At 56.6% G+C, this 57,671-nt stretch carries 55 protein-coding genes and 2 pseudogenes (2 of these 57 cut by a window edge); 29 read left to right on the plus strand and 28 right to left on the minus strand.

The genetic code is table 11. The features are described from left to right. Positions 1–819 carry the 5' portion of a sarcosine oxidase subunit beta family protein gene (locus tag AABB31_RS01855; RefSeq protein ID WP_373635348.1) on the minus strand. It extends 432 nt beyond the left edge of the window, so only the first 819 of its 1,251 coding nucleotides appear in the window; the start codon lies at positions 817–819; its stop codon lies beyond the left edge, outside the window. Between the two features lie 378 nt (positions 820–1,197). Between AABB31_RS01855 and AABB31_RS01860 the strand changes: the two genes are divergently transcribed. From AABB31_RS01860 to AABB31_RS01885, 6 genes are all read left to right on the plus strand, one after another. Then, a complete protein-coding gene (locus AABB31_RS01860) occupies positions 1,198–2,400 on the plus strand; it encodes an aminopeptidase P family protein (protein WP_342076108.1) in 1,203 nt (400 codons plus the stop codon). A gap of 178 nt (positions 2,401–2,578) precedes the next feature. Next, a complete protein-coding gene (locus AABB31_RS01865; RefSeq protein ID WP_342076107.1) occupies positions 2,579–3,673 on the plus strand; it encodes an ABC transporter ATP-binding protein in 1,095 nt (364 codons plus the stop codon). A 75-nt stretch (positions 3,674–3,748) separates the two neighbouring features. Then, positions 3,749–4,861, plus strand: a complete 1,113-nt coding sequence (locus tag AABB31_RS01870) for an extracellular solute-binding protein (protein WP_342076106.1) — start codon at positions 3,749–3,751, stop codon at positions 4,859–4,861. A 74-nt stretch (positions 4,862–4,935) separates the two neighbouring features. Beyond that, positions 4,936–6,450: an ABC transporter permease gene (locus AABB31_RS01875; RefSeq protein ID WP_342076105.1), complete on the plus strand. Its 1,515-nt coding sequence runs from the start codon at positions 4,936–4,938 to the stop codon at positions 6,448–6,450. 3 nt (positions 6,451–6,453) lie between these two features. Then, positions 6,454–7,344: an ABC transporter permease gene (locus AABB31_RS01880; RefSeq protein ID WP_342076104.1), complete on the plus strand. Its 891-nt coding sequence runs from the start codon at positions 6,454–6,456 to the stop codon at positions 7,342–7,344. Positions 7,345–7,477: 133 nt separating this feature from the next. After that, positions 7,478–9,058: a winged helix-turn-helix domain-containing protein gene (locus AABB31_RS01885; RefSeq protein WP_342076103.1), complete on the plus strand. Its 1,581-nt coding sequence runs from the start codon at positions 7,478–7,480 to the stop codon at positions 9,056–9,058. Between the two features lie 25 nt (positions 9,059–9,083). Here AABB31_RS01885 and AABB31_RS01890 read toward each other — a convergent pair whose 3' ends face one another. The 3 genes from AABB31_RS01890 to AABB31_RS01900 form a co-directional block, all read right to left on the minus strand. Beyond that, on the minus strand, positions 9,084–10,163 hold the full coding sequence (locus tag AABB31_RS01890) for a pyridoxal-phosphate dependent enzyme (RefSeq protein WP_342076102.1): 1,080 nt from the start codon (positions 10,161–10,163) through the stop codon (positions 9,084–9,086). 27 nt (positions 10,164–10,190) lie between these two features. Beyond that, positions 10,191–11,714, minus strand: a complete 1,524-nt coding sequence (locus AABB31_RS01895) for a cytochrome c peroxidase (RefSeq protein ID WP_342076101.1) — start codon at positions 11,712–11,714, stop codon at positions 10,191–10,193. A gap of 65 nt (positions 11,715–11,779) precedes the next feature. Then, positions 11,780–12,448 carry a hypothetical protein gene (locus tag AABB31_RS01900; RefSeq protein ID WP_342076100.1) on the minus strand — a complete coding sequence of 223 codons (669 nt, stop codon included), beginning with the start codon at positions 12,446–12,448 and terminating at the stop codon, positions 11,780–11,782. Positions 12,449–12,690: 242 nt separating this feature from the next. Between AABB31_RS01900 and AABB31_RS01905 the strand changes: the two genes are divergently transcribed. After that, complete coding sequence (locus AABB31_RS01905; RefSeq protein ID WP_342074941.1) at positions 12,691–13,773, plus strand: IS481 family transposase; 1,083 nt, start codon at positions 12,691–12,693, stop codon at positions 13,771–13,773. 174 nt (positions 13,774–13,947) lie between these two features. On the opposite strand, the gene AABB31_RS01910 is transcribed toward AABB31_RS01905, so the two are convergent. From AABB31_RS01910 to AABB31_RS01945, 8 genes are all read right to left on the minus strand, one after another. After that, positions 13,948–14,544: an autoinducer binding domain-containing protein gene (locus AABB31_RS01910; protein ID WP_342076099.1), complete on the minus strand. Its 597-nt coding sequence runs from the start codon at positions 14,542–14,544 to the stop codon at positions 13,948–13,950. 182 nt (positions 14,545–14,726) lie between these two features. Further along, on the minus strand, positions 14,727–15,050 hold the full coding sequence (locus tag AABB31_RS01915) for a DUF736 domain-containing protein (protein WP_342076098.1): 324 nt from the start codon (positions 15,048–15,050) through the stop codon (positions 14,727–14,729). Between the two features lie 590 nt (positions 15,051–15,640). Further along, on the minus strand, positions 15,641–16,126 hold the full coding sequence (locus AABB31_RS01920; RefSeq protein ID WP_342076097.1) for a hypothetical protein: 486 nt from the start codon (positions 16,124–16,126) through the stop codon (positions 15,641–15,643). A gap of 231 nt (positions 16,127–16,357) precedes the next feature. Then, the gene (locus tag AABB31_RS01925; protein WP_342078909.1) at positions 16,358–17,299 is read right to left on the minus strand and encodes a DUF2493 domain-containing protein; all 942 of its coding nucleotides are present in this window, start codon (positions 17,297–17,299) and stop codon (positions 16,358–16,360) included. 289 nt (positions 17,300–17,588) lie between these two features. Next, positions 17,589–18,671 (minus strand): toprim domain-containing protein, encoded by a 1,083-nt coding sequence (locus AABB31_RS01930; RefSeq protein WP_342076096.1) that lies wholly within the window; start codon positions 18,669–18,671, stop codon positions 17,589–17,591. A 60-nt stretch (positions 18,672–18,731) separates the two neighbouring features. Further along, entirely contained in the window at positions 18,732–18,932 is a 201-nt protein-coding gene (locus AABB31_RS01935) for a hypothetical protein (protein ID WP_342076095.1), read from the minus strand. A 76-nt stretch (positions 18,933–19,008) separates the two neighbouring features. Continuing rightward, a complete protein-coding gene (locus AABB31_RS01940) occupies positions 19,009–21,072 on the minus strand; it encodes a ParB/RepB/Spo0J family partition protein (protein ID WP_342076094.1) in 2,064 nt (687 codons plus the stop codon). Between the two features lie 123 nt (positions 21,073–21,195). Then, positions 21,196–22,389 carry a DUF932 domain-containing protein gene (locus AABB31_RS01945; protein ID WP_342076093.1) on the minus strand — a complete coding sequence of 398 codons (1,194 nt, stop codon included), beginning with the start codon at positions 22,387–22,389 and terminating at the stop codon, positions 21,196–21,198. Between the two features lie 98 nt (positions 22,390–22,487). Here AABB31_RS01945 and AABB31_RS01950 point away from each other — a divergent pair, with 98 nt between their 5' ends. The 8 genes from AABB31_RS01950 (at position 22,488) to AABB31_RS01985 (ending at position 32,060) form a co-directional block, all read left to right on the plus strand. Further along, positions 22,488–23,258, plus strand: coding sequence for a DUF6088 family protein (locus AABB31_RS01950; protein ID WP_342076092.1), 771 nt, complete (start codon positions 22,488–22,490; stop codon positions 23,256–23,258). Further along, positions 23,255–24,334 (plus strand): nucleotidyl transferase AbiEii/AbiGii toxin family protein, encoded by a 1,080-nt coding sequence (locus AABB31_RS01955; protein WP_342076091.1) that lies wholly within the window; start codon positions 23,255–23,257, stop codon positions 24,332–24,334. Before AABB31_RS01950 ends, AABB31_RS01955 begins: the two co-directional genes overlap by 4 nt. A 209-nt stretch (positions 24,335–24,543) precedes the next feature. Continuing rightward, positions 24,544–25,929, plus strand: a complete 1,386-nt coding sequence (locus AABB31_RS01960; RefSeq protein ID WP_342076090.1) for an IS1182 family transposase — start codon at positions 24,544–24,546, stop codon at positions 25,927–25,929. A 222-nt stretch (positions 25,930–26,151) separates the two neighbouring features. Continuing rightward, positions 26,152–26,457: a hypothetical protein gene (locus AABB31_RS01965; protein WP_342076089.1), complete on the plus strand. Its 306-nt coding sequence runs from the start codon at positions 26,152–26,154 to the stop codon at positions 26,455–26,457. Positions 26,458–26,567: 110 nt separating this feature from the next. Then, positions 26,568–27,137, plus strand: a complete 570-nt coding sequence (locus AABB31_RS01970; RefSeq protein WP_342076088.1) for a hypothetical protein — start codon at positions 26,568–26,570, stop codon at positions 27,135–27,137. A 41-nt stretch (positions 27,138–27,178) separates the two neighbouring features. Beyond that, entirely contained in the window at positions 27,179–28,261 is a 1,083-nt protein-coding gene (locus AABB31_RS01975) for an IS481 family transposase (RefSeq protein ID WP_342074941.1), read from the plus strand. A gap of 210 nt (positions 28,262–28,471) precedes the next feature. After that, complete coding sequence (locus tag AABB31_RS01980) at positions 28,472–30,373, plus strand: ATP-binding protein (protein ID WP_342076087.1); 1,902 nt, start codon at positions 28,472–28,474, stop codon at positions 30,371–30,373. 13 nt (positions 30,374–30,386) lie between these two features. Beyond that, complete coding sequence (locus AABB31_RS01985; RefSeq protein WP_342076086.1) at positions 30,387–32,060, plus strand: response regulator receiver domain; 1,674 nt, start codon at positions 30,387–30,389, stop codon at positions 32,058–32,060. A gap of 18 nt (positions 32,061–32,078) precedes the next feature. Here the strand turns inward: AABB31_RS01985 and AABB31_RS01990 are convergent, their stop codons facing one another. Together AABB31_RS01990 and AABB31_RS01995 are read right to left on the minus strand one after the other, a co-directional pair. Next, complete coding sequence (locus AABB31_RS01990; protein ID WP_342076085.1) at positions 32,079–33,143, minus strand: DNA cytosine methyltransferase; 1,065 nt, start codon at positions 33,141–33,143, stop codon at positions 32,079–32,081. Positions 33,144–33,655: 512 nt separating this feature from the next. Beyond that, positions 33,656–34,645: a LysR family transcriptional regulator gene (locus tag AABB31_RS01995; protein ID WP_342076084.1), complete on the minus strand. Its 990-nt coding sequence runs from the start codon at positions 34,643–34,645 to the stop codon at positions 33,656–33,658. Positions 34,646–34,737: 92 nt separating this feature from the next. Here AABB31_RS01995 and AABB31_RS02000 point away from each other — a divergent pair, with 92 nt between their 5' ends. The 6 genes and pseudogenes from AABB31_RS02000 to AABB31_RS02025 all read left to right on the plus strand — a co-directional run bounded on the left by AABB31_RS02000 (position 34,738) and on the right by AABB31_RS02025 (position 41,238). Then, entirely contained in the window at positions 34,738–35,955 is a 1,218-nt protein-coding gene (locus tag AABB31_RS02000) for a hypothetical protein (RefSeq protein ID WP_342076083.1), read from the plus strand. A gap of 20 nt (positions 35,956–35,975) precedes the next feature. Then, positions 35,976–37,025, plus strand: a complete 1,050-nt coding sequence (locus AABB31_RS02005) for a hypothetical protein (protein ID WP_342076082.1) — start codon at positions 35,976–35,978, stop codon at positions 37,023–37,025. An 18-nt stretch (positions 37,026–37,043) separates the two neighbouring features. After that, positions 37,044–38,031, plus strand: a pseudogene (locus AABB31_RS02010) (glutathione S-transferase family protein). Position 38,032: 1 nt separating this feature from the next. After that, complete coding sequence (locus tag AABB31_RS02015; RefSeq protein ID WP_373635350.1) at positions 38,033–39,562, plus strand: glutamate synthase-related protein; 1,530 nt, start codon at positions 38,033–38,035, stop codon at positions 39,560–39,562. Positions 39,563–39,641: 79 nt separating this feature from the next. Beyond that, positions 39,642–40,208, plus strand: coding sequence for a hemerythrin domain-containing protein (locus tag AABB31_RS02020; RefSeq protein ID WP_342076079.1), 567 nt, complete (start codon positions 39,642–39,644; stop codon positions 40,206–40,208). Between the two features lie 10 nt (positions 40,209–40,218). Next, positions 40,219–41,238, plus strand: a complete 1,020-nt coding sequence (locus AABB31_RS02025) for a glutathione S-transferase C-terminal domain-containing protein (protein ID WP_342076078.1) — start codon at positions 40,219–40,221, stop codon at positions 41,236–41,238. A gap of 217 nt (positions 41,239–41,455) precedes the next feature. Here AABB31_RS02025 and AABB31_RS02030 read toward each other — a convergent pair. Further along, positions 41,456–42,087, minus strand: a pseudogene (locus AABB31_RS02030) (tyrosine-type recombinase/integrase). A gap of 127 nt (positions 42,088–42,214) precedes the next feature. Next, positions 42,215–43,000 (minus strand): MauE/DoxX family redox-associated membrane protein, encoded by a 786-nt coding sequence (locus AABB31_RS02035; RefSeq protein ID WP_342076077.1) that lies wholly within the window; start codon positions 42,998–43,000, stop codon positions 42,215–42,217. Positions 43,001–43,136: 136 nt separating this feature from the next. On the opposite strand from AABB31_RS02035, the gene AABB31_RS02040 reads away from it, so the two are divergent. Next, complete coding sequence (locus AABB31_RS02040) at positions 43,137–43,424, plus strand: metal-sensitive transcriptional regulator (protein ID WP_373635351.1); 288 nt, start codon at positions 43,137–43,139, stop codon at positions 43,422–43,424. 4 nt (positions 43,425–43,428) lie between these two features. Here AABB31_RS02040 and AABB31_RS02045 read toward each other — a convergent pair whose 3' ends face one another. The 5 genes from AABB31_RS02045 to AABB31_RS02065 form a co-directional block, all read right to left on the minus strand. Next, entirely contained in the window at positions 43,429–44,262 is an 834-nt protein-coding gene (locus AABB31_RS02045; RefSeq protein ID WP_342076075.1) for a CopD family protein, read from the minus strand. Positions 44,263–44,303: 41 nt separating this feature from the next. Beyond that, on the minus strand, positions 44,304–44,648 hold the full coding sequence (locus tag AABB31_RS02050; protein ID WP_342076074.1) for a copper resistance protein CopC: 345 nt from the start codon (positions 44,646–44,648) through the stop codon (positions 44,304–44,306). A 12-nt stretch (positions 44,649–44,660) separates the two neighbouring features. Next, positions 44,661–45,026, minus strand: coding sequence for a cytochrome c (locus AABB31_RS02055; RefSeq protein ID WP_342076073.1), 366 nt, complete (start codon positions 45,024–45,026; stop codon positions 44,661–44,663). A 98-nt stretch (positions 45,027–45,124) separates the two neighbouring features. Further along, positions 45,125–45,592 carry a DUF411 domain-containing protein gene (locus AABB31_RS02060; RefSeq protein ID WP_342076072.1) on the minus strand — a complete coding sequence of 156 codons (468 nt, stop codon included), beginning with the start codon at positions 45,590–45,592 and terminating at the stop codon, positions 45,125–45,127. 458 nt (positions 45,593–46,050) lie between these two features. Beyond that, positions 46,051–46,647, minus strand: coding sequence for a hypothetical protein (locus AABB31_RS02065; RefSeq protein ID WP_342076071.1), 597 nt, complete (start codon positions 46,645–46,647; stop codon positions 46,051–46,053). Between the two features lie 65 nt (positions 46,648–46,712). On the opposite strand from AABB31_RS02065, the gene AABB31_RS02070 reads away from it, so the two are divergent. Beyond that, positions 46,713–47,273: a Crp/Fnr family transcriptional regulator gene (locus AABB31_RS02070; protein WP_342076070.1), complete on the plus strand. Its 561-nt coding sequence runs from the start codon at positions 46,713–46,715 to the stop codon at positions 47,271–47,273. Positions 47,274–47,487: 214 nt separating this feature from the next. Here AABB31_RS02070 and AABB31_RS02075 read toward each other — a convergent pair whose 3' ends face one another. Further along, positions 47,488–48,429 (minus strand): site-specific integrase, encoded by a 942-nt coding sequence (locus tag AABB31_RS02075; protein WP_342076069.1) that lies wholly within the window; start codon positions 48,427–48,429, stop codon positions 47,488–47,490. A gap of 329 nt (positions 48,430–48,758) precedes the next feature. Between AABB31_RS02075 and dusA the strand changes: the two genes are divergently transcribed. Continuing rightward, positions 48,759–49,763: a tRNA dihydrouridine(20/20a) synthase DusA gene (dusA, locus tag AABB31_RS02080; RefSeq protein WP_342076068.1), complete on the plus strand. Its 1,005-nt coding sequence runs from the start codon at positions 48,759–48,761 to the stop codon at positions 49,761–49,763. A gap of 9 nt (positions 49,764–49,772) precedes the next feature. Further along, positions 49,773–50,591: a sulfite exporter TauE/SafE family protein gene (locus tag AABB31_RS02085; RefSeq protein ID WP_342076067.1), complete on the plus strand. Its 819-nt coding sequence runs from the start codon at positions 49,773–49,775 to the stop codon at positions 50,589–50,591. 7 nt (positions 50,592–50,598) lie between these two features. Here AABB31_RS02085 and AABB31_RS02090 read toward each other — a convergent pair whose 3' ends face one another. Beyond that, positions 50,599–51,273 (minus strand): HTH domain-containing protein, encoded by a 675-nt coding sequence (locus AABB31_RS02090; protein WP_342076066.1) that lies wholly within the window; start codon positions 51,271–51,273, stop codon positions 50,599–50,601. 207 nt (positions 51,274–51,480) lie between these two features. Here AABB31_RS02090 and AABB31_RS02095 point away from each other — a divergent pair, with 207 nt between their 5' ends. Genes AABB31_RS02095 through AABB31_RS02110 form a run of 4 tightly spaced genes read left to right on the plus strand, consistent with a single transcriptional unit; the run spans position 51,481 to position 53,974 of the window. Beyond that, positions 51,481–51,693, plus strand: a complete 213-nt coding sequence (locus AABB31_RS02095; protein WP_342076065.1) for a twin-arginine translocase TatA/TatE family subunit — start codon at positions 51,481–51,483, stop codon at positions 51,691–51,693. A 24-nt stretch (positions 51,694–51,717) separates the two neighbouring features. After that, positions 51,718–52,137 (plus strand): Sec-independent protein translocase protein TatB, encoded by a 420-nt coding sequence (gene tatB / locus AABB31_RS02100; protein WP_342076064.1) that lies wholly within the window; start codon positions 51,718–51,720, stop codon positions 52,135–52,137. Then, on the plus strand, positions 52,134–53,135 hold the full coding sequence (locus tag AABB31_RS02105; protein ID WP_342076063.1) for a twin-arginine translocase subunit TatC: 1,002 nt from the start codon (positions 52,134–52,136) through the stop codon (positions 53,133–53,135). Before tatB ends, AABB31_RS02105 begins: the two co-directional genes overlap by 4 nt. Continuing rightward, positions 53,132–53,974: an ATP-binding protein gene (locus AABB31_RS02110; protein WP_373635353.1), complete on the plus strand. Its 843-nt coding sequence runs from the start codon at positions 53,132–53,134 to the stop codon at positions 53,972–53,974. Before AABB31_RS02105 ends, AABB31_RS02110 begins: the two co-directional genes overlap by 4 nt. A 174-nt stretch (positions 53,975–54,148) precedes the next feature. On the opposite strand, the gene AABB31_RS02115 is transcribed toward AABB31_RS02110, so the two are convergent. The 5 genes from AABB31_RS02115 to surE all read right to left on the minus strand — a co-directional run. Then, entirely contained in the window at positions 54,149–54,622 is a 474-nt protein-coding gene (locus AABB31_RS02115; protein WP_342076062.1) for a hypothetical protein, read from the minus strand. 131 nt (positions 54,623–54,753) lie between these two features. Next, on the minus strand, positions 54,754–55,113 hold the full coding sequence (locus tag AABB31_RS02120; RefSeq protein ID WP_342076060.1) for a hypothetical protein: 360 nt from the start codon (positions 55,111–55,113) through the stop codon (positions 54,754–54,756). A 347-nt stretch (positions 55,114–55,460) separates the two neighbouring features. Next, positions 55,461–56,660: a peptidoglycan DD-metalloendopeptidase family protein gene (locus tag AABB31_RS02125; protein ID WP_342078908.1), complete on the minus strand. Its 1,200-nt coding sequence runs from the start codon at positions 56,658–56,660 to the stop codon at positions 55,461–55,463. Between the two features lie 64 nt (positions 56,661–56,724). Beyond that, entirely contained in the window at positions 56,725–57,366 is a 642-nt protein-coding gene (locus AABB31_RS02130; RefSeq protein WP_373635354.1) for a protein-L-isoaspartate(D-aspartate) O-methyltransferase, read from the minus strand. After that, positions 57,363–57,671: the 3' end of a 5'/3'-nucleotidase SurE gene (gene surE / locus AABB31_RS02135; protein ID WP_342076058.1), read on the minus strand. 477 nt of this gene lie beyond the right edge of the window; 309 of the gene's 786 nt are visible here — the last part of the coding sequence; its start codon lies beyond the right edge, outside the window; its stop codon occupies positions 57,363–57,365. Before surE ends, AABB31_RS02130 begins: the two co-directional genes overlap by 4 nt.

A 57,671-nucleotide genomic window follows, 5' to 3' on the forward strand; every position in this document is an offset into this window, starting at 1 on the left:
GACGACACCCGGCAAGATCGGTTTCAGCCCCTCCGAGACGAAGGCTTGCAGGACGTGGCTTTCCATCGGCAGGCGCATCTCTGCCTTCGACATTAACCGGCTGGACGATCCGGCGACGGCGCAGCCGATCTTCTTGGCGCCGATGAACCCGCGCGAGGTTTCCACGCCCAGACATTTGCCGTTTTCAATGCGAAAACCGGTCACCTCGCAGTTCTGGATGATATCAACGCCGCGGCTATCAGCGCCGCGCGCATAACCCCAGGCAACCGCATCATGGCGCACCGTGCCACCGCGATGCTGCGCAAGCCCGCCTTTGATCGGAAAACGCGCATCTTTGGTGTTCAGAAATGGATACCGCGCCTTGATCTGTTCGGTCGTCAGCAATTCGGCATCCGCGCCGTTCAACAGCATTGCATTGCCGCGCCGGATATAGGCATCACGCTGCGCGTCGGAGTGGATCAGGTTCAGGATCCCCCGTTGCGAGATCATGGCGTTGTAGTTGAAATCCTGCTCCAGTCCTTCCCAGAGTTTGAGAGAGAATTCATAGAACGGTTCGTTTCCGTCCAGCAGGTAGTTGGATCGGATGATGGTGGTGTTGCGCCCGACATTGCCACCGCCAATCCATCCCTTTTCCAGCACCGCAATGCGTTTCTGGCCAAGCTCCTTGGCAAGGTAGTAGGCGGTCGCCAACCCATGCCCGCCACCACCGATGACGATGATGTCATACTCTGCCTGCGGTTCCGGATCGCGCCAGGCAGGCGTCCAGCCTTTGTGACCGGTCAGTGCCTCCTTGATGACCTTGAAGCCTGAATAACGCATTGCCGACATCCCCTTTGGGCTAATCTGCTGCAAACAAAGACGTTAAGATACCCAGATTGGACAGGAACCGCGCCGTTTGCGACAAGCCGGACATTTTTCGGGAAGGCGAGATGGCCTGACGCCGCATCCCCAGAAACGATCGAGGTGCTGCCGATTGCTTGGCGAATAGTGGTCAAAACACTGCCGAAGTAGTGCTTGCCAAGTCAATCCAAGTTTATCATCATATCGTCGTTGGTTTGACGATGGCGTCGTCTTTGCAGTGACCTGCACCAATGAATTGCCCTTCCTGAACGCCGGGATCTTGCTTTGCCGATGTCACGGTGGGGAAGGTTCATATCCTTCACACACGCATCGGTGCGCGGAACGAAGGATTTGTTGATGAACCGTCCACAGCACTACCGTTTTCATCAGGGTGACAAGGTTCTCCCATTTTCAAACGAAGAATATGACGCAAGGCTAGCCAAGCTGCGCGCGACCATGGTGTCCGAAGGCATTGATGCCTGTGTGTTCACCTCAATGCACAATGTCGCATATTATTCGGGCTTTCTATATTGTGCATTTGGCCGGCCCTATGCGCTGGTCGTGACCGCGACAGACAGCGTCACAGTAAGCGCTGGCATCGACGCGGCCCAGCCGTGGCGTCGCAGCTATGGGGACAACATCACGTATACGGATTGGGAGCGGAACAATTACTGGCGTGTGATTCACGCGGTCACCGGGTCGGGCAAGGCAATCGGCTACGAGGGTGATCACATCAGCCTTGCGCAAAAAGCCCTGCTGGATGCGTTTCTGAAACCCAGCACATCAAAGGATATCGCGCCTGCAACCATGGTTCAGCGCATGCACAAATCCAGTGCCGAAATTGCGTTGATCCGGGCAGGGGCGCAGGTGGCTGATGTGGGCGGATATGCGATCAGGGACGCGATCAAGGTCGGCACCCGCGAGATTGATGTGGCCATGGCAGGTCGCGACGCGATGGAGCTTGAAATCGCAAAGCGCTATCCCGACGCTGAATATCGAGATACCTGGGTCTGGTTCCAGTCCGGCATCAACACCGACGGCGCGCATAACCCTGTGACCGCGCGGGTTCTGGAACGTGGGGATATTCTTAGTCTGAACACTTTTCCAATGATTTCAGGATACTATACCGCGCTTGAACGCACGTTGTTTGCCCAAGACGTCGATGCGGCAAGCCGCAAGATATGGGAGGCCAATGTCGCAGCACATGAATACGGCATGAGCCTTTTGAAGCCAGGGGCAAGTTGTGCAGAGGTCACCCACAAGATCAACGCATTCTTTGAAGAACGCGATCTGTTGCAGTACCGCAGTTTTGGCTACGGCCACTCCTTCGGTGTGCTCTCACACTATTATGGACGCGAAGCCGGATTGGAACTGCGTGAAGACATCGACACGGTCCTTAAGCCAGGCATGGTCATCTCGATGGAACCGATGCTGACGATCCCCGAAGGCCAGGCAGGTGCCGGTGGTTACCGTGAGCATGACATTCTGATTATCAACGAAGATGGTAGCGAAAACATCACTGGCTATCCTTACGGTCCGGATTTCAATGTCGTTGGCTGATGTCGACAACGGGCAGGGCGGTCAGTTTCTATGACCGTGCTGCCGTTCAAACTGCGGCTTAGCGCGCTTTCTCTTGATATGCCGTTGCGTTTTGAGTCTGCATTTTGCAGGCTTCGGACAGTTTTGGCGACGATCTGTGGTTTCCGATTTGCGCCGGTTTGAAAGAGAAATGTTCCCAATGCTAGACACCCAAGATGCCTTCGTAGCCTTTGATCGCGTGCAAAAAAGCTATGATGGCGAAACGCTGGTCGTGAAAGATCTCAACCTGTCGATGCCAAAGGGTGAGTTTCTGACAATGCTTGGGCCATCGGGTTCGGGCAAAACAACCTGCCTGATGATGTTGGCCGGGTTCGAAACGGCCACCCATGGCGACATCCTGTTGGATGGTGTGTCCATCAACAACATTCCACCACATAAGCGCGGCATTGGGATGGTGTTTCAGAATTATGCGCTGTTTCCGCATATGAGTGTCGCAGAGAACCTCGCCTTCCCGTTGGAAGTACGCAAGATGGGCAAGTCCGAGCGTGATGAGAAAGTCAAACGCGCGCTGGACATGGTGCAGATGGGGGATTTTGCCGGCCGGCGTCCGGCACAGCTTTCGGGTGGCCAGCAACAACGGATTGCACTGGCGCGCGCGCTTGTCTTTGAGCCCGAGCTGGTCTTGATGGACGAACCGCTAGGCGCGCTGGACAAGCAGTTGCGCGAAACCCTGCAGTTCGAGATTACAAACCTCGCGCATGAACTGGGGATCACCACCGTTTATGTGACCCACGACCAGACAGAAGCACTGACGATGTCGGATCGCGTGGCCGTGTTCGATGATGGCCGTATCCAACAGCTTGCTGCACCCGATGAGTTGTACGAGAAGCCGGAAAACAGTTTTGTCGCCCAGTTCATTGGCGAAAACAACACGCTCGACGGGGTTGTCGAGGAAATCAAGGGGAATACCTGCATCGTCAAGCTCGATAGCGGCGATATTATTGACGCTGTACCAGTCAACGTCACCGCAGTTGGTGAGCGTACCAAAGTGTCGATTCGTCCCGAACGTGTCGAGTTTGACCGCGAACGCCTGCACGCAGACGCACATACCCTTCAGGCGGAAGTGTTGGAATTCATCTATATGGGCGATATTTTCCGCACACGCTTGCGCGTTGCCGGGACGGATGACTTTGTCATCAAGACACGCAATGCCCCTGACCAAAAGCGTCTCCAGCCAGGCGAGGCAATCGAAATTGGATGGCTGCCACAGGACTGTCGCGCGCTTGACGCATGAAACACAACGAATTGCGGTCGCTCGGGCTGCGGTTCTTGTCGATACAAAACCGGGCAACACTAAGGGAGAAAAGATATGAAAATAACCTTGAAGATGCTGGCGACAACCTGTCTGACGCTGCCAGCCACAATGGCCGTCGCCGACGGACATATGGCCAATGAAATGACGATTGTCAGCTGGGGTGGGGCGTATTCTGCGTCACAACAAAATGCCTATCATGAGCCCTATATGGCGAATACGGGCATCTCTATCATCAATGACGAGTCCTCGCCCGAGGCCGTGGCCAAGCTGCGCGCCATGAACGAAGCTGGCAACATTACCTGGGATCTGGTCGATGCAGAGGCCGCCGACGCGATCCGGCTGTGTGATGAAGGTCTGGCCATCGAAATTGATCACGATGAGGTTCTTGCCGCGGCCCCCGACGGCACATCAGCGACCGAAGACTTCGGCGCGACAATCGCGTCCGAGTGTTTCATCCCGCAAATCGTGTTCTCGACAACTTTCGGCTACCGGACTGACATGGTGCCAGAGGGCGTTGAGCCGCCAACCTCTGCTTGCGATGTCTTTGATCTCGAGACATATCCTGGCAAGCGGGCACTGAACAAGCGTCCGATCGCCAACATGGAATGGGCGCTGCTATGCGATGGCGTTGCCTACGAAGATGTCTACGACACACTCGAGACGGAAGAAGGCCAAGCCCGGGCTTTTGCAAAGCTTGATACGATCAAGGATCAGACCATTTGGTGGTCGGCTGGCGCTGAAACGCCGCAATTGCTTGCGGATGGCGAGATCTTTATGGGGTCAACTTTCAACGGGCGCCTGTTCTCTGTGATTGCCGAGCAGGGCCAGCCTGTGGGGATGGCCTGGGACTGGCAGATGCTTGACCTGGACGGTTGGATTGTTCCCGCTGGCCTGCCGGAAGATCGGCTTGCCCGCGTGATGGATTACCTCAAATTCGCCACCGACACCCAGCGTCTGGCTGATCAAGCGCAATATATCAGCTACGGCCCTGCGCGCGCGTCTTCTGCACCGCTGGTGGGCCAACATGCCGAGCTTGGCATCGACATGGCGCCACATATGCCAACCGATCCGGCAAACGCCGAGAACACATTCTACAACAACTACGAATGGTGGGCAGATTACCGCGACGACCTGGATGCCAAATTCCAGGCCTGGTTGTCGCAGTAACCTTCAACGCGAAATGAACTACGGGGGGCGCATCCCAAGGCTGCGCCCCTTGATCGAAAGCGGATGGAGGTCACGTGACAGAAGTTATTGCTGCTGACGGGCGGCCCTTGAAGGCCTCGCTCAATCGCGCTTTGCGTCGTCAAAAACTGCGCGCGCTCGCCTTGATTGCCCCTTTGCTCATCTTCATCATGTTGTCTTTCGTGATGCCGATTGCGGATATGCTGTTTCGGTCGGTCGAAAACCAAATTGTGTCAGAGACTTTGCCGCGCACCGTACAAGCGCTGGGCGGATGGGATTCCGACAGCGATGCGGCGCCGGGCGAGGATGTTTTTGACGCGCTGTATACCGATCTTGCACTGGCTTCCGAGTATAAGACACACACGCGCCTTGGTAGTCGCCTGAACTACGAGTTTTCGGGTATTTCGTCGCTCTTTCGCAAGTCGGGCCGCCGGGTGGGGCGGTTTGAAACGGACGTCTACACCGATACTTTTCAAGATGCAGATCCCGCCTATGCCGACCCGCAACAATGGGCGGACTGGATGGCCGATGATGCTGTGCGGGCCGCGCTGCCTGTGACAGCCACGACTTATGACGACTGGGCTACGATGATCATCGAGGTCGAAGGCGACGTCCCCGCCGAGGAAGAGCCGGCAGATTTCGTCTACACCGCGCTTTACAATGACGCTGTGGCAGGTGCGATGCTACCGATTGCGGTGGACCTTGCGGATGTCACGCCTGTGTCAATCCAGGCGCAATTCGCTGACATTGATGAAGATTGGCTGGATCCGGATGTCTGGCAGACAATCAAGCTTTATGCGCCTGCCTATACGTCCGGCTATTTCCTGACATCCGTTGACTTGATGAAAAGCCCCGATGGTGTCGAGGCCCGGCCCGATGACGAGCAGATCTATGTAACGCTCTTCATACGCACCATGATCATGTCACTGTCAATTATGGGGATGTGTGTCCTGCTGGGGTATCCGATTGCGTGGCTGCTTGCGAACCTCCCGGACCGCAAGGCCAACTTGCTGATGATCCTGGTGCTATTGCCGTTCTGGACGTCGCTTCTTGTGCGCACCTCGGCCTGGAAAGTTCTGCTTCAGCAACAAGGTGTGATCAACGATACGTTGGTTTGGATCGGTCTGGTCGCGGATGACAGCCGGCTGCAGCTGATCAACAATCAAACGGGTACGATCATCGCGATGACACATATCCTTTTGCCGTTCATGATCCTGCCGCTGTATTCTGTCATGAAGACTATCCCGCCAAGCTATCTGCGCGCCGCCAAGTCGCTTGGTGCCAATGACTGGACAGCGTTCTGGCGGGTGTATTTCCCCCAATCTGTGCCGGGGATCGGCGCGGGATGCATTTTGGTGTTCATCCTTGCCATTGGCTATTACATCACGCCGGAACTGGTCGGGGGGACAAAAGGTGTCTTCATCTCCAACCGGATCGCGTATCATATTTCGTCGTCGCTGAACTGGGGTCTGGCGGCGGCGCTTGGGTCAATCTTGCTGGCAGTGGTACTGATCCTCTATTGGGTCTACGACAAGATTGTCGGCATTGATAACGTCAAATTGGGAGGCTAGGCCATGGCATTGCCAGCATATGCAAGCACCGGCCAGCGCGTTTGGCACTACAGCTTCCGCATCATATGTGGTCTGATTTTCTTCTTTCTGATCGCGCCTATTCTGGTGATTATCCCCTTGTCGTTTAACGCGCAGGACTTTTTCACGTTCACCCCTGAAATGCTGGCCCTGCAACCCGAGGGGTACTCCACAAAGCACTATGAAGATTTCTTTACCAATACCGACTGGCAGTTGGCGCTGCGCAATTCGCTCAAGATTGCCCCCGTGGCGACAGTCTTGTCAGTGGTCCTGGGTACATTGGCCGCCATCGGGCTGTCGCAAAGCCATGTCCCGTTTCGCCGCGCGATCATGGCCATCCTGATATCGCCGATGATTGTGCCATTGATCATCTCGGCGACGGGCATGTATTTCTTCTACTCCAACCCTTATATCCCGACGCCGTTCGGCAAGATTGAGCTGCCTTTCACGCTGACCGGCACCTATTGGGGCGTGGTTTTGGCGCATGCCGCCCTGGGCATCCCCTTTGTGATTATCACCGTCACGGCGACGCTTGTGGGTTTCGACCAATCGTTGACGCGGGCGGCGGCCAATATGGGGGCAGGTCCGGTGACGACGTTCTTCAAAGTGCAGATGCCGCTGATCTTGCCGGGTGTTGTGTCAGGCGGCCTGTTTGCGTTCATCACATCGTTTGACGAGGTGGTTGTGGTGCTGTTCGTCGGCTCGGCGGGTCAAAAAACCTTGCCGTGGCAGATGTTCACCGGCCTGCGCGAGCAAATCAGCCCAACCATCTTGGCGGTTGCGACGATCCTGATCGGCATCTCGGTCTTGTTGTTGTTTGTGCTGGAAATGCTGCGCCGCCGGTCAGAGCGTTTACGCGGCCTGTCGCCTGCCTAGCAGCTGCGTTTGGCGTCCGCAGTTTGAGGACGACCGCATACACGCTTCGCGGGACGCGGCAGCCGTTCGCTGTCCCGTCCTCATGTCGCGGGAGGCACTGTCCAAGCTTAAATCTTCAAACTATGCTACCTGCATGCGTTGGGAGTTTTTGGGGTTTACGCTGGACAAGAACAGGGCCGAACTGGTTGGCCCTGATGGTGTTGTGCATGTTGAACGCGTCCCGCTCGAGGTGCTTGTCCATCTGATTGAGAATGCGGACAAAGTCATCTCGCGCGATGATCTGATCGACGCTGTGTGGGATGGTCGCATTGTCAGTGACGCGACGATTTCCACAGCTGTCAAACAAGCGCGCAAAGCCGTCAATGATACCGGTACCGATCAGGCTGTGATCCGCACCGTACATGGGCGAGGGTTTCGCTTTGTCGCAGAATTTCAGGATGCGACAGCACCTGCTACGGCCAGTACACCGCATCCGCAAATGCCGCTTTCGAATACGCCCGACACGCCTGCAATGTCTCCCGGTCGCGGTAGACCCAGCCTTGCCGTGTTGCGCTTCGTTCAGCTTGGCGCCAGTCCAGGGCAGGCATCCCTGGCTGACAGCTTCCCGGCAGAGCTGATCTCTAACCTGTCGCGCATTCGCTGGCTTCATGTGATCGCCAGAGGATCATCTTTTCGGTTTGACCCTATAACAATGGAGCCCGGGCTGGTCGGCCAGCAACTGGGCACCCGGTACCTGATCACCGGGACCGTCGAGATGGTCGGGGCCCTGATGACGATCACGGTCGAGATCCTGTCGACTGATGGCGGTACACTGGTTTGGTCGGATCGTTTTGCAGCCCCATTGGAAGAGGTCCATCAAACGCGGCAGGAAATCACGGCATCCATTGTGTCCGCACTCGAAATCTCCATTCCGCAATATGAGGCCGCTCATTCGCGTCGCCTGAGTGCGTCAGAATTTGATGCTTGGTCACACTTTCACGTGGGGCTCAGCCATATCTTCAAGTTCAATCAAGGTGAGAACCGGATTGCGGCAAAGCACTTTCATGCAGCGCTTGATCTTGATCCGACATTCTCACGGGCCCATGCAGGTCTGTCATTTACCCATTGGCAGAACGCGTTCATGCAGTTTGGCGAAGATCGCAACCTGCTGGTTCAACAAGCTGTGCAGGATGCATCGCGAGCCTTGGATATCGACCCGGCGGACCCTTTCGCCAATTTCAACATGGGTCGGGCCCGCTGGTTGGAGGGCGATATTGACGCCAGCCAGAATTGGCTTGATCGCGCGCTTCAGATCAATCCAAATTTTGCCCAATGCCACTACAACAAGGGTTTGATCTTGGCGCTGGATGGCGCGTCGCAACCAGCCAAATCCTTTGCGTCGAAAGCGATGTCGCTTAGCCCGCTGGACCCACTCTATTATGGTATGTTGGGGGTGCGCGCGATGAGCCACATTGCCGAGGATGACTTTGAGGCCGCGAGCCGATTGGCCCAGCAAGCCATGCAGTCGCCGGGCGCGCATTTCTACATGGCCTTGATCGCGGCAGCTGCTTTTGAACTGCAAGGTGATGGCGACAGGGCCAAACGTTGCCGCGATCACGCGCTGCACGAGAGGCCGGACGTCAGTCAGGATATGTTTTTTTCGGCATTCCCTTTCAGAAGCAACGACATGCGCGGAAAGTTCTCCGGTGCGCTGCAGCGGCTTGGCGTGTCCTAAGATCCGCTCAGCCGCTGCAAGGTGATCAGCCCATCTGGTAGCCCGGGGTCGATTGTGAGATCGCGATTTCATCGTCGTCCATATCTTCAACGATGCCCTCGAACATCGGTGTCGACAGATAGCGTTCGCCGGTATCCGGCAACATGCAAAGGATTACCGATCCTTTTTTCGCGGTCTTTGCCACTTCTTTTGCAATCGCAAAGGTCGATCCGCCAGAGATCCCCGTCAGGATACCTTCCTCACTCGCGAGCCTTTTGGCCCAGTTGATACCATCGGGACCTGCAACAGGGATCAACGCATCATAAAGCGCATTGTCGAGCCCCTCTTGGAGAACTTTGGGGATAAAGTCGGGGGTCCATCCTTGAATCGGATGGGGCTCGAATGAGCTGTGGCCGCTTGCCGGTGCGCCGTTCGCCTCGCGCTCTTGCGCGATACCGCTGCCAACCAGCTGCGCGTTGGCTGGTTCGGTCAGGATGATCTTGGTATCCGGGCGTTCCTTGCGCAAAACGCGACCGATGCCTGTGACGGTCCCCCCAGTGCCATAGCCGGTGACGAGGTAATCCAGACGCGATCCTGCAAAATCACCCAGGATCTCCTGTGCGGTCGTTGCTTCGTGGATATCCGCATTCGCCTTTGTCTCAAACTGGCTGGCGAGAAACCAACCGTTGGTCTCGGCCAGTTCGACCGCCTTTCGGTACATGCCAAACCCTTTCTGGGCGCGCGGTGTCAGGACAACCTTGGCCCCCAGCATCCGCATCAGCTTGCGCCGTTCGATGGAGAAACTGTCTGCCATGGTGACCACAAGCGGGTAACCCTTTTGCGCGCAAACCATCGCAAGACCGATGCCCGTGTTGCCCGACGTCGCCTCAACAACGGTTTGTCCGGGTTTCAGACGGCCTTCACGTTCGGCCGCTTCAATGATGTTGAGGGCAAGACGGTCTTTGACTGACGCGGCCGGGTTGAAGAACTCGGCCTTGACGTAGAGCGTCACCCCTTCTGATGCCAAATTATTGATCCGGATGGTCGGCGTATTGCCAACGGTGTCGAGGATGGACCCATAAAGCTGGCCGCGTCCGTGGGTGTGACGGATATCGTTCAATGTCATGACTTTCTCCTTTTGAGATCTGCGACGTTAGGGAAGGTTTAGCACAGGTTCGCTTGTCTTGGTTTGACTAAGCGACCCTGCGGGTTGTGGCTGCGGTTGCAGCCCGGAAGGAACTGACGTGGGAACAATGGAGCTGAGCGTGGCCACCTTTGGGTCAGTCAAACTCTCAAGAAACGCCAGCAGGTTGCTGACCTCTGCATCACTCAGGTTCAGCGGTTGCAGGTCGTTGGCGGCCGCGATCCGGCCTCGCAGCCGAGGTGACGCTTGCACGAAACCGTCGCGCTGCAAGAAGACCGCACGCCTTGTGCTGTCCAGTTCGGTGTAGCCTGATGCGGATTGTCCTCCGGTTTGATCGATAATTCGATCCAACTGCGGCAATTCAATCTGCCCTGGATCAAAGTCTTCGAGCGATTGCACAGCATTCAGATGATGGCGCACCATCGCCTCCAACGCATCAAATGCGCCTGAGTGTCCCCATGGGCCGGTGACGGCCACGTTGCGCAGCGATGGTGTGCGAAACGCGAACAGATCATCTGGATCGCCGGTAACGCGGTAGCGCCCTTCGTCTTCCAGGAAAGCCATCATGCCAGACATCTCCCAATAGCCCGCGTCGCGGCCGTGGCCTTTGCCTGGCCCGATCTGAGGAACCGCAATCGCGTGGAACGCGTGATCTGTCAGAAGTGGCCCGGAATGGCATGACGCGCAGCCAGCCTTTCCATAGAATAGCTCTAATCCATCTGCCGCTTTGGCCGATAGGTGCGAGGTATCGCCGGATGCGAGGACCTGATCAAAAGCACTGTCATCTGTGCGAAAGGCAACCGTCTGAAATGCGGCCAACGCCTGCGCGATTTGGGCATATTGGATATCATCGGCGCTCTCTACATCTGCATATGCTGCGATGAATGCCGCCGCATACTCATCTGTTGCCGCAACACGTTGTGCAATCTCGGCCCAGGCCGCGTTGAAGCCCTGCGTCAGCATTGCATCGGCCACTTCGTTTTCGCCGCGCTGTCCTGCCATCTCGATCGCTGACGTGACCGGAAAAAACGCTTGCGCCGCCAGCACGCTGTCCAATCCATCGGGCAAGGGCGCGACGGAAGGCACCCGCAAATTCAGCGCATCGTTACCCAGATCCTCAAGGCGCCCGTCATGGAACATCACCCGATATTCGCGCGCACCAATGTTCCACAATGCGGGCGAGTTCCGCGGTACGCGCCCAGTGACTGCGTCTGACGTGCGCCGTTCGGCACCCGCACCTGCGCCGCCTTCGCCAATACCCAGCGGCAACCCATCACTGGTCCCCAAAGATGGGTCATGGCAAGTGCCGCAAGAGATATTGCGATTGCCTGATAAGATCGGATCAAAGAACAGATCGCGCCCCAAATCGACAAGCGCCGGGGACGGCGCACCATCGAAAAGGAAATCTTCATCTGCCAACGGATCGGGCAGCGGGACACCTTCGGGTGCTTCCGTGCCAGCCGCCAGGAAAACGATGGTCGCGCAGCCCAGCAGGACGGCTGCACGGGTGATAAATGGTTTTGCAGTGAACATCGGAATGCTCCCGAATAGTCGTCAGATAGGGACGAGGGCGCAGCGGCTCTCGCCCGAACAAGGGATCAGCTTGATTGTTCCGGCAGTTTGAACACCGCAGTCTGCACAAGACGGCAAACGTTTGGCCCCGGGGCTCCATCTGCGCGCGCCGCAGCGGGCATTGGACCCGGGATGCTGTCATCCTTGCAGCCGTCGCGGTAGCTACTGATCATCGCACGTTCGCGCCCCGCAATCAGCGGACCGTGATCGTTTACCACCAGATGAACCTCTGCGGCGGACGCATCGCCCAGACCAGTGCCAAACCAAGCCCCGGACAAGGCGCCTTCTTCTTGATGAAAGGCGAAAGATGCCTTGCCGTCTTCGCCCACAATCACACCGCCTGCATAGCCAACGTCAGCAGCGACATCGTCTGTGCGCAGCAGAACATCACTGCTGTTGCAGTCTTCGGCATTGACCTTTTGCTGGGCTTCGACGGCGGCCGCATCAAAGCAACCGGCAGGGTTGTTGATTACCACCAGCCAAAGCGTATGCACATGGTCCGGTGTCAGGTTCTCGGTGTCCAGGGACACGAACAGACCGTCGTCATGGACAAGCAGCTGTGCTGTTGCGTCTGCGACTGCCGTCACTTCGCCTTGCGACGGATGCGTGTTGACGATGGCATTGCGGGGCGTTTCGGCGAGCGCTGCGGTGGTGAGAGCAGTCAGGCAGGTACATGTTGTCAGAATACGTTTCATTTCGGTTTCTCCAATTATTGAGCTCATGAGTGAGCGTTGGTGAAAACCTTCTGACCGGTCCAAGACCACCTTGCTTGAGCATAGCTTGAAGAAACCATGAGGAATTGCAGTGAAGTTATGTGGTTTGATCTCATCCGCTGTGAATTGCGGGCCTTTGATGCGTCAGATTAAGTTATTTGTAAAACACACGACTTGATCTGACATTTCTGCTCTTCTGGAGCGCAATCAAGGAGTGTCGATCAATGACAAGTATTCAAGAGAAGATCATCAAGCCGAAGCTGGGGCTGTTGGAACTGGCCAAACAGCTCGGAAGCGTGTCGCAGGCCTGCAAAGTGATGGGTTATTCGCGGGACAGCTTTTACCGGTTCAGAGAACTTTACGATCAGGGTGGCGAAGAAGCCCTGATGGATCTCAGCCGCCGCAAGCCGGTGATGAAAAACCGCGTGCCAGAACATGTCGAGAAGGCGGTCATCGAACTGGCCATCGACAACCCGGCTCTGGGTCAGAAACGGGCGTCGTGGGAGCTGCAGCAGAAAGGCATCATGGTGTCATCGTCGGGCGTCCGGTCGATCTGGCTGCGTAATGATCTGGAAACCATGAAAAAGCGCCTCAAGGCCCTGGAGGCCCGTGCCGCCCAAGAGGGTATCTTGCTCACCGAGGATCAGTTGGCCGCGCTGGAAAAAGCCAAGGCCAAGAAAGAAGCCCATGGCGAGATCGAGAGCCACCACCCTGGCTATCTGGGCAGCCAGGACACCTATTATGTGGGCACAATGAAGGGCGTCGGACGCATTTATCAACAGACCTTTGTCGATACCTATGCCCGCGTGGCGATCTGCAAGCTCTACACTGAAAAGACGGCAATCACCGCGGCCGACTTGCTGAACGACCGCGTGATCCCGTTCTTTGCAGAGCATGAGATCAGCCTGCTGCGCGTCCTGACAGACCGGGGCACGGAATACTGTGGCAAGGTCGAGAACCACGCCTACCAGCTTTATCTGGCCGTCGAGGACGTGGACCACACCCGAACCAAGGCCAATTCTCCGCAAACAAACGGCATCTGCGAGCGGTTCCATCGCACCATCAAGGATGAGTTCTACGACATCGCATTCCGCAAGAAACTGTATCGGTCAGTCGAAGAGTTGCAGGCCGATCTGGATGCGTGGCTGGCAAAGTACAACGAACAGCGGCCACATTCGGGACGTCACTGCTATGGCAAAACACCTATGCAGACCTTCCGCGAAACGCTACACATCGCTGTCGAGAAGACGATCAAAACGCACGACCAATCGGACAGTGCGCAACCCGTTCTCAGCGTCGCAAGCTGAGATGTCCGTCAGATCAAGTCTGAAGTTTTACACTTGAAGCGAGGCCCGAGCAACGGCTTGTAGGGTTGTAGCAACACCAAGCCGTTCACGCGCTTCTCTCATGTGTTTGACGACCGTGCTGCGATGAAGGCTCAATATGGTGCAGATGTCGTCAATCGTTTTTCCTTCCCCAGCCTACTCGAGAACTTCGCATTGCCGTTTCGACAGTTCTTCCTGCGCGGGAAAACTGGGGAGAGCCCTCACGCAAATATCGTAGGCGGTCAGCACGGCCGCAATCTGATCGCTTTGGCTTTGCCAGATGCTGTCTATCTTGCCTTGCGTACATTTGCGTTCGGCGCAAAGACCAAAACCGCTCACGAGCGATCTGCCGTCACTGCGGAGGCTAACAGTGTATCCATTCAGTATGTTGAGGGCGCGACTGCGCTCATGGACTGTCTGTTGCCTTGCAGTCATCTGGCCTTTTGCACAGAGGCGTCGGGTCGCTCCCCAGCTCATTGCACCTTGGCTGTGAATTGCCCATTGCGTTGTCACATCGGAAAGAAATCCACCATCATCTACGAAGAATCTGTCAAATTCACTCCCATAACTTGATGTCACGTCGACATCACGCGGTGTGAATTCCCCGTTGGCTGGGCGCCTTTGCACACCACCGTAGAAGACGCGGTCAAAGCCAAAGTGCTGCAAATCCTGATGCAGTCTCGACCACAGCAAACCCCTATCAGACAATATGAGATAAGGCTGAAGGATCTTATTGAATTGCGGGTTACTCATGGGCCTACTCCCAAAGAGATATTCCTCCCAATATCAATATATCATTCCCATGCGCATCTCGGTTGAGCGGAATTGGGAGCGGTTCTATCTCCGGCGGAGATTGACTGATCTCGAAATTTTGATCGGCACTAACTTGCCAATTCTAATTCCCCGCCTAGGATTTCCCGGGCGGGGTGGTTAAGTCATTCGCCGTTGCGGCGGACCGGGCGGGACCAGATCAGGCTGTAGGCGTCGCCGTCCTCCTCGTCGAAGAGATTGGCGTAGATCGGAGCGGTGAAGCTCGGATCGTCCAGCTTGAGGCCCAGATAGGCGCGGCCCTCGTTCGAGGTCTTCGACCAGGCGGCTCCGATTTCGGCGCGGCCCACCAGGACACGGTGGCTTGGGGCGTTCTCGCTGGTCTGGCTGGCTTCGGGAACGATGCGGACGTTCTTGGCCTGCACGTTGAGGGTGACAATTTCGCCGGTGTATTCGGTGCCGGACTTCTTGAAGGTGCCGATGGTTGCCATTGTGGTTCTCCTTGATCAGATGTTTTCGAGCCCGCACCATTGCGGCCTCGATGGAGATCGACAGGCCGGAGGCGACCGACGGCTCACCCGGCACGGGCCGGAACGTCAGTGGAAGACGGGTGCGGGAGACTTTCTTGTCGCGCGAGGAATGGCGGCGCAGCCGACTGGGGAAGAAAGCCGACCAACCCCGTTGAGCCTTAGGCGGCCGAGGCGCAGCCGACCTTCGGCCAGATCAGTCCATTGACGAGGCCATATGGAGCGGTCGATCAAGACAGAGATGTTCAGCGGAGACCTTGGCATCCGATGGCTACCCACGGGGTCAGGCACTATCGAATTTCCGAAGATTGTCACGCGTTTCAGAGCAAATGACCCGCAACTTCATTGTTCCAAACAGGCTTTGCGAGACCGCTGCCGCCGCAGATTGTGACGTGCCGCCCCGACCGGAGCTGTCTCAATGACAATCGACATGGCTACGCTGCGTCATAGCTCAAGCTGCAAATCCGCGCGGTCACCGTATTGTCGCCCATTGAAAACGCCGAGAGTAAAGCGACAGGCCAGCCCTGACCCACTTTCCGGCCAAACCCCCGTGACTAAGCTTCGCTGGCCATTTCCGTGTGTGGATCGGGAGGGGCTACGCCTGCCATCCGAAATAATGCGGTGAAGCCGACTGCCACAGCACCGATGATTGCGACGGCCATCTGCCATGTCTCGGAGGGGATCGCGAGCTTTGCGATGCCAAGGGTAGCCGCATACCCGGCAACGGTAGCGGGACCAGCAAATAATGCTGCAACGATGACGCGGACCCAGATCGGGCGCGCAAAAGCGAACGCAAGTTGGCCAACGATCGCCACGGCGCCAGCGGCGGCTGTGCCCACGAGAAAACCTCCGACAGGCCCTATTCCCGTCTCATACGCCCACAGTCCGACCGTGATGCCCGCGACCAGCGGCAACGCGTAGACAGCCAAGGTGAAGACGAGCCAACAGAGAAACCCGACGGTGACGAGCAAGAGAACGATATTGAGAACAATTATGGTGAATGCCTCCGCGCTAATCGGTTGAAAGATTACGCCATCCACCACCACCTCAGCGCAGCCAAACGGTAGTGCAAAAGGCGGGTTTCTGGAAGTATTGAGTGTTGTGACAGGGAGTGATCGGCGAGAATTTGCAACTGATCACCCGCCTTCGAACTGAAGTTTCAATGGGACCAGCGTGACGCGAACTCGGACAGTGAGACCTGACCGGTGTCACAGATGGCGTCTGGAGCGTATTGCCATCTGGATGTCCAATATTGCTGGTAAATGCAGCGCTTATGCGCTGCACCCTTTGCGGAAATCAAAGGCCTTGATGCCGAGCTTACGGGCTTTGTCGGCGAAATTGTCTTGGATGCCGGTGCCGGGGAAGATGATGACCCCGATGGGCAGGACATCGAGGATTTGATCGTTGCGCTTGAAAGGAGCAGCCTTGGCGTGGCGTGTCCAGTCTGGCTTGAAGGCGACTTGCACAACCTTGCGGGTCTCGGCCCATTTGGCGGCGATCAGTTCGGCTCCGCGCGGCGATCCGCCATGTAGCAGCACCATGTCGGCGTGCTTGGCGTGAACCTTGTCGAGGGTGTCCCAGATCAATCGGTGATCGTTGAATTCGAGCCCGCCGGTGAAGGCGATTTTGGTTCCGGCTGGCAGATAGACCTCGGTATCGGCGCGGGTTTTCGCGGCAAGGAAGTCCCGGCTGTCGATCATCGCTGCCGTGAGATTGCGGTGATTGACCCGTGAACCGGAGCGTGTCGACCAAGGCGAGCCCGTCAGGCGCAGATAGTGATCGGCGGCATGGTCCCGGAAGACCTCCATGCAGTCGCGGCGATCCAGCAGTGATTGGCCGGTTGCGATCAGATGTTCAAGCTGGACGGATTTGACTTCGGAGCCGTCCTGTTCGCGCTGGCGGCGTTTTTGCGCCTGTTCGTTGTCATCAAGTTTGCGTTCGATCCGGTCAGTGGCGCGGTGGAACATGTTGACCGTCGACCAGAGCATCTCGTCGAGATCCGCATCGAGGCTGGTGTCGGCCATCGTGGCGTCGAGGGCGTCGAAGATGTCGCTGACGGCAACTGCGATCAGGCGACCTTCGGGTCCGTCGCGGGGGTCGGGGTCGTTTTCGGAATGGCGGTAGCCAAAGAGTTCCAGATCGCTGCAGATGGCGTGGGTGGCGGACGCGTCGTGGTGTGGCTCGGCATCGCTGTTGTGGGGATCGGCATACATGGTCTGCTCCTTCGTCGGTTTGACCGCGACCGCCGCGGCCTTCATGGCGCCGAGAGAGGGCAGGCGGGGCGGACCTGCACCCGCATGGGCCGCAGCGCAGCGAAGGAGGCCGGAGACCGGTTCTTTTGTCTCGCGATGAAAAGCGCCCATCTGGGCGCGGTGGAAAAGAACCGGGCGCAGGCCTTGCGGGTCCGGTCCGTTTGCCGTCCGGTCGCCCTCCCAAGAAGGCCGGGGTCGCGCGTCTCTCAGACCATGGGGCACCTTTCTTGCTGGTCCCAGACAGGGTGCACTAGCTGGACGCGTCGTCGTTCGCTGTCAAAGCTGTAGCATTCAAGAAGCGCGCAACGTCTTCCGGCGCGATCTGGACTCGGAGCGAGTTTCGGAGGGCATCGCTTCCAAGCAGGCGAAGATCGTCGTTGAAATCACTAAGTTGCGGCGACAGGGGGATAGCCTCGATGCCCACCTCTTCGGCGCGTTGGGTCAGGCGAGCCGATGCACCATCACCGGCTGGATCGTTGTCACGGACAATATAGAGGCGTCTAAGGGACGGCGGGAACTGGATGGCGGCAAGATGGGCAGCGGACAGCGCTGCGGCCATCGGCAGATTGGGCAGGATCATTCTGAGCGACAGCATGGTTTCAATGCCTTCGCCCGCCGCTAGGACATCGCTTGCGGTGCCAAAACGGACAGCGTAGCCAAGCAGATTACCCATCGCACGGCGGGGCGTGTCGATTGGGGCCTTGCCAAGATTTGCGTTGGAGAAACCTGTCGGATCAAGCCACGTGCGATGCGCGCCCGTGATCCCGCCATCGAGATCGGTCACTGATGCAATGAGTGCGGGCCAGGTTTCGGTCTCGGAATGCGGATCGGGACGGTAGTAGCAGCGCGGATGAAACCGCAGGCTCGCTGTGTTGGACGATGCCGCCAGCCCGCGATTGCGCAGGTATGCTTCGGCCAACGTCCCTGCAATCGCTTGCGACATGGCAAACAGCCGTCTGGCTGCTTTCGGCGATCCGGTCGGTGCGGGATCAGAGCGGGAGGCTATGTCGCTTGGGCGTTCTGGCCGTGGTAGGCTGAGAAATCGCCGGGCCTCTTGTGCGATATCGGCAAAATCGATCAATCCGCAGCTTTCCCGGATGATGTCGAGCAGATCGCCATGCTCTCCGGTGGCTGCATCGGTCCATTTCCCTGCAGCACCTTTGCCGGAAGGTGGGCCTTTGAGGCGCACAAACAGGGAGCGTCCAGGCGTGTTGCGCGCGTCGCCAACCATCCAGTAGTGGCCTTCGCGATGTCCGTTTGACAGGTAGTACCGACAAACGTTCGCTGCCTCGCGCGCGAGCGCTTCGGTCAACGCGGCAATGGATTGGGACATGACGCTACCTCCAGTGAAAAAGGGGCCCACCTCGCGGCGGACCCAGTGGGGAGTAAAATGTCATTCCGTGGCGGTGCACAGCTTGTCCTGCCTCTTCTCGTCAGAATCGCAGGGACCATCGCCCGGGTCGATAGCCCAATTGCCGTCATTTCGGCGCTCCGCTGCGACTGAGGCCATTGTTGGCGTTTCAATTGTGCGGCGTTTGGCCTCCTGGGCGGCGAAATCGAAAGACGGTGTGGGTGTGGTGTTCGGTTCGATCATCGGCTTGCTCCTGTTATGAACGAGGAAGGACCCGGCGCGAGGGCCGGGTCCATGGTTGGGTTGGAGGAGAGCTGATCTACTCGGCTGCGACCGAGTCGACCTGAGGCGCATCTTTCGCATCAGGCATATCCGCTGCGTCGATGGGGCCGTGGGTGCCCGTCTTGGCTGCTGCTGGCTGATCTGCTTCAGGTGCTGTGGCGCTGTCGCTTTGTGTGCGCAATGGTTCAGGCAGCCAGCCTGTCCCGTTCAGCAGCTCTTCGGCGGCTGTCACCATCTCAGGCTTCTTCAAGCCCGCGATCCGGTCAGCGGCATCGTCTCCTTTGGCCTCCCGCACCGCTTCGAGAATCTGCGCCTTGGTCACGCGCGACAGGTAGGCCTCCGCCGTTGGTGTCCAGCCCACTGCGGCCATGTCGAGCCTCAGCGCAGTGGCCAGAATGTCGGCATGAGCAAGTGCCCCAGGGCGGCGATTGTAGGCCTCATGCGCCGCGTTGAGTGTCAGCGAAACGCAATGGGCGAAGAGGGCCTGCCGGGTGTCGCTGTCGAAGTCGATCAGCACGTCCCAAAGGTCTTCCGGAGCCTTGGGCAGGTGCTTGGCCCAGTTCTCTGATCGTGCCTCAATGGCCTGAGCCGAGGGGGTATCGGCCAAACCGGGGGCTTGGGCGGAGAAGGCGGCACTGCGCGGGTCGATCTCGATGCAGCTGTTGACGCCGTAGCGGTAGAACAGCTTGAGGGTCAGCACATGCAGGGCTGCCACGAAGGCGATATTTGGATCGCCTGCAAGTGCGTCGCGCAGGGCGAGCGTCCGATGTGCCGTCAGTTCCGTGACGAGGCGGTCGGAGAGCGGTTTGATGCCGTCGTCTTCGTTCTCCTCGTCATGGGGTGCTCCCGTTTCAGGATCAATGTCGGTGTCATCAACATCCGCATCAGCTGTATCCCCATCGGATTGATCATCCGAGGGAAGGGCCGGCTCGTCTTCTGGACGCACATAGCCGCGTTCGACGCGCAGCCGCCCCGAACTGTCGATGCTGACGAAGGCCCCGGCGATTGCCAATGCTTCCTCCTCGAAGCGGACCGGACGATCCTGCAACGTCTCCATCGCCGTCTCGATCTCGCCCAACCGCGCATCGACCTCGTCTGGCAACTCCTCGGCATCGGCATGATCTGCCTCAAGTTTCTCGAACTCCGTCTTGAGCGCATCGTAGGTCGCCGCTTCCTCGTCGGTCATCGGTTCGACCTCACCCGCCATGCGCCGCATGCCGTAGGTGTGGCCATAAGGAAAGTCGGTATCCACCTCGACCCAGTGCCAGCCTTCGGCCTGAACGGTCGCCGCGTCTTCGCGCAGTTTCTCGGCGACCATCAGATCGAGCAGTCCGGCATCCTGCAGCCAACCACCATCATCGGTCTGGAACAGGTCGCGCAGGATCGCTCCACCCGCATCCACATAGGGGTCCAGCCCGACATATTGCGCGCGACGGTCGGAAGCGCGCACCGCTCCCTCGGTCAACATCCGGCGGATTTCATAGGGCTGCTTGGAATAATGCCGCTGCAGCGATTCCCAGACCTGTTCCTGCCGCTCATGATCGGGATTGACGGTGAACGCCATGAGCTGGTCGAGGGTCATTTCTTCCTCGGCATAGGCGTCGAGCAGGGACGGCGCGACGGCGGCGAGTTTGAGCCGCTGTTTGACGATGCTGGCTGAGACGAAAAAGGCCGCAGCAATCTCTTCTTCGCTCTTGCCCTTCTCGCGCATCGCCTGAAAGGCGCGGAACTGGTCCAGCGGGTGAAGCGGTGCGCGCTGGATATTTTCCGCCAAGCTGTCTTCCTCGGCGAGGCCGTCTGTGCGGATAATGCAGGGCACGGGTGCCGTGCGATTTAGGCGCTTTTGTTTGACCAGGAGTTCCAGCGCACGGTAGCGCCGCCCGCCTGCCGGGATTTCGAACATGCCGGTCTCGGTGCCGGTCTCGTCCAACACGGGCCGCACCGTCAGGCTGGCCAAAAGGGTACGCCGGGCGATGTCCTCGGCCAGCTCCTCAATCGACACACCGGCCTTGATGTGCCGGACGTTGGACTGGCTGAGCAGGAGCTTGTTGAAGGGGATGTCGCGCGAGGCGCTGAGGGTGATTTTCTGTTGCTTGGTCATCGGGGTTCTCCGCGACGGGCCGGTCGGGAACCTCTCTCGACCTTTCAAACCCGTCACGAAAAACCCGGCCCACCTCTTCCTCTGGGGAAGGGACGGACCGGGGCAATCTGGGTACGACGTTGTTCAGGCAGCAGCTTCCAGCAGCTTCTTGGCGCGGGTTTCCATCTCCAGCCGCGCGTCTTGCTGGGGTTTGTTGCGCGCGACCGCCGTGATGCCCTGCACGAAATCAAAGACGCTTTCGGGCGGCCGGCCTTCTTCGGTCAGGACGGTGTCGATGATCGTAGATGCTGCTGCTTTCGAGAACCCGCGCTTGCGCAGAAAGTCCGACCGGTCGTCGTCTGATCGCGCGACGATCTTCTCCCGCGCGGCACGGATGCCGTCGATGAAGGGCGCGGGCGATGAGTTGGCGAAATTCGTGAGGGCAGGGGCAACCTCATGTGCGAAACGGCTGGCGGCGTATTTCGAGTGGCGGATCTTGATCTCCTGAAAATCCTCGACGCCCCAGAGGTTGCGGTTCTGGCAGACCGCCCGCAGGTAGAAGCTGGCGATGCCGAGCGTCTTGGCGCCCACCTCGGAATTCCAGCAATAGAATCCCCGAAAGTAGAGGTCGGGCGAGCCGTCGGGCAGCAGCCCCGCCTCGATCGGGTTGAGGTCATCGACGAGGAACAGGAACACGTCGCGATCGGAGGCGTAGAGCGTCGTTGTCTCCTTCGTCACGTGCACGCGCGGGTTGTAGATGCCGGTCGACCAGTCGAGCACGCCGGGGACCTTCCAGCGCGTGTCGCCCGTGCCGTTGCCCGCGATGCGCTGTACGGCGGAGACCAGTTCGTGGTCGTAGATGCGCCCATAGTCGGGGCCGGTGACGGCACGCAGTTCCGTGCGCCCGTTCGCGACCTCCATGGTCTTGATCTGCTCTGCCCGGTGGTTGGTCAGCCCGTACTGCAAATTGATGCCCGCCAACGGTGCGGGCAACTGGCGCAGATAGGCGGCTGGTGCGCCGACAATGCTCGACAATTGTCCAAAGCTCCAGTGCGTCGGCGCGATTGGTTCATCCGTGCCCGGCAGGACAAGGCCCAGCTTCTCCGGATCTTTGCGATTGGCCTCGACCCGGATCGCCGCACTCTCCACCGTGCGCGTCCGGCTCCGCTCCGCCCGGCCCTTGACCGAGGCGAAGAGATCGTCGAGCGACATATACCGCTCGTCATGCGGACGCGAGAACCACTCGGACGACACGCGGTCCACGTTCTGGCCGCGCGACACGTCCACCTTGTAGCCGCCGCTCATGTCACGCCCGGTATCGATAATCTCGGTATTCATGGGTTTTCTCCCGCGACGGGCGGTCAGGAGCCTCTCTCTCGACCTCCAAACCCGTCACGGGAACAGCCTCCACTCTCTCCCTCCGATGGCTTTGGGGGATGAACGCTTCCTTTTTGGAACTCTGGTTGTTGAACTCAGATGTCCGATGCTTGTATACAAATTTCGGACAACTCACTTCCATCATGTCCGAAATCATGCTACAGATTTCGGACATGGACCATGCATCAACAGACCTAAAGAGTAATATCCTGACACGGATTGCGAATGGCAACCCGCGTGGCGTCTGGACACCGCGGGATTTTCTGGATCTCGGCGAACGTGATGCTGTGGACAAAGTGCTGCAGCGACTGACGCGGGCAGGGGCTCTGCGCCGGGTGGATCGTGGCCTCTACGATCAACCGTCGACCAATCGCCTGACCCAGAAAGACAGTCCGGCAGATCCCCGCGAAGTGATTGATGCCATCGCACGCCGAGATCAAATACGCGTCCTTGTCGATGGAATGACGGCGGCAAACGATCTGGGTCTCACCAATGCTGTCCCAGCAAAGGTCCTAGTGCATACCGACGCCCGATTAAAATCGATTTCGCTCGGCCAGCTCGACATCGTGTTCAAACCGACAGCTGCCAGCAAGCTCTATTGGGCCGGACGGCCAGCTATGCGCATTGTGCAGGCTTTGCATTGGCTACGGGATACAATGGGGCAAATTGAAGACGATCGGGTGCTGATCCGCCGCCTGACGGCACTTCTCAATGATCCAACGAAAGGCAAGCGCCTTCGCGACGATCTAGAGGACGGGCTGACGACATTGCCGAGTTGGATGCAAAGCTTGTTGCGCCCGATCCTGGCAGAGCAGGCAGGTGCTGCGTGAACCCCGCGTTCAACAGGATCATTTCTGCGGATGATGAGACACGCCTTGGCCTCTTCACGACAACAGCACAGCGTTTGGGCACCACACCGCAGAATGTCGAAAAGGACTTTTGGGTCTGTTGGACCCTCGACGCGCTGTTCAATGGATTGCCGGACGGGCCAAGGCTTCTGTTCAAAGGCGGTACGTCCTTGTCAAAGGGGTTTGGGCTGATCCGCCGGTTCTCGGAGGATATCGACGTCACAGTGTTCCGGGACGATCTGGGAGAAGCCGCAACCATAGAAGAGCTTGAGGCTTTAAGCGGCAAGAAGCGCGCCAAGGCGCTGGATGCGATCAAGGCGGCGTGCGAAACTTATATCCAGGGCCCGTTCTCTGGCGGGCTGAACGAGATTGTTTCGGACGTTGCCGGGCGAAACGGTCTCGATGTGGCTCGGTTCTATATTGAGCCTGATCCAGAAGACAGCCAAGCGTTGTACCTGCGGTATCCAACCGCGACACCTGATGATGCCTACATCGCCAAGGCTGTCAAAATCGAGTCCGGTGCAAAATCGGCGCTTGATCCCAATTCTGTGCGCAGCATAAGTCCCTACCTTGAGGAAGACGTTCCGGATATCGATCTGACCGTCGGCAACGTCACTATCGTCGACGCTGAGCGGACATTTTGGGACAAGATCGTGATCCTGCATGGCCTGCGTCGTTGGTTCGACGCACGTGAGGAACTGAAAGGCAGTGGTCAGCGCGTGTCGCGACACTATTACGATACCTATCGACTTCTAGGATCGGACCTAGGTGAGAGGGCTTTGGCGGATCGCGCGCTTGGTGCCGATTGCGTCGCCCACGCGCGCATGTTTTTCAACCGTCCGGCCTTTGATCTCGTGACCGCAGTTGCGCCGACATTTTCCATCAGTCCCGTTGGAGAAATGCTCGATGACCTACGCCGCGACTACCGCGCGATGTCGGGCATGATCTTCGGGGAGGCGCCGCCTTTCGATGCCGTGATCGAGCGGGTTGCTGATTTGGAACAAAGGCTCAACACAACGCCGACGGGGTCGAAGGGCGTTTTGGATGGAAATTCATGATATTTGCAACAGTTCGGGACGTTCACGAAAACAAAACCAAGGGTCTGGCGCTTATATCAGGTGCAAAACACAGTGTGATTGTATGGTGGTTCCCATGCCTTGCTATCTAGCAACGAACAGCACCAAGAGGCGTATTTTGTTGAAAAACTCGTGCTTGATCGTCGGGTGAACTGCTGATTCAATTCCCGTATCGGGTGGGAGGATTGAGGATGCTGGGACCGAAGCAGGAAGCACAAGCGGCGCTGTTCTATGAGTTCTCGCTTGAAGATCATGTCCCCCAAGATCATTTGTTGCGGTCGATTGATCGGTTTGTTGATCTGCGCAGTATCCGTGCGCATCTAACGGATTTCTATAGTCATACAGGCCGACCATCGGTTGATCCGGAACTGCTGATCCGCATGCTCTTGGTGGGCTACTGCTTTGGCATCAGGTCGGAGCGGCGTCTCTGCCAAGAGGTGCATTTGAACTTGGCGTATCGCTGGTTCTGTCGTCTCGATCTGAATGACCGTATCCCTGACCATTCGACCTTCTCCAAGAACCGCCATGGACGTTTCCGCGAGAGCGAACTGCTGCGTCATCTGTTTGAGACGACCGTCGCGCGATGTATCGCGGAAGGTCTGGTGAGTGGCCAGCGCATGGCCGTTGATGCCAGCCTGATCGAAGCTGACGCCAACCGACAGTATTCCGCGCCAAAGAACGAATGGGACCCGGCGCGGATCGATGTGGACGCGGCACCCCGCGCTGTTCGTGAGTATCTCGATACGCTGGATGCAGCCGCTTTTGGTGCTGCGAGTGAAGTGCAGCCCAAGTTCACGTCCTTCTCTGATCCCGCCAGCCAGTGGACGGCGGCCCGCAAAGGCCCTGCCTTCTTTAGCTATTCTGACAATTATCTGATCGACACGGATTACGGTGTCATCCTGGATGTTGAAGGCACCCGTTCGATCCGGCAAGCCGAGGTTGGATCGACGGAGACCATGCTGACGCGGGTCAAAGACAAGTTTGGCCTGGTTCCCGACTGGATGACTGCTGACACCGCCTACGGCTCCGGCCCGATGCTCGGCTGGCTCGTGGATCGCAAGATCGATCCTTACATCCCGGTAATCGACAAGGCCGGACGCCCCGACGGCACTTGGACACGCACAGACTTCGAATGGGACGCTGAGAATGATCAATATGTCTGCCCGGAAGGTCACGCGCTCAAACAGTTCCGCCGGAATTACTCTGATCCAAACCGGGGACCGACGGGCAAGGGCACAGCCCGCTATCGCGCGTTGAAGGACGTTTGCAAGGCTTGCCCATCCAAGCAAAAATGCTGCCCCAACGCTGATGCGCGTAAGATCACTCGCGAAGAGCACGAAGATGCGCGGCAGGTCGCCAGAGACTTGGCCAAAACCAAAGAATACCAGATCGCGATAAAGCTCAGAAAGAAGGTCGAGATGCTCTTTGCTCACCTCAAACGTATTCTGGGGCTAGGACGACTGCGATTACGAGGACCATGTGGCGCAAATGACGAATTCCTCCTCGCCGCAACCGCCCAAAACCTCCGCAAACTAGCTAAGATATTTCCTGCACCGCAGCAACCGGCCAAAGCCTGATAGAAAAGGCGCTCGCGCTCGGTTTAGACCGCCACTTTCTGCGCTCGCAACACGTTGTTTTTCCACAGAATCGGCGGAAACCGGTCATTCGCTGCGGGTGCAAGATCTTTGAGCCATGCATATCTCAGCGGACATTGAGCTCGCCGTTGTACTCGAGCCGCGCCCCACGATACGTGTCTTACTTAGTTGCCGTTTGGCAAGCGCCTGATTGCACTATGAATCTTGAAAAACCAATGGTTTATTGCTGGCCAAGAAGTCAGCGTTAGAGCAAACAACTTTGAAAGCAGTAAAGTGGCAAAGTTTCACATCAGAGCGCGAACCATTGACCTTCTTGGTCGACAGCAAATCGCCAACATATCTACGGCAATAAGTGAGCTCTTCAAGAATGCTCATGATGCTTATGCCACTACAGCTGAAGTCGACTACTTTCGGGACGATGGACTATTTGTCTTGAGAGATGACGGTCTCGGGATGACCAAGCAAGCTTTGAAGATCGCTGGCTCACACTTGGGACTGACAGCAAGGTAGGATCGTTTTCGGGCTTAAAACGTCCACCAGTTGACAGCGCAAAAGACATTCGTCCGCTACTTGGCTAAAAGGGCATTGGACGGCTAGCAATTGCTGTTATCGGCCGACAAGTGCTTGTACTGACCCGTGCAAAAGTCGATGGAAAAGCTGAGGACAGCATTACCGCGGCTTACATCCATTGGGGCTTATTTGAGCTACCTGGGATCGATCTCGACGAAATTGTTATCCCACTTGAAACTTTCAAAGCTGACACCTTGCCGAACCTTGTAGACGTGCAAGAGATGGTGTCCAAAGCTCGGGACAGCCTGGAAAGCCTAGCAAGCCGGATAGACGAAAAGGTTGCAAAGTCTATCCGCAACGATATGGACGCTTTCAAAGTAGACCCTCGAGATGCGTCAACCTACCTTGGGCAGCCTTCTTTCGATTTGAACGGTTCCGGAACTCATTTTTACATACTGCCTGCAGATGAGATCATCCAAGACGATATTGATGATCGGGACGAATCCACCAAGGCAACAAGGTTCGAAAAAAACCTCATCGGCTTTACAAATACCATGACACCGGAATTCCGGAAGCCAAAGATCATAACAAGGTTTAGAGATCACGTAGACGAGGGAGAGCCTTTAGAGAGAGTCGGCGAGAAAGCATTCTTTAGTTGTAAAACACACGACTTGATCTGACATTTCTGCTCTTCTGGAGCGCAATCAAGGAGTGTCGATCAATGACAAGTATTCAAGAGAAGATCATCAAGCCGAAGCTGGGGCTGTTGGAACTGGCCAAACAGCTCGGAAGCGTGTCGCAGGCCTGCAAAGTGATGGGTTATTCGCGGGACAGCTTTTACCGGTTCAGAGAACTTTACGATCAGGGTGGCGAAGAAGCCCTGATGGATCTCAGCCGCCGCAAGCCGGTGATGAAAAACCGCGTGCCAGAACATGTCGAGAAGGCGGTCATCGAACTGGCCATCGACAACCCGGCTCTGGGTCAGAAACGGGCGTCGTGGGAGCTGCAGCAGAAAGGCATCATGGTGTCATCGTCGGGCGTCCGGTCGATCTGGCTGCGTAATGATCTGGAAACCATGAAAAAGCGCCTCAAGGCCCTGGAGGCCCGTGCCGCCCAAGAGGGTATCTTGCTCACCGAGGATCAGTTGGCCGCGCTGGAAAAAGCCAAGGCCAAGAAAGAAGCCCATGGCGAGATCGAGAGCCACCACCCTGGCTATCTGGGCAGCCAGGACACCTATTATGTGGGCACAATGAAGGGCGTCGGACGCATTTATCAACAGACCTTTGTCGATACCTATGCCCGCGTGGCGATCTGCAAGCTCTACACTGAAAAGACGGCAATCACCGCGGCCGACTTGCTGAACGACCGCGTGATCCCGTTCTTTGCAGAGCATGAGATCAGCCTGCTGCGCGTCCTGACAGACCGGGGCACGGAATACTGTGGCAAGGTCGAGAACCACGCCTACCAGCTTTATCTGGCCGTCGAGGACGTGGACCACACCCGAACCAAGGCCAATTCTCCGCAAACAAACGGCATCTGCGAGCGGTTCCATCGCACCATCAAGGATGAGTTCTACGACATCGCATTCCGCAAGAAACTGTATCGGTCAGTCGAAGAGTTGCAGGCCGATCTGGATGCGTGGCTGGCAAAGTACAACGAACAGCGGCCACATTCGGGACGTCACTGCTATGGCAAAACACCTATGCAGACCTTCCGCGAAACGCTACACATCGCTGTCGAGAAGACGATCAAAACGCACGACCAATCGGACAGTGCGCAACCCGTTCTCAGCGTCGCAAGCTGAGATGTCCGTCAGATCAAGTCTGAAGTTTTACACTTTAGTCCCGAAGAGTTCAAGCAAGTCGACCATCATATTCGCGGTCGCTTCGATGAATTCGGTCAGTTTCGTGGGAAGGTTGGCGTCTATCAAACATTGCCCTCCGAATATGTGCTCAACTGGTCAAATACAGACGGTAAACCGACTAGTTGCGGCCCTTTTGACTTTTCAATCGCAGTGATACAGCCAACGCCAACGGACTCGTTAGTTGATCCAACCGAGCACGCCAAAATCCGAAGAAAACTTGAACGACATGGTGGAGTCTACATCTACAAAGATGGGGTCCGAGTTCAACCATATGGCGGTCCTGACTTCGACTTCCTCGATGTTGAGCGCCGGCGAAACTTGCGAGCAGCAACAGCCTACTACTCCTTCAGAAATATCATGGGGGCGGTCGAACTAACATCACGAGACAACCCCAACTTGGTAGAAAAAGCAGGGAGGGAAGGTTTTCGTGAGGATAAGGCTTACCGGCAGTTTCGAAGTATTCTGATTAACTTTTTCATACAGTCGGCGGCAGATTTCTTCCGGGAAAACGGCAAATACTCTGAAGAATGGACTGAAAAACGTTATGAACTTCAACGCCTCGATGAAGTTCGAAAGAAGCGTGAGAAACAGTCCAAAGGCAAGAAAAACAGGTTCGGTGAACAGCTAGAGAATTTCTTCAAGGTTATAGACTCCGGACAGTTGCCAAAAACCATATCTGATACGGTTGCAGGCTTTGAAGCGGACGTGCTTTCCGAAATCAATAGCAAGAAGGATCCAAAAGCCAAGGCACTTGCAATTGGCCGTCTGGAGGCTGAGGCGAAGTTGCATCTTGACCAACTTCGTAAGGAGCATGCTATCTCGAAACCGCGAGGTGTTGGTCTAAACACTGAACTACGCAACAACTGGGAGGCCTACCAAGCAGAAATGGGCCGGCTAACGAATGACTTGGTGTTGCCTGCCGAGAAGACGATCGAGAACATCGTCACAACGACTGTAAAGAAAAACAAGCTGAACCTTGAGCCTGGGCTGCGACTGAATGCTGCCGTACAAAAGCACACGAAAGAGACTCTTTCGTCTATGAAAACTCTCCGGACGCAGACGGAGGAGACCCTCACCGACCTGACACGCACAGTAAGGGATACAACAAAAAACAGCTTTCGGAACGTATCGAAAGTCGTTGATGAGGTCCTCGCCGAACTTGAGGCTGTTAAAGGTAAGAAGCAGGCAGAGTTCGATTTTTCAAAACAGCGGGAGGCTTTCGAGACCTTGGTAGCTGACGCATTCGAAGAAGAGAGCGAAAAACTGCGGAAGATCTACAGTCAACTCGAAGCTGTTCTCTCATCAACCCAATCCAGCGGTTCGGATATGGTCGAAGTCACTGAAGCACTGGAAGAAGAAGTCGTCGCGCTTCGCGAGCGACAAGAGGTCGATTTCGAGCTCGCCCAAATTGGGATGGCGCTTAACACGATTAACCATGAATTTGGAAAGACGGCTGGTAGCTTGCGAGACGGCCTTAGACGCATGAAATCTTGGGCCAATGCCAATCCTGACATGAAGCGCCTATACGACGACATGCGCGTCAACTTTGATCACTTGGACAGCTACTTGGCATTGTTCAACCCACTAGACCGGAAGCTTCAGTCGACAGCCGTCGATATCAAAGGCAGTGACATATTTCGATTTGTGTCTGACTTGTTTGAAAAGCGGCTTAAACGTCACAATGTTCGGCTCGTCGCTGATGAGGGGTTTAAGGCTCATACTCTTCATGGGTTTCACGCGGACTTCTATCCTGTCTTCGTCAACCTAATCGATAATGCGATCTATTGGGCCTCCAGTGCGAGAAACGACGCGGGCATCATTGAACTGATTGAAGACAATGGCGACCTTTGTGTCAGAGACAACGGTCGTGGAGTGAGTAGCATTGATGTCCGAAACATTTTTGAGCTCAGCTTTACTCGAAAGCCGGACGGGAGAGGTATGGGACTGCATATTTCAAGGCAGGCGCTTGGCCGGCTTGGTTACGAACTGAACATCGATCCACCAACCCCCAATTCTGGTGCCTGTTTCCGTATCTCAAAGATGTCTCAATAGAAGATTTGATCAGATGAATTTTGCCGACGACCAATACAAAGCCGCCAGCTCCTTCGCGTATACAATGATCGTGGTTGACGACGAACCTGTAGATGACCCTGTCGAACCAGAACCGGCTCTTGAGGTTAAGACGCCTGGTAGGCGCGATGTTGCGGCCGCCAAGAAGGTTGATCAGAAACCTGAAGCACAACGCTCACATCCGCTAGACGCAAAAGGATTGATAAAGAGTGCCCTAGACTTGGGGCTTGTCTGCTCGGTTGTTAATCCGACTGGTGATGAAGGTAGTGTAGCAAAAAGTGTCGCTAAGGCCTCGTTGAGAGCTGATATCGTATCCTTAGACTGGCACATGAATCACGGTGATGATGGCGAGCTAGCATCCGAGATTATTCAGGAAATTCTTCATGGGGATGAGGCCATTGGAGGACGCCTGAGATTGATTGCGATCTATACCGGCAACAAGGATAAGGGAGCCATCCTTGAAAAAATCGCTGAAAGGCTCAACGCAGCTGAGGAGATCGCTGGCAAAGTTACTAAGACAGGTGATGTCCTTACCAACTCGTCAGGTTTACGTATAATTTGGCGTGAAAAATCGATGGGCAATGAAAAATTGGCGAATGCCGTTTCCGAGACGCAACTTCCAAACGAGCTGTTGAAGGCATTCTCAGAGTTGTCGAATGGTCTACTTTCGAACGTCGCGCTCGCAACGATCTCCTCGATGAGAGACACGACGCATCATGTTTTGAGAAAATTTTCGTCAGAACTCGATGGTCCATTCTTTCACCACCGCGCACTCCTTAAAAAGTCCTCCGATTCAATGGATTATGCAGTTTCTGTCGTAATGAGCGCGTTGAAGTCGGAGGTGGATAAGTCAAAAGTCACGTCGAAATATACAACAGTAGACGCAATAAAACGTCGCTTAAGTCAGATGCCTCAGAGCCCTGAAAATTTCACACTCCGGTACTCGAAAAAGGATCAAGAGAAGGAATTTAAGCTGCATATTGACGATGTCATTTCAATTATGGAACGTGGTTTTTCCGCTTGGCCAGATAAGGACAAGCAAGCAGCTGTTGGGCGGCAACTGGATAAGCAAGCCAGCCCAATGCCGCCAAAGGATGCGTTTTCCAAGAGTTTTTCTACTCTTTTCTGCGATACCATTGAGACGGCAAGTTTTTCCATGCGGCAGTTCTCGTTCTTGACTAACTCTCAGTCAAGCGAGCTCAGTATGGTACATCGAAAAGCACCGCCAAAATTGGGGCTAGGATCAGTCATTTTCTCGGATGCTGACGGTGGCTATTTTTTATGCTTACAAGCGACCTGCGATACTGTTCGTGGGGCTGGATTATTTTTCTTCGTACCGCTCGAAGTCGTGGATAGTGATACTCCTGATATCGTTGTTCCTCATGGAAGAAATGGAGCGCTTATCAACTACGTGGGCCTTTCGGTTCCGCCAAAGTGCTACACCAAATCCCTGTCTCTCGATTTTGGTGTGATAAACGATGCCATAGGGCATATCCCAATATGCTATGATGAGCAGAGAGAGATTTACCATGTCCCGGATGCCAACAATACGGACTACCGCTGGCTCGCAAATCTTAAGTACAAGCGGGCACTTAGAATTGCGCAGAATATGAGCCAGGAAATCTCTAGGATCGGCTTCGATGAATTCGAGCCATTTCGAAAAGGTTAGCTGCCACCAAGTCTGGGGTCAGCAGTATGCCAACGATTTTGCAATCTGTATAGCGTGCCGCCTAATGAATTCTGGGGGCAACGCATTCCCGATCATTAAGGCAACTTTGCCGCGACCTTCAGTGAGGTCAAACCGATAGTCAGCAGGAAACGTTTGAAACAATGCCGCTTCACGCAAGCTAATTGCACGATCTTCTTCCGGGTGCAGGTATCGACCCTTTGATGGATTCCCGCAGCCACCTGTCATCGTAGGGGAAATTTTGTCCCAAGACATGCGCCCATAAACATCGCGAAAGCCAGACTTTTTGTTTTTATGACAATCAAGTACCAGATGTTTTGGTAGCGATTTTCTCGATCCTCCGTCCTTCGGTATATTGCGTATGATTTCCTTTACGTGCGGAGCTCTGTTTGGAACATGGTCATGCAGCGGGTCACCTGCCTCACCAACTGGTGCAAGCCGAACGGCATCGAGACATTTCCGAACTGTAATAGTCTCTGACTTTTCAGCACTCTCAACTTGGCCATTTTTGGATGCGAGCAAAATCATTCTGTATCGGCGCTGAGGAACGCCGTATTCTGAAGCATCCTCCACCCTTACGTTCTTGCGCCCCACCTTGTAACCGAGGACCGATATTCTCTTAAGGAAAGTCTTCATGCGGTTATCTTGCGCCAAAGCAGGCACATTCTCCATCATGATGGCTTTGGGTGAAAAAGCCTCAACAATTCGCAGAAACTCAAACAAAAGGTCGTTACGGTCATCTGCGACTGCATTAGACTTCTTGCGCGTTCGTAGCGTTGAAAAGCCCTGACAAGGTGGGCAGCCAGCCAGCAGGTCTAATTCTCCCCGTTTCAGGCCGATGGTCTTCAACAACGCTGCCGCTCCGACTTCACGTATGTCATTTTCAAAGCAATGAACATCAGGGTGGTTAAGCCGATAAGTTGCGGCTGGGATTTTTTCCTTTTCGACACCAGCCAACACGTTGAAGCCCGCCTGTTTCAGTCCCAGCGTCAGTCCGCCAGCGCCAGAAAAGAGGTCTACGGCTGTTAATCTGTTGTCGTGACTTTTGAGGGATTGCCCGCTCATTGTTGTTTTCGCCCGATTCCGCGCCGACTAATGCCGCTTAAGTTACTGGTATTGTTGTATTTTCATTAATTTAAAAGATACTCAAAGCAAAAGATTTTTTCAAGATACTATGATTTTCCTGTTTGGCTGCACCTGATCACCCTGCTGATGCTACAGGAGAAGTCGGTTTTGTCTGCGGCCTGGCGTTCCAACGGCATTGAGACCCACAGTAGCTAACTGGACATTTTATTGCTCAGCGGAGAAGAAAGCAACGTGAGCGTCACCTGCTGTGTCAAGCATGAGCGATGAATGGCGGTTCTGGAGCGCAGCGCCGCAGCATCTTGATCCAGTGGTCAATGTCTGGAATGGGCCGTTCATCAGGGTTGCTAGGGCGGCATCCGGGGGGATGCTGCGTTTGCCCCGACGGCAGCAGAGAGCCCATTTTGACCGATGCTGCAAGAAGAATAAATGTCTGCTCTTGCGCCAGAAATCCATTAGTCCGGTCGTCGGGTGATGGCGTGAGCACGCCATTCTCAGCCATTCAGTGATACGCAACTCTCACTCAGCGCATCAATCATTGCCCTCATGCGCTTGTTGATACGACGCTTGCTGCTGTGAACGACGTAAATGCCGTAGTCGGCGTGTTTGAGATGCGGCAGTACCGGCACCAAGTTACCCTTTTGGACCTCGCTATCGACGACGAACAGTGGCAACCGAATGATCCCGTCATCATTCAAAGAGGCATCAAGCAGAAACGTCCCATAGTTGGATCTCAAGGCGGGGCGAAACTTCACTGTTCTTCGTTTCCCGTCGTTCTCAAAGGCCCACGTCGCACGGCGCTCGGCACCGTAGTGTAAGAGTGGGTGTCCGGTAAGCTCTTCGATGCTCTTCGGCAGCGGGTGGCTTTCCGCGTACTCTTGGCTTGCAAATAGACCGTGCTGCGTGGTGCCAAGCCGGTGGCAGTGTAGCCCCTGCAACTCAGTCGCTGTCACGCGTACGGCGAGGTCGTAATTTTCGCTATCCAGATCAACGGTCCGGTCATCGAAGTCTATGGTCAGGTCGATGTTCGGGTGATCTTGGGCAAATTTGAACAGCGTCGGTTTGAGGTATGCCAGGCCAAACTCACGCGCGATGGTGATGGACAGCGGCCCCTTGAGCGTATGGCCCACTTGCAAGAAGTCGGCGTCCAACTCATCGATTTCGGCCACCATGTGGCTGGCACGTTGGTAAAGCTCTTGCCCGGCGCTCGTGACCTCCCACACTCGGGGTTGGCGGTCGATCAAGCGGACAGAGTAGCGGTCTTCAAGTTGGGCCAACCTGCGACTTACGGCTGATTTGGCGATGTTCATCTCTTCCGCCGCACGGGCGATCCCGCCGCTGTCCACGACTTTCACGAAAAGGCGGAGGTCTTCGATCTGGCCCATGGTTGAGTTTCCGTTCGCTAACATGTGTGTGCCTTCGGCCGGAAGGTTCTGTTTAATACTACGGGCCAGCCAAAACAGGAAGCTTGTCAGCGTTCTCATTTTGCGGCCCTTGGGGTCACTTTTTTCTGGCTAGAGAGATTTTTGGCACCTCGTAGTTTGCGATCAATCTATTCGCAAAAACGGAGATCCTCATGAAACTGACAAAATCCATTTTGACCGCGAGCGCTTTGGCGCTGGCCGCGGGCGGTGCAGTTCAAGCACAATCCCTGTCTTCGGCAGGCGCGCTGGCATTTGATGATGCCGACACCCTTTTTGTGGGCGATGCGAAAGCAGGACTTGTCCATGCCTTTGATCTTGGTGACGCTCTTGCCGATCAATCTGGCTATCAACTTGGCCGCGCTCAGACCTTTGAAGGGCGCACGATCTTCAACAATCTTGATGTGGAGATCGCGGCGATCTTGGGGGTTGAGCCTGAACAGGTCGTGATCAACGACATGGTGGTCCATAAGCCCAGCAAGCAAATTTTCCTATCAGTGCATCGTGGGCATGGGCCAGACGCCGAAGCAGTCATCGTGTCGGTCAACAATGGTGCGCTTGAACTGGTTGATTTGGCTGCCGCTGATCATTCCTCGATGTCTGTCGGGCCTGTGCCAACCTCTGCCACGCTCGAATTCGGGCAGCCGCTCAATACGCGGGCAATCACGGACATCGATTACTACCAAGGCGAATTGCTGGTGGCTGGTGTGTCGAACGAAGAGTTCAGTTCCAAGCTGCGACGGATGCCATTCCCGTTCACCGACGAGATGAGTACATCCTCCATCGAGATTTGGCATGCTGTTCACGCGCAGTACGAGACCCGCGCGCCGATCATCACGCAGACAGTGGCCGAGTTGGACGGTGTTGCGACCTTGATCGCGATCTACGCTTGTACGCCTATCGTGAAGATCCCGTTGTCTGAATTGACGGATGGTGCCGAAGTGAAAGGCACGATGATCGGAGAGATGGGCTTTGGCAACACGCCACTGGATATCGTTCCTTACGTGAATGCATGGGACGGCAGCAGCAATGTTGTGGTGACCAACACCAACCGGTCGGCAGCATCACTGAGCATTGCAGGTCTGACCGCCGCCGAAGCGATGCCAGAGGGTGAAGGTGTCCAGCCCGTATTCTCTGTCGCGGGTGTTGATCAGTTTCCGCTGCCGATGAGTGGGACGCTGCATCTGGATACCTTGGACGAGAACTACGCCGTGGTCGTACGCACCAGTCCCGAGGACCCGCGCAACATCCAGCTTCACACCATTCCTCTGCCGTTCTTCTTTGATCGGGCGGATCACGTCGTGGAAATGAACTTTGAAGGCAGCCCTGATCCATTCGGATACAAAGCAGCGCCTCCGCTTGAGTTCAACTAATGCGTATGGTGAGACACTTGGTGCGGCAGGCTTGGCTTGCCGCACTCATTGCGCTGCCTCTGCCAGCTTTGGCAGAGGTTGCAGCACGCATTGATCCGGTGTCCGGGGCCGTCATGGTGACAGGCCTTGAGGGTGCAGATCGCGCCGCGTTGCTGGCACATCCTGAGCTGCTGCGCCTGCAAGTCGCGCGCTTGAACAGTACGCGCGGCATGCCGGTTATCCTTCAGGATCACGGTGCGGTTCTAAGCATTCAGCCGGGTTTCAATCTTAAACCTGGGACGGCATATGTGCTCGACTTGAATGGTACGGTGTTAGAAATCTTGCCCCCTGCAGCAGAGGCTACGGTCCCACGTTTGGTTGGCTTCGCCCCGTCTCAGGCGGTTATTCCGGCCAATACGTTGCGGCTTTACTTGCATTTCTCGGAACCAATGGCGCGCGGGCAACTCCGCGACTCTGTGGCCTTGCTTGGCCGGGATGGCACAGCGGTACCAAGCCCGTTCCTAAACCTTGAAGCGGAACTTTGGGACCCCTCCCAAACCCGTGCGACGCTGCTGCTGGATCCTGGACGGATCAAGCAAGACGTGGGCCCAAATACGCAAGCTGGCGCACCCTTGATGACCGGCGAAACCTATCGGCTTGTCGTCTCAGACGCGATGCAAAGTGCGGCGGGTGCCCCGCTTGGGCAAGAGGCCTCGGTGACCTTTCGGGTCGGTGACGCAGAACGGCGCGCGCTTGAACCTGATGACTGGCAAATCCTTCTACCGCCAGCGGGCAGCTACGCACCAATGACTGTTGCCTTTGACCGGATCATCGACAGCGGAGCCGTCTTGCGGTTGCTCACCATAGAGGACCCGCATGGGGACCCCATTCGCGGTCAGATCGAAACCGACGGCGGTGGGTGGAGCTTGATCCCGAACCAACCGTGGCAGGGGGGAACGTACAAGCTGATCGTCGATCCTGAGCTCGAGGATGTTTCCGGCAATACGATTGGGGCGGCTTTTGACGCGGTGGCTGGCACCATCGGGAGCAAACAAGAGCCGATCACCCTTACTTTCAACATCACGCAATAGGCACGTAGGAGGCATATCATGGGATTGCTGCAGAACGGCCAGTGGGTCGACAAATGGTACGATACGAAGTCAACAGACGGACGCTATGTGCGCAAGCCGTCCGCCTTTCGTAACTGGGTCACCGCCGATGGCAGCGCAGGACCGTCCGGAGTGAGCGGTTTCAAGGCGGAAGCCGGGCGCTATCATCTATATGTATCGCTGGCCTGTCCTTGGGCGCATCGCACCTTGATCTTCCGGGCGCTGAAGGGTCTTGAAGACATGATCGATATCTCGATTGTGCATTGGTTCATGGGACCAGATGGCTGGACCTTTACACCCGGCGATGGATCAACGACGGACCCGATCAACAATGCCGCGTTTTTGCATCAGGTCTACACAGCAGCAAAACCTGACTTCACGGGGCGGGTGACCGTGCCGGTCCTGTGGGACAAACAACAAGGCACAATCGTCTCAAATGAGTCCGCTGATATTATCCGCATGTTCAATACAGCCTTCGACGATGTTGGTGCGGCCCCTGGAGACTATTACCCAGAAGTCGAACGTCCAGAGATCGACGCTCTCAACACGCGCATTTATGATACGGTCAACAACGGGGTCTAAGGCAGGTTTTGCGACGACACAAGCGGCCTATGAGGACGCATTTGATCCTCTGTTTGAAACACTCAATTGGTTAGAAAACCGTTTGTCCGAACGTCGGTATCTGATGGGGGATCACCTGACTGAGGCGGATTGGCGCTTGTTCACGACGCTGCTGCGATTTGATCCGGTCTATGTCGGGCACTTCAAATGCAATCTCCGTCGCATCGCCGACTATCCAAACCTCTCGGGATATGTCCGCGATCTGTACCAACACCCGGGCGTCGCCGCGACCGTCGACATCGCTTACATCAAAAACCACTACTACGGCAGCCATGACACGGTGAACCCGACCCGCGTTGTCCCGAAAGGGCCGGTTGTTGACTATGCCGCTCCACACAAGCGCGCCGCACTGAACAAGAAAGCTTAACATGACCAAATCTGTTCCCATCATCGCCGCCAAGGCCCCTGCAAAAGTCGATCTGGAGGCTGGCAAAGACTATTTCTGGTGCCGCTGTGGAAGATCAAAGAGTCAGCCGTTTTGCGACGGATCCCACGCGGGGACCGGGATAGAGCCGCTGAAATTTAACGCTGACAAGGATGGCACTGCGGCCGTGTGCCAATGTAAATCCAGCGCCAATGCGCCGTTTTGCGATGGATCGCATACCCGCCTTGGCGAGGCCGCAGTAGGGGATGCTGCCCCTGCACCGAAGTCCGATATCCCACAGGCGACGCCAACCCCCGAAGAACCCACCGTGGCGCGCATCCATGCGCTGGCGAAAGACGGGCTGTCCAAGCTGGGCCACCATGGCGAAATGGGCGCAATGGGCGTGCCGCGCAAGGACCTGCCCCATTGGGACGACATTCAGGTTTTGCCTGCGCAGATGGCGCGCAAACCACTTCTGGATGACGCGCCAGTGGCGACATCAGTCATCATCGGTCCGCGCGCAGCCAAGCCTTTGCAGCTCGATATCCCGCTTTTTGTCTCCGACATGAGCTATGGCGCGCTGTCTGAGGAAGCCAAAACCGCTTTGTCCCGTGGGGCGCAGATGGCAGGAACAGGGATTTGTTCGGGCGAAGGCGGGATGCTGCCCGAAGAGCAGGCTGAGAATAGCCGCTATTTCTATGAGCTTGCCTCTGCTGGCTTTGGGTGGTCGCTCGATCATGTCGAAAAGGTTCAGGCTTTCCACTTCAAGGGCGGCCAAGGGGCGAAAACCGGAACTGGTGGGCATCTGCCCGGCGATAAGGTGCAAGGTAAAATCGCAGAGGTGCGCGGGCTGGAGCCAGGGCAATCTGCGATCTCGCCTTCGACCTTTCCGGACCTGCACACGCCGGAGGACTTTAAACGCATCGCGGATCAGGTGCGGGAGCGCTCCGGCGGCATTCCGATTGGGTTCAAACTGTCCGCGAACCACATTGAGGATGACATCGACTTCGCGTTGGAGGCCAGTGCGGACTACATCATTCTGGATGGACGCGGCGGGGGCACAGGGGCGGCCCCGCTCATTTTCCGCGACCATATCTCAGTGCCGACGATCCCGGCCTTGGCACGGGCGCGCAAGCATTTGGATGCGCGTGCGGGCCGCGAGGTGACGTTGGTGATTACTGGCGGTCTGCGCGTCGCAGAAGACTTCGCCAAGGCGATGGCCTTGGGCGCGGACGCCGTCGCCGTCAGCAACTCTGCCATGCAGGCTGTCGGCTGTATCGCGGCCCGGATGTGCAACTCCAACAACTGCCCTGTCGGCGTGGCCACGCAGAAGCCAGAACTACGCAAACGGCTGGACGTGCAGATCGGTGCGGAACGTTTGTCACGCTATTTTGGGGCAAGTGTGGAACTGATGCAGGTTCTGGCACGCGCCTGTGGCCACGACAGCCTGTCGGGCTTTACCCAGCGCGACATCACATCGTGGAAGCGCGAGGTCGCAGACCTGAGCGGTATTCGCTTTGCGGGCGTGTCCTAGGCGCATAGCCGACCTGTCAAAGTCCCATCTGGTGCATGCCGCATGGCACCCCCAGATGGGATAGGAATGGAGAAATCAAATGCTTGATACCTATACCATCCGCCAAGACGAGATGCCCCAAGAGATGCGGTTTCTTTTGGATCAGTACCCGCGCGATGCCTGGGACGCGCATCCCGGATTTAAGGAGAAAACTCGCCACTGGCTTGGCGCGCATCAGATGTTCCGCCGGGTCTCTGAGAGGGTCCGGCTGGATGCAGAGGCCCTGTTGAACAAGGATATGGCTCTCGACGATTATGCTGGGCGGCTATCTTACTACGGCGGTAATCTGGTCGGGAACTTGCACGGCCATCATGGCTGGCAAGATCACAGTTACTTTCCAGAATTATCCGCCGCCGACCCACGTTTCGATGCGGGATTGGAGGTGTTGGAAAAGGACCATGCCGATCTGGATCGCGTGCTGGATGACTTCACCCGGCAGGCCAACCGAGTCATCAAACTGGCGCATCTGGACGAGACGCAGGCGCGTGAAGAGGCGGCAAACGTACATAAGACCAGCGCGGTGATCGAATCCTTTCTGAAACGCCATCTTGGTGATGAGGAAGAACTGGCGGTGCCAATCATCTTGCATCATCGCCTTAGAGGGTGAAGGGTCGCATATGACCAAAAATAACGCGACTGAAGAAGACCAATCCAAAGCCAAAGAACGCCGCGCTCAAGGTGAATTCGTGCGCGGCCTTAGTGGCTTTCGTCACGCAATCGGCGAGCCGGATTTCCCGCCAGAGCCAGGGCGCTATCACCTGTTCGTGGCGCTGAATTGCCCCTGGTGCCACCGCGTGACCTTGGCGCGTGCTGTGTTGGGCCTTCAGGCCAGCATCACAATGGATGTCGCTTTCCCAAATCGCACAGATGAAGCTGACCCTGTTGGCCCGAACCTGTGGGAGTTTGCACCCGACCGCCTTGCATCGCTTACCGATGCAAGGCTGCCCGAATGCACGCTGGAAACCGGCACGGGCGAAGGGCTGCGTTTGGCGAAAGAAATCTACCAGCGCGAAGGATCGGACGAACAATCGGTTCCGATCCTTTACGACAAAATCGCTGGCTGCATCGTGAATAATGAGAGCGCCGAGATCATTCGGATGCTGGACCAACACGCCGAAGCTCTCGGTGCGGCCGCGCATTGTCCTATCCTCGTGCCGGATGATCTGGCGCAGCAAAAGGAGATCGACGCTCTGAATGGGCGGATCTATGTGACGATCAACAACGGGGCTTACAAGGCTGGCTTCTCATCGGATCAGGCCATTTATGCTGAGGCTTATAAAGCTTACTTCGAAACTCTCGCTTTTCTCGAAGAGCTGTTGTCCGATGGTCGTGCGTTTCTGACTGGTGAGGCCTTCACCGAGGTCGATCTGCGGCTTTTCCCGACGCTATACCGGCACGATCCTGTGTGTTACCTCCGCATGAAGCTGAACGGCGCGCGAATACTGGATTACCCGCATTTGTGGCGGTGGCTGTGTCGGGTTTATGCACTTGATGGTGTCGCTGATGCCGGGTCTTTGGTCCATTGCCGTCAGGGCTATTTTGGGCGGTCATGGAATGGCGTGGTGCCGTTGGGACCACAAATGCCGATGAGTTATCCTGAAGCGTATCGGCATCCAGACTTGGGTTGCAAAATCTGATCTGCGTCTCCGTAAATCGATCTCAAAAGCAATATGCAAACGCAAAAGCAGCCATTGGCGCAAGTGCAGCGAAAGGTCACTTTGTCCGCATTATGTGAGTTCGGCCCCATCAATATTTTGCGGGTGCAGCGAAAGTCGGCAATGTGGGCTGCCACCGCAGCATCTCGACCAGTTGGTCAACGGCCGCAATGGGCCGTCCTCTCGAACGGCCCTTAGTTTAGATTTCAATAGCTTCGGCAATGGCCAAGGCATCCTCAAGTTCCACACCAAGGTATCGCACCGTGCTGTCCATTTTTGTGTGACCGAGGAGGAGTTGAACCGCTCTGAGGTTGCCTGTCTTCTTGTAGATCTGGGTTACCTTTGTCCGCCTCATGGAATGTGTCCCGTAGGCACTTGCTTCAAGACCAATCGAAGTCACCCAATCTCGGACGATCCGCGCATACTGTCGCGTCGAGATGTGGAGGCGTTCGTGAAACCGACCAGCCAAAGAAACTCTGAGCCGACCATAAGCTCATCTTCCATCCACTTCTCGACCGAAGCTCGCGTGCCCCCGGAAATCTCAAATCTCACCGGTTTCTGGGTTTTGCTTTGCAACACCGGTGCACGTTCTTTGACCTGGCCAGATGCCATGACGTCGACGACCTTCATCTTGACCAAATCGCAACCGCGCAACTTGCTGTCGATCGCCATGTTGAAGAGAGCGAGGTCGCGATGATTTTCTGCCAATTCAAGGCGGACACGGATCGCCCAGACATGCTTGGGTTTTAGAGGTCGTTTCTGACCGACGATGCGACCTTTGTTCCATGCAGGGCGAAGTGCGCGAATGGCTGGTAGGTTTGGTGTTTCCATGACTGATCCTCCGATCCGCCATGCCCTCCCGAAACGACAACCCTTTGTTGACACGGAAGAATAACATAGAACACTAATTCCCGTCTTGGCGCCTAGATGACCAGTCAGAAAGATGAGCCGCTTTGGTTCAAACCATCAGCCAAAGCATCACGACCGCCATTCCGACCATCATCAGGTTTTCGGTGAGGCTCACAAACCCAAGCGGGACGTTTGAATTTCCACCGACGCAGGCGCATTTGAGCTCACGTTTATCGATGTAGACGGCCTTAAAGACGCTTACGGCTCCAATGCTAGCAACGAAAAGTGCCGCGGGAGCTGACACCCAAGTCAGGATCATGCCGGTCATTAGAATGCCCGCGCCTGTTTCGACGAACGGGTAGATATAGGCGTAAGGCACCCATTTCCGCGCAAGAAGGTCGTAGTTAAGGAACATTGTGGAGAAGCCCTCGACATCGCGCAATTTCTGCATGCCGAGGAGGATCATCGACACCGAGATGAACCACCCAAAGGTCTGCCATGTGATTGTTCCGAGGAACCCAATGGAGAGGGCGATCGCGGTGAGCGCCGCCACGGCAAAAAGATAGAGCACTGGTCGATAGGTGGTCGCCTTTGGGTCCCAGCCGGTCAGTTTTTCACGCAGGTCCGTATAGCCACCAACGCGTTCGCCTTCGATCCACGCTTGGGGTGTTGTTTTGACGTCGTGCTCGGCTTTGAAGGCATCAACTTCGGCGCGTGTTCGGAAAAGCCTGTCATCGACCTCATATCCCTGACGCCTCAGAAGCCAGCGAGCCTTTTGCCCGGATGGGCACAGATGATCTGGCAAGGCCATTCGGTAAAGCACAGCCGTCTTGCCCACCGCTACTTCGGCCGGATTTGTATCAATGTCGGCGACGTCGCGCGTGTCCTTGGGCATTGGTTTTTCCTTTTCGATACGCTTGCTTTGGGGGCTGTGCTTGCGTGAGCACTGCTCGATTCTATATACCCCCCTAGGGTATATAATCAAGGCTCTGGACTGAAATCTGTACTCACTCGACTTTTTCACCGGCGTCATGCGAAAAGAGACCATGTACGAAAACCGCGAAGCCACTTTGAAACGTCTGAAACGCCTGGAAGGCCAGGTCCGAGGGATCGCCCGGATGGTGGAAGAAGACCGCTATTGCGTTGATGTCCTGACGCAGATCGCGGCAGTACGGGCCGCGCTGAAAGGCGTCGAAAAGCTCGTGATTGATGATCACGCGTCACATTGTATCGAGGATGCACTTGCCTCAGGTGATCGGGATGACCAGCGGGCGAAGTTCACTGAGCTCCTTGAACTGCTCGACAAAGCGCGCGGCTAAGTCTTCAAAGATTGACTGGTGGCGTCGTGACGCTTGTGAGTGTCGCCGTTGCCAACAGGATCAGGACCACAGCCAGCATTTCTATTGAAATAGACCGCCTCAGGGCATGTGCTGCACTGGGTATCTCAGCACGCAAAGCCGGGACCAACCTCAACTTATTGAAAGCTGCAAAGCCCAGGAGCATCGCAACAATCGCGACTTTTAGCAAAAGTCCCAAACCATAGGCTGTTCCAAACAAGGCAGTGACGGAGCCTGCAAGGAGCCAAGCGAGCGCCGTGCCTGCAAAGATCAGGAGGGCCACTCCGAAAGCGGCGACATTGCCAAAGTAGTGCAGAATGTCGGCACCAGCAGGGGTGAGCGCCGCCCGCCGCAATGGCACAAGCGCACCAACCCAGAAAGCAGCGGCTAGAAGATGCAGCACCAACAAGACGGCCAGAACCGCTCTGGGCTCCCCAAGAGCGTGGCCCTCCTGAGCATAGGATATCGCTACGGCAAAGGTCCCTGCCAGAGCGATCCATTGTCCGAAACGAGGGATCAAAAGTGCTAGTATCGCGACTTCTCCTAAACCTCGCCAAATCGCAGCGGTGCCAAGAGGGCTCTCCCATACGAAGCCAAGCATCATTGGGTCGGTCGCGCCGTCAAAGCCCATCCCGGATATCCGGGCAGCACGAATGCCGAACCGGACGGCCAGCACAGCGAGACCGACAAGCGCTGCACCGACAGCGAGCTTCCGTGCCAGTTGGAGTACATACCCCTCAGCACGCTTTGCGAAGACGACCGAAAATAGCACGCCCCCCATCGCGAGCAAAGCCGCGCCATAGCCAATCGCCTTGGCCAAGATGGCCAAAACGACAAGACTGTCGATAGGGGCCAGTCCCGTCACTCAGTGACCGTGAACGAGAAGCTGCCCTGCATCGGATGGCCGTCCGACGCCATTCCGCGCCAGTCGAAGCGATAGCTTCCAGGCGCAAGTTCTTCCGATGGCAAAGCCCGGAACTCCATAGAGGGGTCCATACCTGTCTCGCGTTCGATTTCGATATCGCCATCTGAAGAGGTGAGCGTAACCGAAATGATGCGCATCGGATCATCGAACCGCATGGAAAGCTCTGGCACTTCCGTCACTGTCGCGCCGTCGGCGGGTGTTGTGGCCTCAGACTTCGAATGGGCAAAGGCAAGAGCGGGAGCAACGACAACGGCCAAGCCGAGAAGAGTTTGTTTGATCATTTGAGTTTTCCTCTATTCGGACCGGGCGTTCAGTTCGTCGTGATGCTGACGAAGGTCATCAGGCCAAGTTGACTTGATGAAAGACAGCACCGCAATGATCTCTTCATCGGTGAGCACACCCTCATAGACAGGCATGCCGGATGGTGGCGCGTTCTCCATCAGACCGGCAAGCCCATATTTGGTCAGGGTAAAAAGCGTTTCATCATCATGGTGCCACGTGTGGCCTATTGCATCATGCGGCGGTGCTGGCAGCAATCCATCTTCTCCACGTATCCGCCAGTTTGGCTGCCCCTCTAGCCGCGCACCATGGCAAGCGGCACATTGGTCTGCGTAGATGCCTTGGCCCACGGCGATCACTTCGGCGTCGTCAGGCGTCAAAATACCAACCGTTTGGGAAGGTTGCGCCAGAACAAATGCGGCTGCGAAACCGGCGAGCGTGAGCCCGCCGGTTAGCAAAACGGCTTTCCGACCTACCATCAGGTGTCGAACGGCTGCGCCGTGCCCGCGCGGTAGTATACCGTGCCGGTGCCAGCCTCTCCACCAAATGCAATGACATCGTAGCGGGCGGACGGGTCGTCGCCCATGCCAGGAGAGCCCATCGGCATGCCCGGAACAGCAAGCCCATTGATGTCTGGGCGATCCTGCAAAACGGCTTCCAATGCTTCGAACGGCACATGCCCTTCGAAGACATAACCATCCGCTTCAATGGTGTGACAGGAGGCGAGCTCAAGCGGAATGCCGCGCTCGGACTTTTGCGCCTCGGGATCGGTCAGTTCCTCGACGGTGACGGTGTAACCGCGAGCGCGGGCCAAGTCAGCCCAGGCGTGACAGCATCCGCAGCCCGGTGAGGCGAGAACGCGCATCGGCGTAACTGCACGCGCAGGCAGAGCAGCCATCACAAGAGCAGATGCGGATAGGGTAGTGAAGTGACGACGTGTTATCATGTCTGTCGGTCCTTTGATTAGAAAGTTGAATGGATTGCGGGCACGCGCCCGTTGCCGTTCAGACTTTCGGAGGACCGGTTGGGACAGCCAGCGTCAGGTTTGAAAAATTGCAATCAGCGTACATCAAGCCAATAGCCGCCATGCTAGCGGGATTAACCGGCGAAATGGCCGATGTGGCTGCAAGATCACCGAAACAGGGCATTGATCCCATCCCGCTGGTGGCGTCGCAGCAGTCTGCGAGTGCCTTCTCAGCATCAGCCACTGGATCGCTTTCTGACATTTCGGCGTGGTGGGCGGCGTGATCCGATCCATGGTTCAAGCCGTGCATCACAGACGCGGTGGATGCACCGGCGAATGCAACAACAAGAATGATTGACAGAACCAAGCGAAACATCCCCAATACCTACTGGGGGTATATGGCTTTGACAAGTCACGAGGATGTGTCGCCATAATCGAGCTTAGTTGCACCCGTTATGGCTGCGCCACATTTCTGGATCGTGCCCATCTGGAACAGAGGCGCATGGATCATCAGAATAGCCGCGCAAGACCGAATACTGGCTGACTTGAGCATCGGTCAGCAATGGCAAAGTCAAAAGATGTGCATTCAGATGGACGAGGCGGAGAGCTGCCCGCGCTTTACCTGCTTCGGCCACCAGCCGTTCGAGCGCTTCCGCATTAGGTGCACCTTGTTGAAAAGCTTCGTCCAACGCTCGTTCTGCCGCGACGAACCGCTCCCCGGCAGTTATGGCGTCTGCTTGCATCTGCGCTCGGATCGCTTCGATGTTGTCACGCTGTTGCTCAGTCAGAGCGATCTCTTCGGCAAGCTCAAGCAGATGCGTCGGCCCCGGCACACCATTGAGTTCGGCAGCACGCGCAAGCCCCCATCCGCCGCCACGTGCGATTTCCTCTAAGTCTTGCTCCGAAAGAGACTTGATTAAGCGTGTTTCCTCACCCGCGTAAGCTGACGGCGATGTGCTATGGTTTTCATCGTGTGTTTGGGCAAAGACTGCGGTGGGGATGAGAACCATCAACATTGCGACGTGTTTTGTTTCCATGAGTGAAGTCCTTGATTGATCCGGGATTGGCCCGAAGTTGTTGCACAATCTGCGCCTCCAAGGGCATGATAGAAATCATGTCGGATCATTGGCTCAACTGTTTTGATGGCGCGCCAGAACGCACGCTGGACGAAGGCGAAACGCTTTTTCGTCGGGACGATGAAGTTGAATGGGCCTTCTTGGTCCGTGAAGGGCAGATTTCCCTTAGGCGTGCGCTGCAAGACGGCGGGCTCTTGACCCTGCACACGGCCGAGGCAACAGAACTAGTTGCCGAAGCATCCCTCTTTGCGGATCGCTATCATTGCGATGCTGTCACCGAAATGCCGACAAAGGTCTCTCTGATTTCAAAGACCGAGTTGAAGGCGAGCCTTGAGAACTCTGCCACATCAAAGCGACTTTCGGTCAAAGCCTTTGAACGTACCGCGAGAGAGCTGCAGAACCTCCGGACCCGCATTGAGATCATGCGTTTGCGGAAGGTGGCAGATCGCCTTGATGCCTATCTCGAGCTTTACGGTCCGCCGGAATTAGGCGGGTGGGTGCGTGTCGCTGATTGGATCGGAGTGTCGCCTCCAGCGCTCTATCGAGAGCTAGCGGAACGGCGGACGAACAAACCTGATCTCATTTGATTGACTAGCAGGAAGCTGGAAATTTCTAGTGTCCGCTTTCGGGAAGCCGCACCGCAGCATCAGTTGCCAAGACGAGTGTCTGGTTTGGGCCGCGCGCGACGGCTCGGTTGGATTCAACCGCTTAGAGGTAGAGGCCAGACCCACATAAGCACAAGTTTTTGTGTGTGTAGCTTGAATGCTACGCGGCAACTTGCATCAAGCGAACTGAACTCTGCTAAACGCCTCTGTCTGAGCGGCGTTTCCGAGGGAACTGGCCATTCCGGACCAATTTAAGTGCGTGGTCCCGTTTCGTGACTTCGGCCAACCAAGTCCAACCAGCGTATTTGTCGCCAGTCTGACGTAGATGTGTATAGCGCTTCAGCGAAGTCCAAGACCGATGGCCTGAGTTGGCGGCAACGTACGGAATATTGAGGCCGAACTCGAACAGGCGTGAAACACCGTCATGCCGCAGATCGTGAAAGTGAAGTCCTTTTATTTCCAAAAACTTGCAAGCTCGCGTGAAAGCGGCGCTGATGGCATCAGTCGAGTATGGGAATATCTCGTCTTTTATCAATGGCATGGCCTCGATGATCGCCAGAGCCTGTTCCTGCAGGTCACACCAGACATCGTTGCCGATTTTTTCGCCGGGGTTCTTCATGTCCCGGACCAATATGCGTTTGCCTTCCACGTCGAGGTCCTTCCAACGGATACGGACGATCTCTTCCTGCCGTCGGGTCGAAAAGATAGCGAAGGCGATGATCCTATGCATGGGGATGGAGGTGGGGCGACGTCGTGAGCGGTCGAGGAAGTGCTGCATGAGTCGATCTAGTTCATCGAGCGTGGGACGCCGATCACGTTCGCGGCTCTTGCCGGTGATACCCAGTTTGTCAGCCACTTTCCGGGCGTCTTTCATAGCCTGCGCGCTTAGTGGAAAACCCCATGCGGGTCGGGCGATGGAGAACACTGCACCGAGATGCGAAAGGTAGTTGGTCACGGTCTGAGGCTGGACGCCGGTGTTTAGTTTCTCCTGTGCAAATTCGACGATGTCAGCGCTGGTTATCGCGTCACAGTGTTTGTCCGCGATATCAAACGTCTTGATGCTCTTGAGAAGCTGTGTCTTGGTTCGACCGATCTGCTTGTTGCTCTCTTGGACATACCTGTCGATGGCATCGCTCAAGGTCGGTGTCTTCTTACTTTTCGGTTGAGATTTGAGCGTATCAGGGGCACCGGGCCATGCTAGGTTTTATTCGCGGTTTTCAATCCACGCCGCAGCGGTTGACCTGCGCTCGAATGTCTGAACTTTCGCGAAGTAAGACTTTACCTTGCCGCATCACAGAGATTTGAGGGAGCCAAGCTACGTGCCATTCTTGCGACGACGCTTTATGATGGTCCCCATGATTTACAACATGGCCTTTCATTTACAACGCATGTCGTAAATGTAGCAAATAATGGGCCTAAATGGCAAGATATCGAACATAGACGAACCTGAAAATGCGGAGCTAAGTATTGGAAAACGCGGTAAAATCGCAGATTGATATAAGCAGCAGATTATCCGTGGCTCCGATGATGGATTGGACGGACCGTCATTGCCGTTATCTGCATCGCCTGATGTCGCAAGACGTGTTGCTGTATACCGAGATGGTGACGGCGCCCGCTATTCTTCATGGCGATCGCGACAGGCTGTTGGGGTTTGACGCGGCAGAGCAGCCTGTGGCGTTGCAACTTGGCGGCTCGGACCCCGCGGAACTGGCGCAGGCGGCAAGGATTGCGGCCGCATATGGGTATCGCGAAATCAACCTGAATTGCGGCTGCCCCTCCGACCGGGTGCAATCGGGGCGTTTTGGGGCTGTCTTAATGGAAGACCCCGCGCTTGTGGCCGCCTGTTGTGCCGCGATGATTGATGCTGTGGACATCCCCGTCACAGTCAAATGCCGGATCGGTGTGGATGATCAGGCGCCGGATGTCATTCTGCCCACCTTTCTGGACGCGGTCAGTGCCGCAGGCGTCGACCGGTTTGCAATCCATGCCCGCAAAGCATGGCTGCAGGGGCTGTCTCCAAAGGAAAACCGCGATATCCCGCCGCTGGATTACGACCTTGTCTTTGCAATGAAGGCTGCGTTTCCGCATCTGCATCTGTCGGTCAATGGGGGGATCGGATCCCTTGATGAGGCAGAGGCGTTTCGGGATCGCGGCATGGATGGGGTGATGATCGGGCGCGCGGCTTATCACACACCTGCAGATATCCTGCTTGATGCGGATCGGCGGATCTTTGGCAAGAGCCAGGGCAGAACCGTTGAAGAGGTGGTGGCGCTGATGTTGCCCTATATCAACGCGCATCTGAACGCCGGCGGCCGCCTGCACCAGATCACGCGGCATATGCTGGGTCTGTTCCAGGGGCGGCCGGGTGCGCGCGCATGGCGCAGGCATCTGTCAACCCATGCCCATCGCGATGGTGCGGGAACCGAGGTTGTTGAAACCGCGCTCTTGCAAGTTACCTCGCTCGCGGCATAAGCGACGTTGATGGAAGATATGTCACTCCTTGTCGGTCTTGCGGCGCTTGTCATGGTGATTGGTGCCATTGCGGGTGTGCTGGCGGGCCTGTTGGGGATCGGGGGCGGCATCGTTCTGGTGCCTGCCTTCTACTACACATTTGCGGCCCTTGGTTTTGACTCTGCGCAATTGATGCAAATCTGTCTGGGCACATCGCTTGCGACGATCATTGTCACATCCATCCGCTCTGCCTTGGCGCATAACAAGAAGGGGGCGGTGGACTGGGACATCCTCAAGACCTGGATGCCCGGTATTGTGATAGGCGCTGCCATCGGTGTGTGGATCGCGGCGGCCCTCAGGTCAGAGGCGCTGCAGATTATTTTTGCGGCCCTTGCAATGATTGTCGGGCTTTACATGAGCTTTGGCAAAAGCGGCTGGCGACTTGGGGCGACGATGCCCAGCGGGGCGATCCGGGCGGTGCTGTCACCTGCATTGGGTTTTCTGTCAGTGCTGATGGGGATTGGTGGCGGGTCGTTTGGCGTCCCCTTGATGTCGCTGTTCAATGTTGCCATTCACCGGGCCGTGGCGACGGCTGCAGGATTTGGGGTGATTATCGCCGTTCCGTCTGTGGTTGGTTTTCTGCTGTTGGATGTGGCCCACGCGCCGCCGCTGACAATCGGGGCCGTCAATCTGGTTGCGTTTGGGCTGGTGGTTGCGATGACATTGATCACAGCCCCATGGGGGGCCGCACTTGCGCATCGGATGGATCCCGGCCCGCTTAAGAAAGTGTTCGGGGTGTTTCTTGCTCTTGTGGCGCTGAACATGGCTCGCAAGGCGATGGGGTGGTAGTTGACGCCTAGTCCACTTTCACTTTGCTGCGTAATGCATTGTAATCCGACAAAGACTTCCCGATTTCATCGACGAACAAGCTGGGCAGGACCCGCAATTCGGTAATCTGATCCACGCGCAGATCGTCAAACGCTTTTTTGGTTTCGCACCAGGCCACACAGGTCCACAGGCGGCCCCAGTAATCCAGTTGCAAAGGGCGCAGGGTACGGGTCTGATCCTGAATTGTGACCGACAGCTTTTGTCGGGTCCGAATGGCCTGCCGGATACTTGGCAGATGCTGAAAGCTGCGCGCGGCATCGGCAAAGGGATAGATCGCAAATCCGTAGCCGGCGGGTGCCCGGCTGCGATCCTCGGGCATGACGGCGTCCAGCTTGGCAGATAATGCGGCCGCGGCGGCGGATAATTCGGCATCTGCGGATTGACCGACGGCTGACAGGCCCAGATGCAAGGCCTCGACCTCGGTCATGGTCAGGTTCAGCGGGGGCAGGGTGATCGCGGCGATCACGCGGTAGCCGATCCCGCGCTCGCCCTCAATCGGAACGCCCGAAGCCGCAAGCGTTTCCATGTCGCGATAGATCGTGCGCATCGACACGCCCGTGGCAGTGGCCAGATCGGCGGCCTTGTGCAGATTGCCATCGCGCAAAAGCTGGATGAGCTGCATCAGACGGTCGGCACGGCGCATCGGGATCCTTTCGATTCGGGCACAGTATTGTCAATTTTCTGACAACTGACAATTTTATGTCACAAGAATACGAAAACCATTGCAAAAAAGGCTGTCACCCGCCGTCACAGGGGCGTTTTGTGACTTCCCATGGGCCATCTTCGGGCCTATCTGTCATCGTGATATAACGAACCGATAAGCGGCAGCGACCTGCCTGAGGAGTGTATGATGCTGAATAATATTGGCCTTCCCGGTCTTCTACTGATTGCCGTTGTGGTGCTTGTCCTGTTTGGACGTGGCAAGATTTCCGGCCTGATGGGCGAGGTGGGCAAAGGCATCACGGCGTTCAAAAAGGGCGTTGATGATGGCAAGCAGGAAATCGAAGACAGCCTTGCCGATGCCAAGGATGTGACCCCCGAAGACGAAAAAGACAAAGTCTGATCAGACGATAGAGGGGCGCCGCTGATGTTTGGTCTGGGCTGGAGCGAAATGGTGGTGGTCGGTATTGTGGCCCTGATCGTGATCGGGCCCAAGGACCTGCCGGGGTTGTTTCGCACGATGGGCGAGTTTACGGGCAAGGCCCGGGGCATGGCGCGCGAGTTCAGCCGGGCCATGAATGCCGCCGCAGATGAAAGCGGGGTCCGCGATATCTCGTCCAGCCTGAAAGCGGCCGCAAATCCCAAGGCTTTCGGGACAGAAAAGCTCAAGGAAGCCACCGGCATGACCAAAGGCCCCGAGACGCAGGCCCTGACTGAAGAGCGGCAGGCGATGAAAGAAAAGATGAGCGATGCGATGGCCAAGGCCGCAACAGACCGCCAGCAACGCGAAGCGGCGGAGAAGGCCGCAGCCGCCCCGCAGGCAGAGCCGCCCAAAGGTGATACATGAGTGCCGCTGACGAGGTTGACAGCAGTGCTGCGCCGCTGATCGAACATTTGGCCGAATTGCGGACCCGGCTGATCTATTCGGTTGCCGCCTTTCTTGTGGCCATGATTTTTTGCTTTTCCTTTGGCGGTATCCTGTTGGATTTCCTGCTCGGCCCGATTGAGCGGACCATGCGGTCATTGGGAAATCCCAACCCGGTGATGCAGTACACGGCCCCGCAGGAATATTTCTTTACCCTGATCCGGATTTCGGTTGTGGGCGGGTTGACCCTTGGCTTCCCGGTTATCGCCTATCAGCTATGGCGCTTTGTGGCGCCCGGCCTTTACCGCAATGAAAAGCAGGCGTTTTTGCCGTTTATCATCGCCTCGCCTGTTCTGTTCCTGATGGGGGCGGCCTTTGCCCATTATATCGTTGTGCCCCTGGCGATGGCCTTCTTTCTTGGCTTCGCGGACCTTCCGTCATTTGTGACCGCGATCATGGCGGATGCGGTCAGCCTGCCGCCGGGCACCCAGCTTGCACCTGGTGCGGATCTTTTGCCGGGGGCCAATGTCACGGATCTGGCCCTGCCACAGCCCCCGTCTGAAGGGGTCAGCATCGTCTTTAACGGCAAGGTGAACGAGACCCTTGATATCACCTTGAAAATGATCGTGGCCTTTGGGATCTGCTTTCAACTGCCCGTATTGCTGACATTGATGGGCACCGCTGGTCTGGCCAGCTCGCGTGGCCTGCGCGGCACCCGTAAATATGCGGTTGTCGGCATTCTGGTTGTGGCGGCCCTGGTTACCCCGCCAGATGTCACAACACAGCTGATCCTGTTTGTCGTGGTCTACGGGCTGTACGAGATTTCCATTCACCTTGTTGCAGGCGTTGAACGGCGCAAGGACCGGGCTGCCCGCAAGGAAGGCGTGATCGGTGACGGCGAAAGCCTGTTTGACGTGGATGACACAGTTGATGAGGCAGAAGCCGCCGTACCACCGCGCGAAGAGGACCCAACCGCGTGAGCGACAAGATACTGGAACGGATCGCCGAGGCATTGGAACGGGTCAGCCCCCCGCCGACCCCTGCGCCCGATTTCAGTGCCGCAGACGCCTTTGTCTGGCACCCCAATCCCGACCGTCTGGCACCGGTGCAGCGGGTCAACCGGGTTGATGTCGATCTCTTGGTGGGCGTGGACCGGGCGCGGGATACGCTTATTGCCAATACGGTTCAGTTTGCCAAAGGCCTGTCGGCCAACAACGCGCTTTTATGGGGCGCGCGGGGCATGGGGAAATCCAGCCTGGTCAAGGCCGTGCATGGCGCTGTGCATGCCACATACCCCGATCTGAAGATCGTTGAGGTGCAGCGCGAGGATCTACCCAGCATTGGCCGTTGCCTGAACATCCTGCGCGGCGCGCAAGAGCGGTTCATCCTGTTTTGTGATGATCTGTCATTCGGGCATGACGATGCGCATTACAAGTCACTCAAGGCTGTGCTTGATGGCGGGATTGAAGGGCGGCCTGACAATCTGGTGCTTTACGCGACATCCAACAGGCGCCATCTGATGCCTCGTGACATGATTGAAAACGAACGATCATCCGCGATATCGCCGTCCGAAGCTGTCGAAGAAAAGGTATCATTGTCCGACCGGTTTGGTCTGTGGCTTGGGTTCCATCCCTGCGATCAGGATCAATATCTGGCGATGATCCGGGGCTATTGTGACCATCATAATGTCCGGATTGATGATACAACCCTGCGGGCAGAGGCGATTGAGTGGCAAGCCACCCGAGGCAGCCGCTCGGGCAGGGTCGCCTGGCAGTATTTCACGGATCTGGCAGGGCGGCGCGGGGTCACCTTGGAATAAGGCGCGCAACCTTTCATCGCCTGTCGGGCCGGACGCGCTTCGCGCCCTGGCGAACATCACGCCAATCCGCCAATTCATGGGTCCTGACCCTAAGCAGGTTCAGCCCTTGATTGTCAGACCGGGCCGGGGTCAGCCCGGTTCGGGTGCTTCCTGGGGTGTGACAACGAGCCCATTCTACGTCAGGGCGAAGGTCGCGCCGCCTGCTCGGATATGGTCCTGCGCAAGGCTTGATATCGCATCAATGGCGCCGCGCACACCGTCTTGCCAGGAATGGCCGTGAATGGCCGTCAGACGCGTCTGTAATATGTCTTTGCGCAGATCGTCGATCTGCCTCCCGATGGTGCTGGCGAGTTCTTGTTGGGATTTGGGGCAGGATGTCAGGTCCGCTTCGTTGGCCCACCAGATCATCCTTTGATAGAGCTGTGCAACAAATGCAGGATCATTGGCGCGCAGTGTGATCAGGTCATACGAACCTTGCTTGAATGCCGCGATGTCGATGTTCGGGACGTTGAGGTCCCATGTTTTGAAAGCTGTTTCATAGAAGGTGAAATGGGCGGCTGCGCCAGTTTCGTTGGCAGTACGCAGCGCGGCTTTCCGTGCTTCGACTTCCAGGCTGCTTTCGTCACCGAACCAGCGTGGCAACATCATTAATGCATGTGCCTTGTGGCCGCCAATAAGGGCGCGTTCATCGCGACGGGGTCAAACCGGTCGAGCAGCCAGCGTGCTTTGGCAAAGCGGGCATTCATCCCAAACCAGCCGTCTTCACTCACATACGCCGCCTAATCTACTCCCCGGTCGCACCACCCTTGATGGCAGCGCGCCGCGGCGGCGAGGGCAAGAAGAGGGTAGCTGTCAGAGTGCAGGGCAGCCCGCGTTTCCAGCATATCCGCAACTTCATCTGATATGTCGCAGATTGGGACCGGGTGGCAGGTGTGACCTTCATAGACACCACGTGCAATGAACCGGAGCGCTGTGTCGGTGGTAATTATCGCATGGGGATGACCAGCCTCGCATTTCGTGCGGCTTTGGTCCCAGTCCATCAGTTTGTTGGACAATGCCAACCAATTGTCCGCTTCAATCAGTTCGCAAACCTCTTTCTGGATCAACTTTTTGGTTTCCAGCGACGGCGTGGTGATCAATTGTTTGATGTCAGCCGTTTTCGATGCGCTTTTTCGTTGAGAGACACAAAGTTCAACCCGCTGAACAGACCCAGACAGAATCTTTTGATCAGTCCGAAGTTAAGGACGACCAACACCAGAACAATCAGAAAGCCCAGCGGCAACATAAGCAAATTGTGGAATGCCTTGGCGATTGTCTTCATTTGAAAAAACGCTGTTTGACTGCGTTCGTATTCATCTTGCGTCCGAATTTCGTCCAAAATATGGACGGGTCATGCTTCGCGAGACAATGGAACGTAGACCTCGCCGGTCGCCACGGCGTGAAGGTCGCGTAAGATGGATTTAAATCCATCCTACGCCCTGTCGCCCTAGGGCAGGTATTCCGTTGGATCGACGCTGTTCAATCCGCGCCGTACTTCGAAATGCAGAAATGACGGGTTGCCGGCGCGCACCTTGCCGATGGCCTGGCCCTGGCTGACGCTGTCATTCTTGGACACTGCGATATTGTCGATATTGGTGTAGACTGTCAGCAATCCGTCATTATGCTTGATCACCACAATCGACACGCCGCTTGTGTTGTTGGTGACCGCCGCCACGGTCCCACGATCAGCCGCTTTGACATCCGTGCCAGCAGGCGCGCCGATATCAATCCCTTCATTCGTTCCGGGCGCATAGGCCCGAATGATGCTGCCCTCAACCGGGCGGTTGAACCGTGCGCCGCTTGCCGCAGGTGCGGGCGTGCCAAGATCCGGCGCCGCGGGGGTGGCAGAGGTTGGTAGCGGTGCTGCAGGCGTTTCATCCGGCAGCGGTGCAGCCGCACTTGGAGGGACGGGCGTCAGGGTGCCTTCGCCTGGCGCTGTGACCGGCTGGGCCACGGGCGTTGCGGTTGGCGCCCCGTCACCTTGCGGGATCAGCAGGAACTGCCCCTCGCGAACGGTGAATTCGGAATCCAGCCCGTTCCATTCAGCAATGCTGCTGACAGGTACCCCGTAAAGGCGCGACAGCGCAAACACGGTTTCACCGCGCATCACCTGATGCCGGATCGGTTCGCGCCCGGTTTGCGGCGCCGGGGCAGCGGGAGCCGCAGCAGGCGTTGCAGGATCAAGCGGCGTTGTTGTCACGGGGGCCGCATCTGCCCGGTCAAGCGCGCTGGTGGCGACCGCAGAGACATCCAGCGGCTGAATTGGCCCATCACTGGAGGCGCCTGTGGCAACCGATGGTTCAGGCACCCGACTGGGCAGGGCCACAATCTCGTCCCGGCGCAGCACTACGTCGGGATCAATGCCGTTATAGGCTGCCAGCTCGTTGGCATCGAGCCCAAGCCGGATCGCAATCCCGCGAATGGTGTCATCGCGTTGTGCGACCACGACCTGATAATTTGGATAAGAGATGACGCCGCGATCATCCGGGCGCGGCCTGTTTGGCAGGTCCTGCACTGATCGGCTTGTGTCAAATCCGTTGCCCAGATCGCGCAGATCAAAATCGAGGGGTTCGTTACACGCCCCCAATGCAGCCAGGGCCACACCTGCCATCCACACATGTCGTGCTGTCGTCCGTTGTTGACGCATCATACCGCTCCTCTTGCCTAAGGTCGCCCCTTGTTGCCGGGGTCGTACCATATTTTGTGCCTATTTAGTCCTGTCCGAGCCCTTCTAGCAAGGGGACAAAACGCACGGGGCGCAATTCATCGTAATCATAACCGGTCTCGTGGCGGGTAACGCGGATCAAGCTTTGCACCGTATCTGACTGACCTACCGGCAAAACCATGATCCCGCCGACACGCAATTGGGCCAGAAGCGGGCCGGGCGGGTCTTCGGCGGCGGCGGTCAGCAAAATGCGGTCAAAAGGGGCCTGTTCGGCAAATCCATGGCTGCCATCTGCGGTGAAGGTGGTGATATTTGTGATGTCCTGCGCCTCGAAAATCGCTCTTGCAGTATGCACAAGGCTGCGAAACCGGTCGACAGTATAGACCCGGCGGGCGAGCTTGCTGAGGATGGCGGCCTGATAGCCAGAGCCTGTGCCGATTTCCAGCACCTTGTCGCGCTTATTGACCTGCAGGGCCTGCGTCATCAGCCCGACTACAGATGGCTGGCTGATTGTTTGTCCGCAAGCGATGGGCAGGGGCATGTCCTCGTAAGCCCGTTCGGCAAACACACCTTTGACAAAGGCGGCCCGGTCGATCTGTTCCATCGCGGTCAGCACCCGGGCATCGGTGACGCCCTTGCTGCGCAGCGCGTAGAGGAATTGCATCTTGGTGGGCGCGTCAAAGGTCACGGCAGCAGATCTTCCAACGTGGCGACCATTTCGTAATCGGTCAGATCCGCCCGCATCGGCGTGATCGAGATATAGCCATCGAGATTGGCGGCTGCATCCGTCCCCGGTGCCGTGGGTTCATGTTGCGGGCCGCCACGGACCCACAGAAATTTCCGCCCCGTGGGTGATGTCTGGGCTTCGGCCCGGAACCTTGTGTTCAGCCGGAACCCCTGCGTGGTGGCGGCCATGCCTTTGACATCCGCGCCGCGGACGGGCGGGAAATTCACGTTGTAGAACAGTTTGTAGTTCTCATCATCCCACAGACT

The organism is Yoonia sp. SS1-5, assembly GCF_038443705.2.
Taxonomy (GTDB): Bacteria; Pseudomonadota; Alphaproteobacteria; order Rhodobacterales; family Rhodobacteraceae; genus Yoonia; species Yoonia rhodophyticola.

Bases quoted from the DNA above. Each gene is read 5' to 3' on its own strand.
- AABB31_RS01860 (WP_342076108.1), top strand. From the start codon at position 1,198: ATGAACCGTCCACAGCACTACCGTTTTCATCAGGGTGACAAGGTTCTC.
- AABB31_RS01865 (WP_342076107.1), top strand. From the start codon at position 2,579: ATGCTAGACACCCAAGATGCCTTCGTAGCCTTTGATCGCGTGCAAAAA.
- AABB31_RS01870 (WP_342076106.1), top strand. From the start codon at position 3,749: ATGAAAATAACCTTGAAGATGCTGGCGACAACCTGTCTGACGCTGCCA.
- AABB31_RS01880 (WP_342076104.1), top strand. From the start codon at position 6,454: ATGGCATTGCCAGCATATGCAAGCACCGGCCAGCGCGTTTGGCACTAC.
- AABB31_RS01885 (WP_342076103.1), top strand. From the start codon at position 7,478: ATGCGTTGGGAGTTTTTGGGGTTTACGCTGGACAAGAACAGGGCCGAA.
- AABB31_RS01890 (WP_342076102.1), bottom strand. From the start codon at position 10,163: ATGACATTGAACGATATCCGTCACACCCACGGACGCGGCCAGCTTTAT.
- AABB31_RS01895 (WP_342076101.1), bottom strand. From the start codon at position 11,714: ATGTTCACTGCAAAACCATTTATCACCCGTGCAGCCGTCCTGCTGGGC.
- AABB31_RS01900 (WP_342076100.1), bottom strand. From the start codon at position 12,448: ATGAAACGTATTCTGACAACATGTACCTGCCTGACTGCTCTCACCACC.
- AABB31_RS01905 (WP_342074941.1), top strand. From the start codon at position 12,691: ATGACAAGTATTCAAGAGAAGATCATCAAGCCGAAGCTGGGGCTGTTG.
- AABB31_RS01910 (WP_342076099.1), bottom strand. From the start codon at position 14,544: ATGAGTAACCCGCAATTCAATAAGATCCTTCAGCCTTATCTCATATTG.
- AABB31_RS01915 (WP_342076098.1), bottom strand. From the start codon at position 15,050: ATGGCAACCATCGGCACCTTCAAGAAGTCCGGCACCGAATACACCGGC.
- AABB31_RS01925 (WP_342078909.1), bottom strand. From the start codon at position 17,299: ATGTATGCCGATCCCCACAACAGCGATGCCGAGCCACACCACGACGCG.
- AABB31_RS01930 (WP_342076096.1), bottom strand. From the start codon at position 18,671: ATGTCCCAATCCATTGCCGCGTTGACCGAAGCGCTCGCGCGCGAGGCA.
- AABB31_RS01935 (WP_342076095.1), bottom strand. From the start codon at position 18,932: ATGATCGAACCGAACACCACACCCACACCGTCTTTCGATTTCGCCGCC.
- AABB31_RS01940 (WP_342076094.1), bottom strand. From the start codon at position 21,072: ATGACCAAGCAACAGAAAATCACCCTCAGCGCCTCGCGCGACATCCCC.
- AABB31_RS01945 (WP_342076093.1), bottom strand. From the start codon at position 22,389: ATGAATACCGAGATTATCGATACCGGGCGTGACATGAGCGGCGGCTAC.
- AABB31_RS01950 (WP_342076092.1), top strand. From the start codon at position 22,488: ATGAACGCTTCCTTTTTGGAACTCTGGTTGTTGAACTCAGATGTCCGA.
- AABB31_RS01960 (WP_342076090.1), top strand. From the start codon at position 24,544: ATGCTGGGACCGAAGCAGGAAGCACAAGCGGCGCTGTTCTATGAGTTC.
- AABB31_RS01975 (WP_342074941.1), top strand. From the start codon at position 27,179: ATGACAAGTATTCAAGAGAAGATCATCAAGCCGAAGCTGGGGCTGTTG.
- AABB31_RS01985 (WP_342076086.1), top strand. From the start codon at position 30,387: ATGAATTTTGCCGACGACCAATACAAAGCCGCCAGCTCCTTCGCGTAT.
- AABB31_RS01990 (WP_342076085.1), bottom strand. From the start codon at position 33,143: ATGAGCGGGCAATCCCTCAAAAGTCACGACAACAGATTAACAGCCGTA.
- AABB31_RS01995 (WP_342076084.1), bottom strand. From the start codon at position 34,645: ATGAGAACGCTGACAAGCTTCCTGTTTTGGCTGGCCCGTAGTATTAAA.
- AABB31_RS02000 (WP_342076083.1), top strand. From the start codon at position 34,738: ATGAAACTGACAAAATCCATTTTGACCGCGAGCGCTTTGGCGCTGGCC.
- AABB31_RS02015 (WP_373635350.1), top strand. From the start codon at position 38,033: ATGACCAAATCTGTTCCCATCATCGCCGCCAAGGCCCCTGCAAAAGTC.
- AABB31_RS02020 (WP_342076079.1), top strand. From the start codon at position 39,642: ATGCTTGATACCTATACCATCCGCCAAGACGAGATGCCCCAAGAGATG.
- AABB31_RS02025 (WP_342076078.1), top strand. From the start codon at position 40,219: ATGACCAAAAATAACGCGACTGAAGAAGACCAATCCAAAGCCAAAGAA.
- AABB31_RS02035 (WP_342076077.1), bottom strand. From the start codon at position 43,000: ATGCCCAAGGACACGCGCGACGTCGCCGACATTGATACAAATCCGGCC.
- AABB31_RS02040 (WP_373635351.1), top strand. From the start codon at position 43,137: ATGCGAAAAGAGACCATGTACGAAAACCGCGAAGCCACTTTGAAACGT.
- AABB31_RS02050 (WP_342076074.1), bottom strand. From the start codon at position 44,648: ATGATCAAACAAACTCTTCTCGGCTTGGCCGTTGTCGTTGCTCCCGCT.
- AABB31_RS02060 (WP_342076072.1), bottom strand. From the start codon at position 45,592: ATGATAACACGTCGTCACTTCACTACCCTATCCGCATCTGCTCTTGTG.
- AABB31_RS02065 (WP_342076071.1), bottom strand. From the start codon at position 46,647: ATGGAAACAAAACACGTCGCAATGTTGATGGTTCTCATCCCCACCGCA.
- AABB31_RS02070 (WP_342076070.1), top strand. From the start codon at position 46,713: ATGATAGAAATCATGTCGGATCATTGGCTCAACTGTTTTGATGGCGCG.
- AABB31_RS02085 (WP_342076067.1), top strand. From the start codon at position 49,773: ATGGAAGATATGTCACTCCTTGTCGGTCTTGCGGCGCTTGTCATGGTG.
- AABB31_RS02090 (WP_342076066.1), bottom strand. From the start codon at position 51,273: ATGCGCCGTGCCGACCGTCTGATGCAGCTCATCCAGCTTTTGCGCGAT.
- AABB31_RS02095 (WP_342076065.1), top strand. From the start codon at position 51,481: ATGCTGAATAATATTGGCCTTCCCGGTCTTCTACTGATTGCCGTTGTG.
- tatB (WP_342076064.1), top strand. From the start codon at position 51,718: ATGTTTGGTCTGGGCTGGAGCGAAATGGTGGTGGTCGGTATTGTGGCC.
- AABB31_RS02105 (WP_342076063.1), top strand. From the start codon at position 52,134: ATGAGTGCCGCTGACGAGGTTGACAGCAGTGCTGCGCCGCTGATCGAA.
- AABB31_RS02115 (WP_342076062.1), bottom strand. From the start codon at position 54,622: ATGATGTTGCCACGCTGGTTCGGTGACGAAAGCAGCCTGGAAGTCGAA.
- AABB31_RS02125 (WP_342078908.1), bottom strand. From the start codon at position 56,660: ATGCGTCAACAACGGACGACAGCACGACATGTGTGGATGGCAGGTGTG.